The organism is Sphingomonas sp. AAP5, assembly GCF_004354345.1.
Lineage (GTDB): Bacteria > Pseudomonadota > Alphaproteobacteria > Sphingomonadales > Sphingomonadaceae > Sphingomonas > Sphingomonas glacialis.
This window is the reverse complement of sequence record NZ_CP037913.1, coordinates 3,455,998-3,511,729: the sequence shown is the minus strand read 5'-3', so window position 1 is coordinate 3,511,729 and position 55,732 is coordinate 3,455,998. Positions and strand designations below refer to the sequence as shown.

At 67.4% G+C, this 55,732-nt stretch carries 57 protein-coding genes and 1 tRNA gene (1 of these 58 cut by a window edge); 18 read left to right on the top strand and 40 right to left on the bottom strand.

The annotated features are described in order from the left end of the window. Positions 1–49 precede the first annotated feature (49 nt). The 7 genes from pufA to E2E30_RS16255 form a co-directional block, all read right to left on the bottom strand. Positions 50–232 carry a light-harvesting antenna LH1, alpha subunit gene (pufA, locus tag E2E30_RS16285; protein WP_133191434.1) on the bottom strand — a complete coding sequence of 61 codons (183 nt, stop codon included), beginning with the start codon at positions 230–232 and terminating at the stop codon, positions 50–52. A 28-nt stretch (positions 233–260) separates the two neighbouring features. Beyond that, entirely contained in the window at positions 261–422 is a 162-nt protein-coding gene (pufB, locus tag E2E30_RS16280) for a light-harvesting antenna LH1, beta subunit (protein ID WP_133191433.1), read from the bottom strand. 121 nt (positions 423–543) lie between these two features. Further along, positions 544–1,989: a chlorophyllide a reductase subunit Z gene (gene bchZ / locus E2E30_RS16275; RefSeq protein WP_133191432.1), complete on the bottom strand. Its 1,446-nt coding sequence runs from the start codon at positions 1,987–1,989 to the stop codon at positions 544–546. Continuing rightward, positions 1,986–3,533, bottom strand: coding sequence for a chlorophyllide a reductase subunit Y (gene bchY / locus E2E30_RS16270; protein WP_133191431.1), 1,548 nt, complete (start codon positions 3,531–3,533; stop codon positions 1,986–1,988). Before bchY ends, bchZ begins: the two co-directional genes overlap by 4 nt. Next, positions 3,523–4,506, bottom strand: a complete 984-nt coding sequence (locus E2E30_RS16265; RefSeq protein ID WP_133191430.1) for a chlorophyllide a reductase iron protein subunit X — start codon at positions 4,504–4,506, stop codon at positions 3,523–3,525. The genes bchY and E2E30_RS16265 overlap by 11 nt, the downstream gene beginning before the upstream one ends. Next, entirely contained in the window at positions 4,503–5,429 is a 927-nt protein-coding gene (gene bchC, locus E2E30_RS16260; protein ID WP_133191429.1) for a chlorophyll synthesis pathway protein BchC, read from the bottom strand. Before bchC ends, E2E30_RS16265 begins: the two co-directional genes overlap by 4 nt. 91 nt (positions 5,430–5,520) lie before the next feature. Next, on the bottom strand, positions 5,521–6,654 hold the full coding sequence (locus E2E30_RS16255) for a methyltransferase (protein ID WP_133191428.1): 1,134 nt from the start codon (positions 6,652–6,654) through the stop codon (positions 5,521–5,523). Positions 6,655–6,722: 68 nt separating this feature from the next. On the opposite strand from E2E30_RS16255, the gene crtD reads away from it, so the two are divergent. Both crtD and E2E30_RS16245 read left to right on the top strand, forming a co-directional pair. Next, entirely contained in the window at positions 6,723–8,285 is a 1,563-nt protein-coding gene (gene crtD / locus E2E30_RS16250) for a 1-hydroxycarotenoid 3,4-desaturase CrtD (RefSeq protein WP_133191427.1), read from the top strand. Continuing rightward, positions 8,186–9,118 carry a hydratase gene (locus E2E30_RS16245; RefSeq protein ID WP_335925472.1) on the top strand — a complete coding sequence of 311 codons (933 nt, stop codon included), beginning with the start codon at positions 8,186–8,188 and terminating at the stop codon, positions 9,116–9,118. The genes crtD and E2E30_RS16245 overlap by 100 nt, the downstream gene beginning before the upstream one ends. Here the strand turns inward: E2E30_RS16245 and E2E30_RS16240 are convergent. The 4 genes from E2E30_RS16240 to E2E30_RS16225 are packed head-to-tail and all read right to left on the bottom strand — an operon-like array spanning position 9,065 to position 12,768. Continuing rightward, positions 9,065–9,253, bottom strand: a complete 189-nt coding sequence (locus E2E30_RS16240) for a hypothetical protein (RefSeq protein ID WP_133191426.1) — start codon at positions 9,251–9,253, stop codon at positions 9,065–9,067. The genes E2E30_RS16245 and E2E30_RS16240 overlap by 54 nt on opposite strands. Then, complete coding sequence (gene bchO / locus E2E30_RS16235) at positions 9,243–10,115, bottom strand: alpha/beta fold hydrolase BchO (RefSeq protein ID WP_133191425.1); 873 nt, start codon at positions 10,113–10,115, stop codon at positions 9,243–9,245. Before bchO ends, E2E30_RS16240 begins: the two co-directional genes overlap by 11 nt. After that, positions 10,112–11,791, bottom strand: a complete 1,680-nt coding sequence (locus E2E30_RS16230) for a magnesium chelatase subunit D (RefSeq protein WP_133191424.1) — start codon at positions 11,789–11,791, stop codon at positions 10,112–10,114. The genes bchO and E2E30_RS16230 overlap by 4 nt, the downstream gene beginning before the upstream one ends. Beyond that, complete coding sequence (locus E2E30_RS16225) at positions 11,788–12,768, bottom strand: ATP-binding protein (RefSeq protein WP_133191423.1); 981 nt, start codon at positions 12,766–12,768, stop codon at positions 11,788–11,790. The genes E2E30_RS16230 and E2E30_RS16225 overlap by 4 nt, the downstream gene beginning before the upstream one ends. Positions 12,769–12,837: 69 nt before the next feature. Here E2E30_RS16225 and E2E30_RS16220 point away from each other — a divergent pair, with 69 nt between their 5' ends. Both E2E30_RS16220 and E2E30_RS16215 read left to right on the top strand, forming a co-directional pair. Beyond that, positions 12,838–13,305 carry a TspO/MBR family protein gene (locus E2E30_RS16220; RefSeq protein WP_133191422.1) on the top strand — a complete coding sequence of 156 codons (468 nt, stop codon included), beginning with the start codon at positions 12,838–12,840 and terminating at the stop codon, positions 13,303–13,305. Positions 13,306–13,397: 92 nt separating this feature from the next. Then, positions 13,398–14,195 (top strand): DUF2189 domain-containing protein, encoded by a 798-nt coding sequence (locus tag E2E30_RS16215; protein WP_133191421.1) that lies wholly within the window; start codon positions 13,398–13,400, stop codon positions 14,193–14,195. Here E2E30_RS16215 and E2E30_RS16210 read toward each other — a convergent pair. From E2E30_RS16210 to E2E30_RS16180, 7 genes are all read right to left on the bottom strand, one after another. Beyond that, positions 14,192–14,833: a tetratricopeptide repeat protein gene (locus E2E30_RS16210; protein ID WP_133191420.1), complete on the bottom strand. Its 642-nt coding sequence runs from the start codon at positions 14,831–14,833 to the stop codon at positions 14,192–14,194. The genes E2E30_RS16215 and E2E30_RS16210 overlap by 4 nt on opposite strands. After that, positions 14,830–15,213 (bottom strand): cytochrome c-type biogenesis protein, encoded by a 384-nt coding sequence (locus E2E30_RS16205; RefSeq protein ID WP_133192150.1) that lies wholly within the window; start codon positions 15,211–15,213, stop codon positions 14,830–14,832. The genes E2E30_RS16210 and E2E30_RS16205 overlap by 4 nt, the downstream gene beginning before the upstream one ends. 23 nt (positions 15,214–15,236) lie before the next feature. Beyond that, positions 15,237–15,764, bottom strand: coding sequence for a redoxin family protein (locus E2E30_RS16200; RefSeq protein WP_133191419.1), 528 nt, complete (start codon positions 15,762–15,764; stop codon positions 15,237–15,239). Further along, the gene (locus E2E30_RS16195; protein WP_133191418.1) at positions 15,761–17,743 is read right to left on the bottom strand and encodes a heme lyase CcmF/NrfE family subunit; all 1,983 of its coding nucleotides are present in this window, start codon (positions 17,741–17,743) and stop codon (positions 15,761–15,763) included. Before E2E30_RS16195 ends, E2E30_RS16200 begins: the two co-directional genes overlap by 4 nt. 130 nt (positions 17,744–17,873) lie before the next feature. Next, positions 17,874–18,308, bottom strand: coding sequence for a cytochrome c maturation protein CcmE (gene ccmE / locus E2E30_RS16190; protein WP_133191417.1), 435 nt, complete (start codon positions 18,306–18,308; stop codon positions 17,874–17,876). 100 nt (positions 18,309–18,408) lie between these two features. Then, positions 18,409–19,149 carry a heme ABC transporter permease CcmC gene (gene ccmC, locus E2E30_RS16185; protein WP_133192149.1) on the bottom strand — a complete coding sequence of 247 codons (741 nt, stop codon included), beginning with the start codon at positions 19,147–19,149 and terminating at the stop codon, positions 18,409–18,411. Between the two features lie 76 nt (positions 19,150–19,225). Next, on the bottom strand, positions 19,226–19,717 hold the full coding sequence (locus tag E2E30_RS16180; protein ID WP_133191416.1) for a winged helix-turn-helix transcriptional regulator: 492 nt from the start codon (positions 19,715–19,717) through the stop codon (positions 19,226–19,228). 119 nt (positions 19,718–19,836) lie between these two features. On the opposite strand from E2E30_RS16180, the gene E2E30_RS16175 reads away from it, so the two are divergent. From E2E30_RS16175 to E2E30_RS16160, 4 genes are all read left to right on the top strand, one after another. Next, positions 19,837–20,154 (top strand): CC_3452 family protein, encoded by a 318-nt coding sequence (locus E2E30_RS16175; protein WP_206365596.1) that lies wholly within the window; start codon positions 19,837–19,839, stop codon positions 20,152–20,154. A gap of 114 nt (positions 20,155–20,268) precedes the next feature. Next, on the top strand, positions 20,269–22,359 hold the full coding sequence (locus E2E30_RS16170; protein WP_133191415.1) for a RelA/SpoT family protein: 2,091 nt from the start codon (positions 20,269–20,271) through the stop codon (positions 22,357–22,359). 79 nt (positions 22,360–22,438) lie between these two features. Next, on the top strand, positions 22,439–24,253 hold the full coding sequence (locus tag E2E30_RS16165; protein WP_133191414.1) for a DUF885 domain-containing protein: 1,815 nt from the start codon (positions 22,439–22,441) through the stop codon (positions 24,251–24,253). 67 nt (positions 24,254–24,320) lie between these two features. Next, positions 24,321–25,403 carry a glycosyltransferase family 2 protein gene (locus tag E2E30_RS16160; protein ID WP_133191413.1) on the top strand — a complete coding sequence of 361 codons (1,083 nt, stop codon included), beginning with the start codon at positions 24,321–24,323 and terminating at the stop codon, positions 25,401–25,403. Between the two features lie 8 nt (positions 25,404–25,411). Here E2E30_RS16160 and E2E30_RS16155 read toward each other — a convergent pair whose 3' ends face one another. After that, complete coding sequence (locus E2E30_RS16155) at positions 25,412–26,140, bottom strand: class I SAM-dependent methyltransferase (protein WP_133191412.1); 729 nt, start codon at positions 26,138–26,140, stop codon at positions 25,412–25,414. Then, positions 26,141–26,569 (bottom strand): GtrA family protein, encoded by a 429-nt coding sequence (locus E2E30_RS16150; RefSeq protein ID WP_133191411.1) that lies wholly within the window; start codon positions 26,567–26,569, stop codon positions 26,141–26,143. A 62-nt stretch (positions 26,570–26,631) separates the two neighbouring features. Between E2E30_RS16150 and E2E30_RS16145 the strand changes: the two genes are divergently transcribed. Further along, positions 26,632–28,410: an AcrB/AcrD/AcrF family protein gene (locus tag E2E30_RS16145; RefSeq protein WP_133191410.1), complete on the top strand. Its 1,779-nt coding sequence runs from the start codon at positions 26,632–26,634 to the stop codon at positions 28,408–28,410. Positions 28,411–28,536: 126 nt separating this feature from the next. Here E2E30_RS16145 and E2E30_RS16140 read toward each other — a convergent pair whose 3' ends face one another. The 5 genes from E2E30_RS16140 to E2E30_RS16120 all read right to left on the bottom strand — a co-directional run bounded on the left by E2E30_RS16140 (position 28,537) and on the right by E2E30_RS16120 (position 32,132). Then, the gene (locus tag E2E30_RS16140; protein ID WP_133191409.1) at positions 28,537–29,157 is read right to left on the bottom strand and encodes a MarC family protein; all 621 of its coding nucleotides are present in this window, start codon (positions 29,155–29,157) and stop codon (positions 28,537–28,539) included. Beyond that, entirely contained in the window at positions 29,154–30,026 is an 873-nt protein-coding gene (gene folD, locus E2E30_RS16135) for a bifunctional methylenetetrahydrofolate dehydrogenase/methenyltetrahydrofolate cyclohydrolase FolD (RefSeq protein WP_133191408.1), read from the bottom strand. The genes E2E30_RS16140 and folD overlap by 4 nt, the downstream gene beginning before the upstream one ends. A 16-nt stretch (positions 30,027–30,042) precedes the next feature. Further along, positions 30,043–30,345, bottom strand: coding sequence for a YggT family protein (locus E2E30_RS16130; RefSeq protein WP_133191407.1), 303 nt, complete (start codon positions 30,343–30,345; stop codon positions 30,043–30,045). A 90-nt stretch (positions 30,346–30,435) separates the two neighbouring features. Next, positions 30,436–31,350: an acetylglutamate kinase gene (gene argB / locus E2E30_RS16125; RefSeq protein WP_165954549.1), complete on the bottom strand. Its 915-nt coding sequence runs from the start codon at positions 31,348–31,350 to the stop codon at positions 30,436–30,438. Positions 31,351–31,445: 95 nt separating this feature from the next. Further along, a complete protein-coding gene (locus tag E2E30_RS16120) occupies positions 31,446–32,132 on the bottom strand; it encodes a queuosine precursor transporter (protein ID WP_133191405.1) in 687 nt (228 codons plus the stop codon). 124 nt (positions 32,133–32,256) lie between these two features. Here E2E30_RS16120 and E2E30_RS16115 point away from each other — a divergent pair, with 124 nt between their 5' ends. Further along, positions 32,257–33,642, top strand: coding sequence for a NupC/NupG family nucleoside CNT transporter (locus E2E30_RS16115; protein WP_133191404.1), 1,386 nt, complete (start codon positions 32,257–32,259; stop codon positions 33,640–33,642). A 170-nt stretch (positions 33,643–33,812) separates the two neighbouring features. On the opposite strand, the gene E2E30_RS16110 is transcribed toward E2E30_RS16115, so the two are convergent. Both E2E30_RS16110 and E2E30_RS16105 read right to left on the bottom strand, forming a co-directional pair. After that, positions 33,813–34,508, bottom strand: a complete 696-nt coding sequence (locus tag E2E30_RS16110; protein ID WP_133191403.1) for an NnrU family protein — start codon at positions 34,506–34,508, stop codon at positions 33,813–33,815. Between the two features lie 12 nt (positions 34,509–34,520). Continuing rightward, on the bottom strand, positions 34,521–36,314 hold the full coding sequence (locus E2E30_RS16105) for a peptide MFS transporter (RefSeq protein ID WP_133191402.1): 1,794 nt from the start codon (positions 36,312–36,314) through the stop codon (positions 34,521–34,523). A gap of 116 nt (positions 36,315–36,430) precedes the next feature. Here E2E30_RS16105 and E2E30_RS16100 point away from each other — a divergent pair, with 116 nt between their 5' ends. Continuing rightward, positions 36,431–37,009, top strand: a complete 579-nt coding sequence (locus E2E30_RS16100; RefSeq protein WP_133192147.1) for a nitroreductase family protein — start codon at positions 36,431–36,433, stop codon at positions 37,007–37,009. Between the two features lie 38 nt (positions 37,010–37,047). Beyond that, on the top strand, positions 37,048–37,404 hold the full coding sequence (locus E2E30_RS16095) for a GntR family transcriptional regulator (protein ID WP_133191401.1): 357 nt from the start codon (positions 37,048–37,050) through the stop codon (positions 37,402–37,404). A 56-nt stretch (positions 37,405–37,460) separates the two neighbouring features. Here E2E30_RS16095 and E2E30_RS16090 read toward each other — a convergent pair whose 3' ends face one another. Further along, the gene (locus E2E30_RS16090; protein WP_133191400.1) at positions 37,461–38,237 is read right to left on the bottom strand and encodes a helix-turn-helix domain-containing protein; all 777 of its coding nucleotides are present in this window, start codon (positions 38,235–38,237) and stop codon (positions 37,461–37,463) included. Between the two features lie 74 nt (positions 38,238–38,311). Next, positions 38,312–40,024, bottom strand: coding sequence for an acyl-CoA dehydrogenase (locus E2E30_RS16085; RefSeq protein ID WP_133191399.1), 1,713 nt, complete (start codon positions 40,022–40,024; stop codon positions 38,312–38,314). 62 nt (positions 40,025–40,086) lie between these two features. Between E2E30_RS16085 and E2E30_RS16080 the strand changes: the two genes are divergently transcribed. Continuing rightward, positions 40,087–41,133, top strand: coding sequence for an L-threonylcarbamoyladenylate synthase (locus E2E30_RS16080; protein WP_133191398.1), 1,047 nt, complete (start codon positions 40,087–40,089; stop codon positions 41,131–41,133). A 157-nt stretch (positions 41,134–41,290) separates the two neighbouring features. Here the strand turns inward: E2E30_RS16080 and msrA are convergent, their stop codons facing one another. Further along, positions 41,291–41,836: a peptide-methionine (S)-S-oxide reductase MsrA gene (msrA, locus tag E2E30_RS16075; protein WP_133191397.1), complete on the bottom strand. Its 546-nt coding sequence runs from the start codon at positions 41,834–41,836 to the stop codon at positions 41,291–41,293. Between the two features lie 93 nt (positions 41,837–41,929). On the opposite strand from msrA, the gene galE reads away from it, so the two are divergent. Further along, positions 41,930–42,925, top strand: coding sequence for a UDP-glucose 4-epimerase GalE (gene galE / locus E2E30_RS16070; RefSeq protein ID WP_133191396.1), 996 nt, complete (start codon positions 41,930–41,932; stop codon positions 42,923–42,925). A 35-nt stretch (positions 42,926–42,960) separates the two neighbouring features. On the opposite strand, the gene E2E30_RS16065 is transcribed toward galE, so the two are convergent. From E2E30_RS16065 to folK, 4 genes are all read right to left on the bottom strand, one after another. Continuing rightward, a complete protein-coding gene (locus E2E30_RS16065; RefSeq protein WP_133191395.1) occupies positions 42,961–45,129 on the bottom strand; it encodes a TonB-dependent receptor in 2,169 nt (722 codons plus the stop codon). A 159-nt stretch (positions 45,130–45,288) separates the two neighbouring features. Continuing rightward, positions 45,289–45,987, bottom strand: coding sequence for a phosphatase PAP2 family protein (locus tag E2E30_RS16060; RefSeq protein WP_133191394.1), 699 nt, complete (start codon positions 45,985–45,987; stop codon positions 45,289–45,291). A gap of 21 nt (positions 45,988–46,008) precedes the next feature. Continuing rightward, positions 46,009–46,084: transfer RNA gene (locus tag E2E30_RS16055), tRNA-Lys, on the bottom strand. Positions 46,085–46,120: 36 nt separating this feature from the next. After that, positions 46,121–46,576, bottom strand: a complete 456-nt coding sequence (gene folK / locus E2E30_RS16050; RefSeq protein ID WP_240699120.1) for a 2-amino-4-hydroxy-6-hydroxymethyldihydropteridine diphosphokinase — start codon at positions 46,574–46,576, stop codon at positions 46,121–46,123. 80 nt (positions 46,577–46,656) lie between these two features. Between folK and E2E30_RS16045 the strand changes: the two genes are divergently transcribed. Beyond that, on the top strand, positions 46,657–47,319 hold the full coding sequence (locus E2E30_RS16045) for a uracil-DNA glycosylase (protein WP_133191393.1): 663 nt from the start codon (positions 46,657–46,659) through the stop codon (positions 47,317–47,319). Between the two features lie 10 nt (positions 47,320–47,329). On the opposite strand, the gene aguB is transcribed toward E2E30_RS16045, so the two are convergent. Next, positions 47,330–48,196 (bottom strand): N-carbamoylputrescine amidase, encoded by an 867-nt coding sequence (aguB, locus tag E2E30_RS16040; protein ID WP_133191392.1) that lies wholly within the window; start codon positions 48,194–48,196, stop codon positions 47,330–47,332. Between the two features lie 55 nt (positions 48,197–48,251). Between aguB and E2E30_RS16035 the strand changes: the two genes are divergently transcribed. Beyond that, a complete protein-coding gene (locus E2E30_RS16035; RefSeq protein WP_133191391.1) occupies positions 48,252–48,650 on the top strand; it encodes a low affinity iron permease family protein in 399 nt (132 codons plus the stop codon). 7 nt (positions 48,651–48,657) lie between these two features. Here E2E30_RS16035 and E2E30_RS16030 read toward each other — a convergent pair whose 3' ends face one another. Together E2E30_RS16030 and E2E30_RS16025 are read right to left on the bottom strand one after the other, a co-directional pair. Beyond that, entirely contained in the window at positions 48,658–49,632 is a 975-nt protein-coding gene (locus E2E30_RS16030) for an agmatine deiminase family protein (RefSeq protein ID WP_133191390.1), read from the bottom strand. Positions 49,633–49,635: 3 nt separating this feature from the next. Beyond that, positions 49,636–51,276, bottom strand: coding sequence for a M28 family metallopeptidase (locus E2E30_RS16025; protein WP_133191389.1), 1,641 nt, complete (start codon positions 51,274–51,276; stop codon positions 49,636–49,638). A gap of 128 nt (positions 51,277–51,404) precedes the next feature. Here E2E30_RS16025 and E2E30_RS16020 point away from each other — a divergent pair, with 128 nt between their 5' ends. Further along, on the top strand, positions 51,405–53,420 hold the full coding sequence (locus E2E30_RS16020; RefSeq protein ID WP_133191388.1) for an alpha/beta hydrolase family protein: 2,016 nt from the start codon (positions 51,405–51,407) through the stop codon (positions 53,418–53,420). Positions 53,421–53,563: 143 nt separating this feature from the next. Here E2E30_RS16020 and rpsD read toward each other — a convergent pair whose 3' ends face one another. After that, on the bottom strand, positions 53,564–54,178 hold the full coding sequence (rpsD, locus tag E2E30_RS16015; RefSeq protein WP_133191387.1) for a 30S ribosomal protein S4: 615 nt from the start codon (positions 54,176–54,178) through the stop codon (positions 53,564–53,566). Between the two features lie 210 nt (positions 54,179–54,388). Between rpsD and E2E30_RS16010 the strand changes: the two genes are divergently transcribed. Further along, positions 54,389–54,691: a chorismate mutase gene (locus E2E30_RS16010; protein ID WP_133191386.1), complete on the top strand. Its 303-nt coding sequence runs from the start codon at positions 54,389–54,391 to the stop codon at positions 54,689–54,691. A gap of 4 nt (positions 54,692–54,695) precedes the next feature. Here E2E30_RS16010 and E2E30_RS16005 read toward each other — a convergent pair whose 3' ends face one another. Both E2E30_RS16005 and E2E30_RS16000 read right to left on the bottom strand, forming a co-directional pair. Then, positions 54,696–54,947: a hypothetical protein gene (locus E2E30_RS16005; RefSeq protein ID WP_133191385.1), complete on the bottom strand. Its 252-nt coding sequence runs from the start codon at positions 54,945–54,947 to the stop codon at positions 54,696–54,698. A 73-nt stretch (positions 54,948–55,020) separates the two neighbouring features. Further along, positions 55,021–55,732 carry the 3' portion of an RNA methyltransferase gene (locus tag E2E30_RS16000; RefSeq protein WP_133191384.1) on the bottom strand. Its footprint extends 26 nt past the window's final position, so only the last 712 of its 738 coding nucleotides appear in the window; its start codon lies beyond the right edge, outside the window; its stop codon occupies positions 55,021–55,023.

Genomic DNA, 55,732 nt, shown 5'->3' with positions numbered 1-55,732 from the left:
CAAGCGGACGGGACGGCTGTCACGCCCCATCCGCTTGAGCGCGCGCCCGCTATGGCGCGGGCGTCGTCGCCGGTGCGGTCGCCGCCGCTGGTGCGGTGTGCGGACCATCGAGCCAGTTGAACCGGTCGGTGCTGAGCAAGATGAAATGGATCAGCAGCGCCAGCACGAACAGGAAGGCGAACAGAGCGACGAGCGTGCGCCGCGGATCGAAAATAAGCCAAACTCTCCACATGACGTGGTCTCCTCGTTACGATGAAATATCAATGGATCCAGGGCCGCCACATCCACACGAGGATATGCGCCACGATCGCGACTGCGGTGAACAAAGCGAAGCTGGTGATGAAGAGCTTGTGAAACTCCTTCGCTTCTTCCGGGGTCAAATAGGTCCCCGGCCCGAACCTTTCTTCTCGATTATCGCTCATTGCTGCGTCTCCATTCTGACGACCACGATCAGGAGCGTTGGATGCGCTCCCCGGCTGCATCCGCGCGGCACCTGCCGTGGGATTTCGGATCCGCGCGAACGCGGGAAAGAACGCCGCGCGGTCATCCGCCGCGGCTTTCGGTGATGGCGTGCGCGAGGCGGCTCGGCGAAACCGAGGCCTCGCCGGCGCGCCGCGCGCCACGTTCGGCGGCGTCGCGGATGCGCTTGGCGGCGGAAATCCGCACCAGGACGGGCTCGCGCTCGACCGCTTCGTCGAGCGCCGCCTTGGCGGCGTCTTCCCACGCGACTTCACGCTCGATCCGCGCGGGCGTCGCCTCGACCGTGTCGAGCTGGCCGGCAAGCGGAAGGATGTGGAAGAGCGCGTCGAACAGCGCGTTGCACACTTCCTGGATGAGATAGGTTGCGCCGGCATAGCCCATGAACGGCGTGCCGGTGTGGCGGCGGATCACCGCGCCGGGGAAGCTCGCCGGAATGTACACGCCGCGCGCGCCGGCCTCGGCCATGTACATCCGCTCGTTGAAGCTGCCGAACACGATCAGCGGCGGGTTGCTGCGGATCGCGTCGATCACCGCCTGGTTGTCGGGCTTGATCCCGGCCGAGCGCCCGAAGGCGAAGTGGCATGGCAGCCCCATATCGCCTTCGAGAAACGCGCGGATCCCTCTCGCGTAGGTCTCGGTCGCGACGATGCCGAAGCTTGCGGTGCCGAAGAAGTCCTGCGTGACCGAGCGCCACAGGTCCCAAAGCGGCTTGATCGTGGTGTGCTTCTCGCGCTCGATGAACGGCTCGGGATCGAGCCCGAGCAATTCGCCGAGCTTGCGCAGGAACAGCGTCGTGCTCTCGAGCCCGATCGGCGCCTGCAGATAGGGCCGCTCGAGCGCCTCGCACAGCCCGCGCCCGAACTCGCGATAAAGGCAGACGTTGACGCGCGCGTCGGCGAGCTTGCGGACGTCGGCGAGATGGCTGCCGAGCGGGAAGACCATCCCGATTTCGGCACCGATCCCCTCGACCAAGCGGCGGATTTCGGCGAGGTCCGACGGCATGTTGAAGCTGCCGTACATCGGGCCGATGAGGTTGACCTTGGGGCGTTCGCCCTCCTTCAACGGACGTAACGCCGGGACCTTCTTCGGGCCGAACTGCGTCCACAGCCAGGTCAGCGCACGGTCGCCCGACTGCCACTGATCCTCGTCGATCGTGCGCGGCAGGAAGCGCTGGATATTGGTGCCCTCGGGCGTGACGCCGCCGCCGATCATCTCGGCGATCGAGCCGGTTACGACGACTGCGGGGAGATCGGGGTCGAGCGTCGCCCAGGCGCGTTTCATCGCGCCTTCGGTGCCGTCGCGGCCGAGCTCCTGTTCGCCCAAGCCCGTAACGACGATCGGCAATTCGTGCGGCGGCAGCGCATCGGTGTAGTGCAGCACCGAGGTGACGGGCAGGTTCTCGCAGCCGACCGGTCCGTCGATGATGACCTGCAGCCCCTTGATCGCGGTGAAGGCGTAGACCGCGCCCCAATAGCCGCCGGCACGATCATGATCGAGGATCAGCGTCATACCCCGACGCTTTCTTCCGCCTTGGCGGCGGCGATGCGTTTGGCGGCGTATTTTGCCTTGAACTCGGGCCGGTCGACCGGCGTGGTCTCCCACACGCCGGCCGACGGCCCCGTCCCCACCCCGTCGAAGAAACGCGTCATCTTGTCGAAGCGCGCCTGATTGGCGAGCGCGGCGTTGACGACGAGCGCGAGGCTCCCCGCCCCCGCCGGCCCCATCAGCGGGCGCGCCGAGATGAGGTTGGTGAAATAGAGCGCCGGGATCGCCTTCTGCTTGGCATGCTGGACGACGGGCGTCGTGCCGATCGCGAGATCGGGGCCATATGCCTCGACCGCGGCGATGTCCTGCTCGAGGCTCGCGCGATATTGCACGCGGCAGCCATGCGCCTCGAGCCAGTCGCGATCGGGATCCGACCACACTGTCCGCGGGCACGCCGTGCCGACATAGGGGACGTCCGCGCCGCTCTCGATCAGCAGGCGCGCAACGAGCAGTTCTGAGCCTTCATAGCCCGAGACGGTGATCCGCCCGGCGATAGGTTTGGCGGCGAGCGCGCCGCGGATCGCGGGGATGAAGCGGTTCTTGGCCGCATCGACCTTGCCTTGGGCGATCCCGCATGCCGCGCCGATCGCGTCGAGCCATGCCGCCGTCCCGTCAGCCCCGACCGGCGCCGAGCCGACCACGCTGCGGCCAGCCGCCTCGAACTCGCGGATGCTCGCGGTGTAAAACGGATGGATTGCCGCCACTGCGGCGCAATCGAGCGCGGCGTACAGCTCGCGCCATTCGCGCGTGGGGACGACCGGGCCGGCGGCTAAGCCCAGCGGTTCGAGCAACAGCCCGATTCCGGGCGGGTCCGCCGGGAACATCTCGCCCAGGAGCGTCACGCTCGGCCGGTCGGGTCGTTGCTTCGGCGCGGCGACCGGGCCCTGCTCGGCCTCCTTGCGCGCATAACTGAGCATCGCGCCGGCGAGCACGTCCTTCGCCTCGGCATGCGTCGGCACGCCGAAGCCGGGGACGTCGATCCCGATAATGCGGACGCCGTTGATCTGGTCGGGGAGCAATTGCAGCGGGACACCGCTTGCCGTCGGCACGCACAGATTGGTGACGATCACCGTGTCGTACAGCGCCGGGTCAGCGAGCTGGTGGACGGCGTCGCGAATGTCTTCGAACAATTTGCCGGTCACCAGCGTCTCGGACGAGAAGGGGACATAGCCGACGCTGCGTTTAGCGCCGTAGAAATGCGAGGTGAAGGTCAGGCCATAGACGCAGCACGCCGAGCCCGAGAGGATCGTCGCGGTGCGGCGCATCCTGAGGCCCACGCGGAGCGAGCCGAACGCAGGGCACATCGATTGCGGCTGGTCGTGCGGGCCCTTGGGGTAATCGGCGTCGTAGCGTGCGAGGACGTCGGATTTGCCGGCGAGTTCGGCCGCTTCGCGCAGGGTTGCGCCGCTCGAGCAGCCACCGCTCTGGGTCGCAAGATCGATGCGATCCGGGCGCCTCTCCGTCCCTACGGGGAGCGAAGGCGCAAGGAGACCAGCGTCAGACGGCATCGTACACGACCTCGAGCGTCGGCTTGGTGACATAGGCGACGCCGCGCATGTCGGTCTGGCTCGCAGGCCGGAGCGTGTAGTCGGCGCCCGTCACGTCGGCCGAGAACAACCCGAGCAGTCCGTCCTGGTCGAGCGGCGTGGGCCGCAACGGCGGCGCCTCGGCGACGTTGAGCGCGAGCTGTTCGAACAGGCTCGCCCATTGTCCGCCGGGCTTGCCGATGATCTGATAATTCGCGCTCTTCTTGCGGATATCCTCGTTCGCGGGAATCGCGGTCAGCACCGGAATGCCGACGGCCTCGGCGAAGGCATTGGCCTCGCCAGTGCCGTCATCCTTGTTGAGGATCATCCCCGCGACGCCGACATTGCCGCCCATCTTGCGGAAATATTCGACCGCCTTGCAGACGTTGTTGGCGACATAGAGCGACTGGAGATCGTTCGAGGCGACGACGATCACCTTCTGGCACATGTCGCGCGCGATCGGCAGGCCGAAGCCGCCACACACCACGTCGCCGAGGAAATCGAGCAGGACATAGTCGAAGCCCCATTCGTGGAAGCCGAGTTTCTCGAGCGTCTCGAAGCCGTGGATGATCCCGCGCCCGCCGCAGCCGCGGCCGACCTCGGGGCCGCCCAATTCCATCGCGAATACGCCGTCGCGCTGGAAGCAGACGTCCTCGATCCCGATCTCCTCGCCGGCGAGCTTCTTCTTCGAGCTCGTCTCGATGATCGTCGGGGTCGATTTTCCGCCGAACAGCAGCGACGTCGTGTCGCTCTTGGGGTCGCAACCGATCAGCAGCACGCGCTTGCCCTGCTGCGCCATCATGTAGCTGAGGTTGGCGAGCGCGAACGACTTGCCGCTGCCGCCCTTGCCGTAGATCGCGATGATCTGCGTTTCCTTGGTCACCGGCCCGGTCGAAACGGGATCGGGCTCGTACGCGGCTTCGTCGCGCAGCGGGCCTGGGTCGAGCATCGTCATACCGCACTCCAATCGAGGACCATCTTGAGGCAAGCAGGATCGCCGAACGCCGCCGGATAGGCGTCGGCGGCTTCGGCGGCCGGCCGAAGGTGACTGATCAGCCCGTCGAGCCGCAGCGCGCCGGATGCGATCAGCGCAGTGGTCGCGGCGACATCAGCCGGGGTAAATTCGGCCGAGATGCGCAGCCGCGCCTCGCGCTGGAAGGCTGGCGGGAAGGCAAAACCGAGCCGGTCGTAGAATCCCGCAAGCACGATCTCGCCGCGCTTGGCGAGCCGTGGGACGATCGCGTCGAGGATATCGGACGCGCCGCTCGCCTCGCAGATCGTCGCATAGTCGCGGCGCTCGTCCTGTGCGGGATCGATCACTGCATAGCCGCTCGCATCGCGCCGGTCGGGGTTGGTCTCCCACACCGTCGGCGCCGGCGCGCCGAGCGCCACCGTGATCCGCGCCGCAAGCCGCCCGACGATACCGTGCCCGATCACGAGCTCGGGCGGCGCGCCACCCGCGACGGCGTGATAGGCGGTTGCCGCGAGCGCTGTGAGGATCCCGTCGGCACCGAGCGACTCGTCGACCGGGATCGCGCGCGCCGAAGGCAGCAGGACGCGCCGCGCCGATCCGCCGAACAGGCCGCGCGCGCCCTCATAGCAATTGGCGCCGGGAACGAAGACCCATTCGCCGATGCGCGCGCGGACCTCGGGGCCCGCATCGACGATCCGGCCGACCGATTCATAGCCGGGGACCAGCGGATAGCCCATGCCGGGGAAGGCGGGCATCTTGCCCGACCACAGCAATTTCTCGGTGCCCGCGCTGATCCCGCTCCAGGCGATTTCGATCAGGACGTCGGCGCGGCCCATTGCGGTCAACGCCAGGCGACGCAGGGCGAGCTGTCCGGGCTCCTCCAATACGATCGCCAGTGTATCCACCGTGCTTCCCCTGCCGCGCCCCGTTACGGGTCGTCTTGGTGTCAATCTATATGGACACTTTGTTTTGTCAATCATCATTGACGGTTGATCGTCAGGCCTCCGCGACGACCACACGACACGTGATCGGCAGCGCAGTCGGCAGCAGCCGCGAGCGAGCGAAGCCAGCGGTGTGGAGCATCGCGCGAATCTCGGCGGGAGCGCGCGGACGGCCCGACCCCATCGCGAGCAGATACAGGCCGAAATAGGCGTCTCCGGCGGGTTCGGCGCCCGGTGTCTGCGCCATCGGCTCGGCGATCAGCAGGCGACCGCCGGGGGGCAGCGCGGCACGAATCGCACGCAACAAGGCGAGCGCGACCGAATCGTCATGATCGTGCAGCACGCGCACCAGCGTGATGAGATCGTACCCTTGCGGGACGGGGTCGCTGCGGAAGCTGCCGCCATGAATCGACGTCCGTTCGCCAAGCCCCGCGGCGGCGAAGCGCGCGCGCGCGCGTTCGCCGACCGCGGGCAGATCGAACACAGCGAGCTCGAGCGTCGGCACACGCGCCGCGACCGATTCGACAAATCCTCCCTCGCCACCACCGATATCGAGCATCCGCCGGTGCCGCGCGAAGCGATAGGCATCGAGCGTCTGCGCCGCGACGAGCGGCTGCGACGCCGCCATCAGCCGCGAATAGGGCGCGACCGATTCGGCGTCGCCGGCGCCCGGCGCCTCGGCATAGCCCCAATATCCCGCGAGCGCCCCGCCGCCGCCACCGCGCCGCAGCAGCGCCACGGGATCGGCCAGATCGGCATAGAGCAAGCCGTGGTGCGCGACCATTTCGGCGATCCCGCCATTGCCGCGCAGCGCCGCGCCCGCGCTGCCCAGCACCCAGGCATCGCCGAGTCGTTCGACCAATCGCAGCGCCGCAGCCGCGCGCAGCAGCCTGAGCGTGCCCTCGGGCGGCAGGTCGATCTGCGCGGCGAGCGCGTCGCACGTCTGCGGTCCGTCGCCGAGTCGATCGAGCAGCCCGGTCGCGATGCACGCCGCGAGCGTCTGCGAATAGACGAAGCCCGCCACCAGATCGAACAGCCCGCGCGCCCGCGACCGGGCGATCGGGCGCGTCAGCCAGCAGCGCGCGGCAAAGCGCTGGAACTGCGGCGACCCCAGCAGCCCGTTTCGCCATGCCAGCCACGATGTGCGGGCCGAGAGCAGAACGGACTTGCGCAAGACAGGCTTTGACATGTCGCCCTTGGTGGACGAAACTGAGTGTCCAGTCGAGTGGACACTGGCTGGATCGAGGATTCATTACGGTGGACAGACGCGATACAGTGCTCGTCATCGGCGCCGGGATCGGCGGGCTGGTCAGCGCGGCCTTGCTCGCCGCGCGCGGTGTGCCGGTTACCGTGGTCGAGGCAGCCTCTGCCCCGGGCGGAAAGATGCGCCAAGTCATGGCCGGCGGCGCCGCGGTCGACGGCGGGCCGACGGTCTTCACGCTGCGCCATGTATTCGACGAAATCTTCGCCGCCTGCGGCGCGTCGCTCGATGCGCATGTCGCGCTCACCCCCGCAAAGATCCTCGCGCGCCACGCCTGGGGCGACGACCGGCTCGATCTGTTCGCCGACCCGGCGGAAAGCGAGGCCGCGATCGGCGATTTTTCCGGCGCGCGCGCAGCGGCGGGTTACCGCGCGTTCTGCGCCGAGGCGCGCCATATCTTCGAAACGCTCGAAGCGCCGTTCCTGCGCGCGCCGCAGACCAACCCGCTCGGGCTCACTTGGCGGATGGGGTTGCGCGGGCTGACCGATCTCAGCCGCATCCGCCCATACGAAACGCTGTGGTCGGCGCTCGGTGATCATTTTCCCGACCCAAGGCTGCGGCAATTGTTCGGGCGCTACGCGACCTATTGCGGATCCTCGCCGTTTCACTGCCCGGCGACGCTGATGCTCGTCGCGCATGTCGAGGCCGCCGGGGTCTGGCTGATTGCGGGCGGGATGCATGCGCTGGCCAAGGCGCTCGAGGCGCTGGCGATCCGGAACGGCGCGGTCTTCCGCTATGGCGAACCGGTCAGCGAGATCCTGGTCGAGCGCGGGCGTGCGAGCGGCGTGCGGCTCGCCTCGGGCGAGCAGATCCGCGCGACTGCGATCGTCTGCAATGCCGATCCCGCGGCGATCGCGCACGGTGCGTTCGGCCAGGCAGTGCGGCGCGCGGTCGCTCGGCAACCTGCGCGCAAGCGCTCGCTCTCGGCGCTGGTATGGTGCGCGAACACACCCGCGCGCGGCTTTCCATTGCTGCGCCACAATGTTTTCTTCGCACGCGACTCGGCGACCGAATTCGCCGAGCTCGCCGCCGGCCGCGTTCCCGCCGACCCGACCGTCTATGTCTGCGCACAGGACCGCGACGCGACGACCGGCGCGGGCGCCGGCGCATCCGAGCGCGTCCAGATCATCGTCAACGCCCCCGCCACCGGCGACACGTCCCCTCTTTCCCAAGCGGAGATCGAGCAATGCACGCTATCGATGCACGCCACGCTGCAGCGCGCTGGCCTGACGCTGGACTTGCCCGAGGAGGCGACGGTGCTGACGACGCCGAGTGGCTTCAACGGCCTGTTCCCACGGACGGGTGGAGCCCTTTATGGACGGGCCTCGCACGGGTGGGCGGCATCCTTCCAGCGCCCCGGCAGCCGGACACGGATCCCTGGGCTCTATTGCGCGGGCGGGAGCACCCATCCGGGCGCGGGCGTCCCGATGGCGGCCTTGTCCGGCCACCTAGCCGTCGACTGCCTGCTCAAGGACCGCGCTTCGACGTCCATGTCGACTCGAACGGCTATGCCTGGTGGTATATCGACGCGGTCAGCGCCGACCGTCGCTTCGGCCTGACGATCATCGCGTTTATCGGCAGCGTCTTCTCGCCCTATTACAAGCTTTCGGGGCGCGGACGGCCCGACAATCACTGCGCGATCAACGTCGCGCTGTGCGGTCCGCGCGGTGGGGCATGGGCGATGACCGAGCGCGGCGCGCGCCATGTCCGGCGCGATGCCGACCATTTCCAGGTCGGACCGAGCGCGCTCAGCTGGGACGGCGATACGCTGGTGATCGAGATCGACGAACGCTCCGCACCGCTGCCCTACCGCGTGCGCGGCACCGTCCGCGTCACCCCGGAGCTGATCGGCACCACCGCCTTCGCGCTCGATCCCGCGGCGCGGCACCGCTGGCACCCCGTCGCCCCGCGCGCGCGCGTCGAGGTGGCGATGACGCATCCCGATCTTGGCTGGTCGGGCAGCGGCTATTGGGATTCGAATTTCGGCGACGAGCCGCTCGAGGCAGGGTTCGACGACTGGCACTGGTCGCGCGCGCACCTGCGCAATGACGTGGCCGTGCTGTACGAGGGGCGACGCCGCGGTGGCGATCCGTTCGAGCTGGCGCTCAAATTCGATCGGCAAGGCCGCTGGCATGACGTCGCGCCGCCACCGCGCGTGCGGCTCCCGCATACCGGCTGGCGTGTCGCGCGTGCGACACGCGCCGATTCCGGCGCTACGCCGCTTGTGACGCGGACGTGGATCGACGCGCCCTTCTACGCACGCTCGGGGCTGTCGACGCGGCTGTTCGGCGAGAGCGTCGACGCGGTGCATGAAAGCCTGTCGCTCGCGCGCTTCCGCTCACCGATCGTTCAGTCGATGCTCCCCTACCGGATGCCCCGCGCGCTCTGGTGATTCGTCGCGCTCGGCCTTCTTGGCCTTGTCGCGCGCGATCTCGCGGTTGATCGAGACGAGCTGCCAGACGACGAAGAGAATCGTCGGCACCCCGACGATCGCCATGTCGAGCAAGGCGAAATAGCTATTCGGCATCCGCAAACCCTCGAATCAAGGCGGCGACATCGGCGGGACGTTCCTCGTGCGCGAGATGGCCGAGCCCGGCGAGCACTTCCAACCGGCTGTCGGGCAGCAAGGCCGCGGCTTGGCGGACCGACGCCAGCGCGATCGCCGAATCGGCCGACCCGTGGATCAGAAGGGTCGGCACGCGGACGCGCGGCAGATCGCGCGCGAGCGAGTCCAAATCCCAATCCGCCATCATCGTGATCGCGCCCGCGGCGTGATCCGAGGTCGAGAACAGCCGCCGATATAAATCGACCCCGCGCACGTCGATCGTCGAGCCTGTCGCGCGCTCGAGGTAGCGCTTCGCATCGCCCGGCCCGCGCGCGAGCCCCGCGACGAGATGCGGCGCGAACGGATTGACGAACAGCATCCGCGCGAGCGTCGGGAAGAGCGCCGCGGCGAGCCCGGGAAACGGCATCAGCGCGGGGTTGAGCCCGACCAGCCGCGCGGGGTTCGCGCCGCCATCGAGCACCAGCCGCGCCCCGATTGCCGCACCCGCGGAATGCCCCACGACCAGATCAGGCGCGAGTCCGAGCGTGGCGAGCAATTCCCCCACCGCGCGCGCCATCGCGGGCATCGCCAGCCCACCGACCGGGCGCCCGGTAGTAAAACCGTGCCCCGGCAGATCGGGCGCGACCACGGTAAAATTTTCCGCCAGCAGCGGTGCAAGATCACGCCAGCTGTGCGTCGCCGCGCCGGTGCCGTGGAGCAGCAGCAGCACCGGCCCTGCCCCCATCATCTGGACATGCCAGCGAATGCGCGCGGTATCGACGAATCTGCTCGCGGCGCGATTGGGCCAGTCGCGCCCCTCGGCCTCCCAGCGCGCGCGGCTCATGCGGCCTGCGCGGCGGCGACCGCGCGGTGCATCGCCGCGGCATCGGCGCGCGGCAGCGGGAGGTAGCGCGCGCCCATCGCCAGCGCGAGTCGCGCGCCCTCGGGGCGGGGGCGCGCCGCGGTATCGAGGAACACCGCGCCGATTCCGGCCTGGCCGATCGCGCGCGCGGCTTGCTCGGCATCGCGCTCGGCGCGCTCGCGCACCGCGCTGCCGTCGGCGGCGATGTTGCCGCGTCCGTCGGTCAGCACGACGAGGAAGGGCGTACGTCCGCGCGCGCGCGCCGCTTCGGCGAGCGTTCGCGCCGCGTCGAGCCCGGTGGCGAGCGGCGTGCCGCCACCGCCCGGCAGATCGGCGAGCGCACGCCGCGCACGCGTAAGCGAGCGAGTCGGCGGCAACAAGACCTCCGCGCCGACCCCGCGAAACGCCACCAAAGCGACCTTCGCGCGCTTCACATAGGCTTGCGCGAGCAGCAGCTCGACCGCGCCCTTCGCTTCGGCCAGTCGCGCCGCCGCCGCCGAGCCCGAGGCATCGACCGCGAAGATCGTCACCGTTTCCGCACGCGTCTCGAAGCGACGGATGCGCAGATCGTCGCGGCGAATCCGGATCGCGCCGCCGCCACGCTCGCGCAGCTTCTGCCACGGCGCGGCGGCGCGCAGCGTGTCGATCAAGCTCAGCCGCAAGCCGCCACGCGGAATCCCGGCACGCGCGCCGAGCGGGCGACCTCGAAGGGGCGACTTGCGCCGTTCGCCCGCGCCGCGCGCGCGATTGACCCCGCGCCGTGCCGCGCCGGCCGCGAGTCGTTCGAGCACGTCGCGCGGGAGCGCTGCGAGCGCGGCGGCGAGCACGACGTCGTCGGGCGGTTCGGGCGCACCGCGCTCTTCCTCGCTCGACTCGCTTTCGGGCGGCGGGGGTGGCGCGTCGGTCGCGCTGTCGTCCTGCGGCGGCGCGGGAAGCCGCGTCGCGCGCGGGCCGAGGACGAGCCGGATCGCGAGGATCACATCGTCTTCGTCGGGTTCGCTGCGCCCCGCCAACGCCGCCGCCGCGCGCGCGGCACGCAGCGCGAACAGCGGAGCGCGCGCCGAATCGATGCCGAGTGCGGCAGCAGCGCCGCTGAGAATCGCGCAAGGGTCGATCGCTGGCGCGTCGCCGCCTGCAATATTCGCTTCGGCGTAGGATGGCAGCGTGTCAGTCGCCCCGCGGCACTCGGACAGGTCGACCCGAAACGCCAGCCGCTCGACCAAGGCCTGCGGCGGCGCTTCGTCCTCGACCCCGTCATCGAACGCGACCACCGCAACGCGTACCGGCACCGCATCGATCGCGCGCGCGTCGAGCACCGCGGTGATCCGCGCCGCAGTCGCCTCGGGGATTCGCTCGGCCATCGGCAGCACGACGATCCCGCCATCCGCCGCCGCAAGCACTCCGCGCTGCCGCACCGGCCGCCCGAGCGCGAGCGTCGCGCCGAGATCGAGCCCACCGAGCAGTGCATCGTCATCGACATGCGCGGGAATCCGCCGCAACGGCGCGCCTTCGGGAAGGTCCGCATGCAAGCGCGCGACGACGCGGTCGCGCACTTCTCCGCCGCCGCGCAGGATCATGCCCCCCAGGCCGACTGGATCGATCGCGCACAACCGCGCCGCTAGCATCGCATCGTCGAGCGGCGAGGCGGCCGTGCTCACGCCGCCGCCAGTTCGTCCAGCGCGCGTTCGATCCGCACCGTCGAGCCCGTCTCGTCGAGCACCCCGCGCCGCAACCGGTGCCGCAACGCGAGCGGGGCGACCCGCGCAAGCTGCGCCGGGCCGACGACGGCTTCGCCATCGAGCGCCGCCAGCGCGCGTGCCGCGCGCATCAGCGTCAGCTCGCCGCGCAAGCCATCGGCGCCGACCGCCATGCACAATTGTGCGGCGCGGGCGAGGATCGCGTCGGGCACGGTCACGTGCGCTAGGCTGGCCCGCGCCCGCGCGAGCCGTCGCAGCGTCTTCTTCTCCGCTGCGCGCCACGCCTCGGCGAATTCCGCAGGCGTCCGCTCGAACGCGTCGCAGCGCTTGAGGATCTCGATCCGCGCGGCGAGATCCTGCGGCGTGCGCACCTCGACCGACAGGCCGAAGCGGTCGAGCAATTGCGGGCGGAGCTCGCCTTCCTCGGGATTACCGCTGCCGACGAGCACGAATCGCGCCGGATGCCGCACCGACAATCCCTCGCGCTCGACGACGTTCTCGCCCGATGCCGCGACGTCGAGCAGAAGATCGACGATATGGTCCTCGAGCAGGTTGATCTCGTCGATATACAGGAACCCGCCATTGGCGCGCGCAAGCAGTCCGGGCTCGAACGCCTTGACCCCAGCGCCGAGTGCCCGCTCGAGATCGAGCGCGCCGACGACGCGGTCCTCGGTCGCGCCAAGCGGCAGATCGACGAAGGGAACGGGGACCGTCGCCTTGCGATCGGGCGGTGGCGCACCCTCGGGATGGAACCCGGCAAGGGCGGCAGGCATTGGGGGAAGCAAGGCGGCAAGCGCGCGCACCGCGGTCGACTTGCCGGTGCCGCGATCGCCGAATACCATCACGCCGCCGATCCGCGCGTCGATTGCGGCCAACAGCAGTGCCAGTTTCATCTCGTCCTGGCCGACGATCGCCGAAAAGGGAAATGCCATGCCCATCGCTCATGTGTACCACGCGCTTGACACTCGGCAAGTGGACAGTCGTCGAAAAGTGATCGGAAACGCCGCATGAGCCCGCTGATCGTCTCGGGCGGATGCGCTGCGGTGTTGCTCGTGGCGGGTGGCCTCGCGACGCCGATCGGGTCGTGGTACAAGGCGCTGCGTAAACCCTGGTGGCAGCCGCCCGGCTGGGCGTTCGGCCCCGCCTGGACGATTCTGCTTGGCCTCGCCGCCTGGTCCGCCGCGATCGCGTGGCAAGCTGCGCCCGATGCGGCGGCGCGTCAGTCGGTCGTCATCCTGTTTGCGGTCAACGCGGCGTGCCATTTCGCGTGGAGCCCGCTTTTCTTCGCGGTGCGGCGGCCCGATTGGGCGCTGGTCGAAGTCGTCTTCCTGTGGGGCTCGCTCGTCGCCTTGCTCGTCGGGCTGTGGCCGATCTCGCATTTCGCTGCGGCGCTGATCGTGCCCTATTTCCTGTGGGTGAGTTTTGCCGCGGTGCTCAACCGCAAGATCGTGCAGCTCAACGGGCCGTTCGGCTGAGGCTTTCGCGTTAATATTGTCGGCGCTCGCCAAAGGGCGTACAGTCCCCACTCCAAGACAAAGGAAAGTACGCTTAGGACGAGGACCAACCGATGACCGCCACGCTACACGCAACCGCCCTGCCCGCACGCGCCGCCGATCTGCCCGAGATCCGACGAATCGAGACAGCCGACTTGACCTGGGCGCTGGCGGAGGGGTGGAAGGACTTTACCGAAAAGCGCGGCGATCTGATCTTTCTCGGGCTGCTCTATCCCGTCATCTGCTTCGTGGCGGTCGCGCTCGCCTTCAATGCGCCGCTACTGCCCTTGCTCTTTCCGCTCGTCGCAGGGCTCTCGATCGCCGGGCCGGCCGTGGCATCGGGCTTCTACGAACTGGCGCGGCGCCGCGAGGAAGGCCGCGACTCAAGCTGGTGGCACTTCCTCGATCCGCTCAACGGGCGCAGCCGCTGGCCGCTCGCACTGCTGACCGGCGGGATCGCTTTGCTGTTCGTGGCATGGCTCGGCGTCGCCTATGCGATCTATCAAGCGACCTTCGGCACGGTCGGGCCGATGCAGCCCGGCGACGTGATCGCGCGGCTGTTCACCACGGCGGAGGGCTGGCAGCTGATCGTGCTCGGCAATCTCGCCGGCGGGGCGTTTGCGCTGGCGACGCTCGTCGTTGCGGTCGTCGCGTTCCCGATGGTCGTCGATCAACCCGTCGATGCTGTGACGGCGGTGCGCACGTCGCTCGCCGCGGTGCGCGAGAATCCGCGCGAAGTGCTCGGCTGGGGCGTGCGCGTCGCGGGGCTGCTCGCGCTCGGCATGATCCCGGCGGCGATCGGGCTGGCGGTGGTGTTGCCGTGGCTCGGCTACGCCACCTGGCACCTCTATACGCGGCTGGTGGTGCGTTAACGCGCTGCCGCGCGCTGTGCGGCCGCCATCTTGTCGAACTGATCGAGCGCGGCGAGCCGCTGGACGATGTCGTCGCGATACGGCGCGTTCGGCGGTGTCACGCTCAGCGCGAACGCCCAGGCCGGCCGTGCCTGTGCGACCTCACCGGCATCGACATACGCCATGCCGAGGAAGAACGCCGGCCCCGGGCTGCGCGGCGCAAGCGCAACCGCGCGGCGGAAGGCGAACTTCGCCGCAGGCGAGACCGCAGTGTCGTGCAGCGCGAGGACATAGCCGAGCCCGGTCCACAGCGCAGCGTCGCCGGGGCGCAGCGCGATCTCGCGGCGCAAGCCATCGGCGGCAGCATGCGCGTCGCCCGCCGCCAGCCGCGCATCGGCGCTGGCAAGCGCGAGACTGTCCTCGCGCGACGGCGCGAACACCGCCTCGCGAAACGCGACCATCCCGGGATCGACCGCGATCGGCGTGACGTCGGCGGCGATCGGCTTGCCCGGGACGTGCCGCGCCGCCTGCACCGCAAAGCCCGCCGCGCCGAGCATCAGCGCCGCGCCGGCAAAGCTCCACAAGCGGCGCCCGACGCCCAATCCCCACAGCAACCCCGCCGCAGCGATCCCGACCAGGGCGAGCATGAGCAGGTTCATCGTTTCGCCCGCCGCTTGAAACTCGCACGGGCGAACCAGACGCCGAGCGCCAGCAAGATCAACGGCGCGATCCACAAGGGAGCGGTCACCGCGCTGAGCGGCGGATCGTAGCTGACATAGTCGCCATAGCGCGCGATCAGCCACGCCCGGATCGCCTCCGGGCTCTGCCCCGCGGCGATCCGCGTGCGGACCAGCGCGCGCATGTCGCCCGCCATCTCGGCATTGCTGTCGGCGATCGACTGGCCCTGGCAGACGACGCAGCGCAGCGTCAGCATCAACGTCTGCGCCTGCGCTTCCTTGGCCGGATCCTTGAGCTGGACATTGGCGAGCGGCGCGGGGGGAAGGTTGCTGTCGGCAAACGCCGGTGCCGCAACCAGCATCAACAGCAGGAGCAGCAGCCGCTTCACCGCGCGTTCCTCACCGCCGCGATCAGCCCCGGCACCTCCTCGGCGCGGATGTCGCCGACATGCTGGAGTACGATTCGCCCGTCGCCGCCGATCACGAAGGTTTCGGGCACCCCCGACGATCCGAGCGCGAGCTGGACCGAACTCGTCTTGTCGTCACCGATCGCGGCGTAAGGATCGCCATTGCGCGCGAGGAACTCGGCAATCGCGGCGGGCGTATCGCGGATCGCGACGGCGTCGATCTCGACCCCGGCTTGCTTGAGCTTGAGCAATTGCGGCGCCTCGGCGATGCACGGGATGCACCAGCTGGCAAAGACGTTGAGCAAGCGCGGCTTGCCCGTCGCAAACGCTGCGGTGGCGAGCCCCGGCTTGCCCGGGACGATCGGCGGGAGCGCGAATTGCGGCAAGCGTTCGCCGACCAGCGCCGAGCGGACGGTGCGGTCCGCAGGCTTGTAGAGTCCCCAGCCGACCAGCGCGAGCAAGCCCAGCGCGACGGCGAACGGCACCCAGATCAGCCAGCGCTTCATGCGTACGCCTCGCGCACCCGCACGCGGCGTTCGCGGCGCAAGCGCCCGAGCAGCGACAGCGCCCCGCCGATCGCGACGAGCGCGCCGCCGAACCAGATCAGCGTCACGAACGGCTTCCACCACAGCCGCAGCTGCCACCGCCCGGTGCCGTCGGGCTCACCGAGCACGGTGTAGAGTTGCCCGTCCCAGCGCGTCGCGATCGCCGACTCGCTCGTCACCGTCACCGGATTGGCGAAGAAGCGCGATTGCGGGCGGAGATAGAAGACCGCGCCATCGGCCCCACGCCGCGCGCTCAGCCGCGCTTCGAGCGCCGACCAATTGGGGCCCACCACGGGCTTGATCCCGTCGAGCGTCACGCTGAACGGCCCGGCGCGATACGGCTCGCCGACGCGCACCGCGACGAGCGTCTCCTGCGTGAAGGCGGCGTCGCACGCCATCCCCGCCAGGCTCACCGCGATCCCGAGATGCGCGACGACCATGCCGTAGGTGAAGAGCGGCGTGCGGCGCAGGTTGCGCCCCCACAGCGGCAGCACGCTCGCCACCGCGAGCCCGATCGCGAGCGCCAGTCCGAACAGCGGCAGCCACGCGATCCCGCCGCCGAGCGCGACCAACGCAACGAGCGCGAAGCCCGTCACCGCGACGGGTGCGATCATCCGCCCGAGCACCACGCCCGGATCGTCGCGCCGCCACCGCACCATCGGCCCAATCGCCATCACCACGCCGAGCGCCAGCGCGATCGGACCGATGAACTTGTCGAAGAACGGCTTGCCGATCGACAATTGCGTCCCGAAGCCCGCCGCGACGATCGGATAGAGCGTGAACAGCAGGACGAGCGCGAGGATCACCGAGAGCAGCAGATTGTTGACGATCAGCGCGCCCTCGCGGCTGACCGCGTCGAAGGTGTTGCCTTGCTTCACCGTCCCGACGCGGAGCGCGAACAACAGCAGCGCGCCGCCGATATAGATCGCGAGCAGCGCAAGGATGAACGACCCGCGCGTCGGATCGACCGCGAAAGCGTGGACGCTGGTGAGGATGCCGGAGCGCACCAGGAAGGTGCCGATCATCGACATCGAGAAAGCGACGACGGCGAGCATCAGCGTCCACGCGCGCAAGCCGTCGCGCGTCGCCAGCACACTGACCGAATGCAGCAAGGCGGTCGCCGCGAGCCACGGCATCAGCGAGGCATTCTCGACCGGATCCCAGAACCACCAGCCGCCCCAGCCGAGCTCGTAATAGGCCCAATACGATCCCGCGGTAATGCCGAGCGTCAGGAAGATCCACGCGCCGAGCACCCACGGCCGCATCGCGCGCGCAAACGCCGGGCCGACATCGCGCGTGATCATCGCGCCGACCGCGAAGGAGAAAGCGATCGAGATGCCGACATAGCCGATGTAGAGCGTCGGCGGATGGAACGCCAAGCCGGGGTCCTGCAACAGCGGGTTGAGCCCGTTGCCGTCGGCCGGCGCCGGGTCGAGCCGCGCGAACGGGTTCGAGGAGAAGAGCAGGAAGGCGTAGAAGCCGAGCGCGATCGCCGCCTGCGCGCCGAGTGTCGCGATCAGCGTGCGGGTCGCGAGGCTGCGCTCCAACAGCGCGACCGCCGCGCCGGCGATGCCGAGGATCGTCACCCACAGCAGCATCGAGCCTTCATGGTTCCCCCACGCGCCCGCGATCTTGTAGAGCATCGGCTTGTCGGAATGGCTGTTCTCGGCGACGAGCAGCACCGACATGTCGCTGCGCACGAACACGGTGATGAGCAGCAGCATCGCGAACAGGGCGAGCACGCCCTGCACCACCGCGACCGGTCGGACCGCGGCGATGATGTCGGCGGTGAGCGTGGTTTCCGCGTCGGTTCGCGCCGAGCCTGTCGCCTCAGCGCTAAGGGGGGTGGGGCGCCAGACCCCCATTCCCGCCAGCACGAGCTGCAACAGCGCGAGCGCAGCGGCGAACCACAGAGCGGCAAGGCCGGCCTCGGCGATCAAAGGACCGTCCCCCCGCCGTCACCCCGGGCTCCTCCCGCGGTCCACCCTGCAACGAGCGCCGCGTTTGCGGCGCGGTGGACCCCGGGGCGCGCCCGGGGTGACGAAGCATGGCGTGACGAACGGCGCGCCCTCATTGCTGCAACGTCTTCGTCTCGTGCATCTTGCCGGCGATTTCGGGGGGCATGTATTTCTCGTCGTGCTTGGCGAGCAGATTGGTCGCGGTGAAGCTGCCGTCGGGGTTGAACGATCCTTCGGCGACGACGCCCGATTTCTCGCGGAACAGGTCGGGCGCGATGCCCTTATAGGCGACCGGCACCGTCGCGAAGCCATCGGTCACGACGAAGCGCATCGAAACGCCATCGGCGAGCCGCTGGATCGAATGATCGGCGACCATTCCGCCAAGCCGCACCGCACGCCCGATCGGCAGGCCGTCCTTCTTGACGTCGCCCGGCGCGTAGAAGAACGCCGCCTGGTCCTTGAGCGCGGAGAGCGCGAGCAAACTCGCCCCGCCGACCGCACCGACCGCAAGCAGGACAAGCGTGAGGCGTTGATGCTTGGCTTTCATTTCTTTTCGCAGCCGCGCATCGCGAGAAAGCTCCACACGGCGAGCCCAACCGAGACGACCCCGGTCAACGCATACGCCGCCGTCACAAACGGCCAGGGATTCATGCAGTCACCTCGACGACATTGGCCATCCGCCGCAGCCGCGCCTCGGCTTTGGTGCGCGCGAGGATCGTGCGCATCCGCATCAGCACGATCCCTGCGAAGAAAAAGGTGAAGCCACCGAGCGTGAACCATAGCGGCCACAGGATCGACGAATCGATCGTCGATTTGGTGAGGCCGATACTCTGCCCCTGGTGGAGCGTATTCCACCATACCACCGAATAGCGGATGATCGGCAGCAATACCGATCCGGCGATCCCGTAGAGCGCCGGGATCCGCCCATCGCCGCCGCGATCGTCATCGGCCCGGACCAGCGCCATGAAGCCGAGATAGACGAAGAACAGCAACAGCATCGAGGTCAACCGCCCGTCCCACTGCCACCACGTCCCCCAGGTCGGCCGCCCCCAGATCGACCCCGTCGCAAGGCACAGCCCGGCGAACACCGCCCCCGGCAACGCGATCGCGCGTGCGGCGATCATCGCGAGCGGATGCCGCCAGACGAGGAACACCAGCGACGAGATCGCGATCCCGCTCCACCCGCCCATGCCGAGCCAAGCGGTCGGCACATGGATATAGAGGATGCGGACGGTCTCGCCCTGCAGATAGTCGGGCGGGGTTTGCGTGAGGCCACCCCAGACGCCGATGCCGATGAGCCCGACGCCGAGCCAGAACAAGACGGGCGTGAGCGGACGCGCAAGCTTCAGAAAACGGGCCGGATTGGCGAGGATGTGGAGGCTCGGCACGCGGGCGAGGTTACGCAAGAAACGTGGAAGAATCTACAGTCAAGCCAGCCTCCCCTTTACCGTCGCGCGCGGATTTTCACTCCGCTGCGCGTAATCCGTTCTCACCATAATCAACATCCTCGGGCAGTGCCCAGAGCAATTCGTGCTTGGTCAGCACGCGGCCGTCCCACGCGCGCACGTCGATCGGGGCGATCGGGCGCATGTCGCGCTTGTCGACCAGCACCGGGCTGGCGCGAAAGCCCGTCTCCCAGCGCTCGCCCCATTGCCGCAGCGCGAGCATCGTCGGCAACAGCGCAGCGCCCTTCTCCGTCAGCTCGTACTGGATCTTGCGCCGGTCGGCGGCGACCGCGGTGCGCGTGAGAATGCCATGCTCGACCAACCGCCCCAGCCGATTGGCAAGGATGTTGCGCGCAATCCCGAGCTCGGACTGGAATTCCTCGAAATGGTGCAGGCCGTTGAACGCGGCGCGCAGGATCATGAAGCTCCAGCGCTCGCCCATCGCTTCGAGCGCCGCGGGGAGGCTGCATTCCACCAAATCCCGCAAGGGCTCGCGCAACTTTGCATCCATAATCGGAAACCCTAACGCATTTATAGGTAAAGGGGGAAGCAAAACTACGTTTTGACTTGCAACTCGCAACTGCAGCATTTAGGTAGCGGATCGAAACTGACAAGGCAAGGAGTCTCCCCATGATCCGTTCGCTTCCGCTTGCCGTCGCCGCGTTCGTGGCGACGCTCCCCTTCGTACCGACCGTCGCGCATGCTGCCGACGCTGCGCCGTATTATGCCGCGACCCCGGTCGCTGCGCCCGCCAAGACGATGCTGATCACCAACGGCACCGTGTGGAAGTGGAACGACACCGCCTTCACCGCGAACAAGGGTCCGCAGCGCGAAGGCATCGTGTGCGAAATGATCGCGCAGCGTGCCGGCAAGCTCTCGGCCTTCGCGATTGCCGGCCAGCCGCTCGATGCCGACGCGCTCGCCAAGTGCAACGCCCGCGCCAAATAAGCGTGGCAGCAAACCGATCGAAGCCCCTTTCGCAAGCGTGCGAGAGGGGCTTTTTTCTGCGATTCGCGCAAACATGTTGCAAAGCAACACTTCGTGACGCCATCTTGGTTTGAGATGTTGCGTCAGTATGAACTCGTCGATCGTGTCCTGGAGTACGATCCCTCGGCCAATGAGGCGCTGCTCAACCGCGCCTATGTCTTTTCGATGCAGGCGCACGGATCGCAGAAGCGCGCGAATGGCGATCCCTATTTCAGCCATCCGATCGAAGTCGCTGGCATCCTCACCGACCTCCATCTCGACGACGAGACGATTGCGACCGCGATCCTCCACGACACGATCGAGGACACCGTCGCCACCCCCGAGGAAATAACCCGTCTCTTCGGCGCGAGCGTCGCGCGGCTGGTCGATGGCGTCACCAAGCTGTCGAAGATCGAAGCGCAGACCGAGAACGAGCGCGCCGCGGAAAACCTCCGCAAATTCCTGCTCGCCATGTCGGACGATATCCGCGTGCTGCTGGTCAAGCTTGCCGACCGGCTGCACAACATGCGCACGCTGCATTTCATCAAGAATCCCGACAAGCGCAAACGCATCGCGCGCGAGACGATGGACATCTACGCGCCGCTCGCCGAGCGGATCGGCATGTACGAGTTCATGAAGGAGATGCAGACGCTCGCCTTCGCGCAGCTCGAGCCCGAGGCGTTCGAATCGATCACCAAGCGCCTCGCCCAGCTCAAGGACGGCGGCGGGGACCGCATCGCCAAGATCGGGTCGGGGCTCAAGCTGCTGCTCAGCCGCCAGGGAATCGAAGGCGACGTATCGGGGCGCGAAAAGCACCCCTATTCGATCTGGAAGAAGATGGCCGAGCGGCACATCAGCTTCGAGCAGCTCAGCGACATCATGGCGTTCCGCGTGATCGTGCCCGATGAAGAGGCGTGCTACACCGCACTCGGCGTGATCCACCGCCGCTGGCCGATGGTGCCGGGGCGTTTCAAGGATTACATCTCGACCCCCAAGCGCAACGGCTATCGCTCGCTGCACACGACGGTGATCCATGCCGACAATACGCGCGTCGAGATCCAGATCCGCACGCGCGCCATGCACGAAGAGGCCGAACTCGGGCTCGCCGCGCACTGGGCGTACAAGCAGGACAAGGTCCGGCCCGACTCACAAGTCAGCTGGATCCGCGATCTGGTCGAGATCCTCGACAATGCCGAGAGCCCCGAAGAGCTGCTCGAGCATACCAAGATGGCGATGTACCAGGATCGCATCTTCGCCTTCACCCCCAAGGGTGAGCTGCATCAGCTGCCCAAGGGCGCCTCGCCGATCGATTTCGCCTATGCCGTCCACACCGATCTCGGCGATCAGGCGGTCGGCGCGAAGATCAACGGGCGCGTGGTCCCCTTGCGCACCGTGATCGACAATGGCGATCAGGTGCAGATCCTGCGGTCCAAGGCGCAGGAGCCGCAGCCCGGCTGGCTTAACTTCGCGATCACCGGCAAGGCGCGCGCCGCGATCCGGCGGCATCTGCGCCACAAGGAGCGGATCGAAACGCAGGCGCTCGGGAGGAAAATGTACGACGAGCTCGTCTCGCGTCTCCCCGCCCCGCTCGCCGGCAATGCGCAGGCGATGGCGATGCAGCGTCTCAAGGTGTCCGACGAAGCCGCCTTGCTCGAGGCGATCGCGCGCCGCCGGATTCCCGACGCCGCGGTGATGGAAGCGTTGATGCCAGGCTCGGCCGGCGTCGACGCAATGCGTGATTTGCCGCCGCAGTCGAGCGCGATCTCGATTCGTGGGCTGACCGCGGGCGTCGCGTTCGATCTCGCCGAATGCTGCCATCCCGTCCCCGGCGACCGGATCGTCGGGCTGCGCCGCCCCGACGCCGGGATCGAAGTTCATACGATCGATTGCCCGATCCTCGGTGCCGCCGACGATACCGATTGGGTCGACCTCTCCTGGGGCGACAAGACCGAGGGCGCGACCGGGCGGATCTCGGTCGAGGTCAAGAACGAGCCCGGCGCGCTCGGCACGATCGCGACGATCATCGGCGCGCAAAAGGCCAACATCGTCAATCTGCGGCTCGATAACCGCGATACCGGCTTCCACACCAATACGATCGATGTCGAGGTCCACGACGTCCAGCATTTGATGCACGTCATCGCCGCGCTGCGCGCCGCCGACGCGGTTAACGCGGTGACGCGCGTCTAGTACGCCGCCGCCGGACCGACACCCTTGCGCGCCAAGGGCGAGCCGTTAGGCTGCGCCGCGGGCAGACAAAGGGATGATGATGGACCGGCGTGATTTTCTGTGTTCGACGAGCGTGTTCGGCGCGCTCGCCCTTCTTCCCGCCGCTGCTGCCCGCGCCGCGATCGCGGCCGCGCCGGGCGATGCTGCGCTCGCGGCGCTGTTCGACCGGATCTTTGCCGAAGGGCTGCAGGAAAGCCCCGAAAGCGCGACGCAGCTCGGGCTCGACAAGGGCGCCAATGCTGCGCTGAAGCACCGGCTCGATGACCCCTCGCTCGCCAATCGCGCGCGGGGCCTGGCGCGCACGCGGCGCGCGATCGCTGCGCTCGACGCGATCGATCCCGCGACGCTCTCCCCGGCGAGCAAGCTCGACCGCGAAGTCGTGCTCTATTCGCTGCGCCAGCGCGAAGTCGGCCCCGCGCGCTTCGGCGTCGGCTCGCCGCAGCGCCCCTATGCGATCACGCAGCAGCAAGGCGCCTATTTCGGGGTCCCGGACTTCCTCAATTCGCGCCATGTCGTCGCGAATGCCGCCGATGCCGAAGCCTATCTCGACCGCCTCGCCGATTTCGCGCGCGTGCTCGATGCCGAGAATGCCGTGCAGGCGGAAGCGGCCAAGCGTGGCTTGCTCGCCCCCGCCTTCGCGCTCGATCTCGCGCTCGGGCAGATGGCCGCGTTGCGCAAGCCCGCCCCCGCCGAGAGCGGCCTCGTCACTTCGCTCACGCGCCGCACGACGGCCGCCAAGTTGCCCGGCGATTACGCCAGCCGCGCGACCAAAATCGTTGCCGATGCCATCTATCCGGCGCTCGACCGGCAGATCGCACTCGTCACGCGACTGCGCCGCACCGCGCGGACCGATGTCGGGCTGTGGTCGGTCCCCAATGGCGACGCGCTCTATGCCGCCGCACTGGCAAGCGCCACGACGACCGATTTCACGCCCGATCAAGTCCATCAGATGGGGCTCGACCAAGTCGCCGAAATCGGCGCCAAACTCGATTCGCTGCTCAAGGCGCAAGGGCTGACCACCGGCAGCGTGAGCGCCCGGCTCGACACGCTCAACACCACGCCGTCACAGCTCTTTCCCGACACGCCCGAAGGCCGCGCCGCGTTGCTCGCAAGCCTCAACGGCCAGGTGCGGACGATGCAGGCGCGCCTGCCGACGCTGTTCATCAACCCGCCCGACGCCCCGCTCGAGATCCGCAGCGTGCCGGTCGAGATCCAGGACGGCGCATCGAACGGCTATTATTACCGCGCCGCGCTCGATGGCTCGCGCCCGGCGATCTATTGGATCAACCTCAAGCACATCACCGATTGGCCGAAATACGGGCTGCCGACGCTGACGCATCACGAGGGCGTCCCCGGCCACCACCTCCAGATCAGCATCGCGCAAGGCGCCGCAGGGCCGCTGATCCGCAAGACGAGCTTTTTCAACGCCTATACCGAGGGCTGGGCACTGTATGCCGAGCAACTCGCCGACGAGAGCGGCGTGTACGACCAGGATCCGCTCGCGCGGATTGGCTATTACCAGTCGCTGCTGTTCCGCGCGTGCCGGCTCGTCGTCGACACCGGCATGCACGCCAAGCGCTGGAGCCGCGAAAAGGCGATCGCCTATATGGTCGAGATCACCGGCTTCCCGCCCCCGCGCGCGACGAGCGAGATCAACCGCTATTGCACCATGCCGGGACAGGCGTGCAGCTATAAGATCGGCCATGTCAGCTGGCTGCGCGCGCGCGCCAAGGCCAAGACGATCCTCGGCGCGAAGTTCGACGTGCGGCAATTCCATGAAATTCTGCGCAACGGCGCGGTGCCGCTGGTCATTCTCGAGCGGCTCGCCGAGGAGCGCGCGCGGGCTCAGGTGTGACGCCGGCGCGTGGCGCGTGATGCGGATAGGCGATGACGTAGCGGCAAAGCGGCGCTAAACCTGCCGCATGATCCGCCCCGCGCTCTCCATCGTCATTCCCTGCTATAACGAAGCGGCATGCCTCGACGTGTTGCACGCACGCGTCTCGGCCGCTGCGCACGCTGCAGTCGGCACGGATTACGAGATCGTGCTGATCAACGACGGGTCGCGCGACGAGAGCTGGCCGGTGATGCAGCGCCTCGCCGCCGCCGATCCGCGGCTCGTGGTGATCAACCTGTCGCGCAACCACGGCCATCAATTGGCGCTGACCGCCGGGCTCGATCTGTGCTCGGGCGCGCAGATCCTGATCATCGATGCCGACCTGCAGGATCCGCCCGAATTGCTCAGCGACATGCGCGCGGCGATGGCGGCGCAGCAAGCCGATGTCGTCTATGCCGTGCGCCGCACGCGCGAGGGCGAGACCGCGTTCAAGAAGCTCACCGCGGCGATCTTCTACCGCCTGCTCGACCGGGTCACCGACACCGCAATCCCGCTCGACACCGGCGATTTCCGGCTGATGAGCCGCCGCGCGCTCGACGCGTTCCTGGCGATGCCCGAGCAAGCGCGCTTTATCCGCGGGATGGTCGCGTGGGTCGGCTTCCGCCAGGTCCCCTTCCCGTACGACCGTGCCGAACGCCATGCCGGCGAGACGCATTACCCGCTCGCCAAGATGATCCGGCTGGCGCTCGACGCGGTCACCGGCTTCTCGACCGCGCCGTTGCGTTTCGCGAGCCACCTGGGGCTCGCGCTGACGGCGGCGTCGCTGCTGCTGTTCCTCTATATCGCGATCGGCTTCTTCAGCGGCAGCGCGGTCGCGGGCTGGACTTCGACGATGCTGGTCGTCGTGCTGCTCGGCGCGTTCCAGATGTTCGTTCTCGGGATGATCGGCGAATATCTCGGCCGGCTCTATGTCGAATCGAAGCGGCGGCCGCTCTATCTGGTCGCCGATGTGGTGGGGCCGATCCAGGGTCATGCGACGCTGGGGTATCGCGCGGAAGTCGAGCCCTTGCCCGGTCGCCCTGAGCCTGTCGAAGCGCACGCCGCTCCGCAGGTGACCGCGCATGCTGCTGCGAGCAGTGCTTCGACGAGCGCAGCACGAACGGAAATCTAGCGTCAGCCCTACTTTGGCGACGCCAAGGTCAGGATCGAAACCCCCGGCGACAGCGGCACGCGCCCGACGAGATGCCGCTCGAGCCGGAAGATCCGCTCGAATATCGCATTAAGCGCGGGGTGCGGCGGCGAATCGTCGCTGTCGTCCTTGCCGCGCAGCCGCCCGGCGATCCGCGATGCGGCGGCGAGCGGAAAGAGCAGCGAGTTGAACCAGCGCAGCCCATTGTGCTTGAGCCCGGCCTTCCCGATCGCCGCGGCGAGCGTCGCCTTCGAATAGCGGCGGTGATGGTGGTTGACGACGTCGTGCGCGCTCCACATCCACTGATGCGCTGGCACCGCGATCAGGATCTTGCCGCCGGGCTTGAGGCATTCGCCCATCGCCTTCAGCGCCGCGACATCGTCCGCGATATGCTCGACCACATCGAGCACCGCGATCAGATCGTACGCGCCGCGCTCGATCCCCGGCAGTTCGGGGAGCGGCGCCGCGCTCACCGGCGCGCCGAGCCGCGCGCTCGCGATCGCGCGCGCGGCGGGATCGATCTCGATCGCCTCTACCCGCCCGAACTGCGCGAGCATCGGCAGATTGTGCCCGGTGCCGCAGCCGATCTCGAGGATCCGCGCATCCTCGGGCAAACCACCCTCGCGCACGAGATAGTCGGCGAGGATGTCGCGCCGCGCGCGATACCACCAGTGCGTGGAATCATGCGCCGCCATGCGGTCGTAAACGATGCGGTCCATTTATTTGAACACCAATTGGCGATTGAGGAAAAAGGTGAAGACGGTGGCGCAAGCGACCGCGGGCAGCAACGGCACCCATGCCGGATACCCCAGCTTGGCGGTGCCGATCCAGGTGATCAGCGCGTTCAACAGAACGCCCGAAGCCTGCACGCAGACGAACTTGACGTGCTGCATCCGACCGGGATCGCGCGACCCGTGCCCCTTGAAGCTCCACCGGCTGTGCAGGAAGAACCCCACCGTCACCGCCACCAGAAAGGCGAAGGGCACGGCATAGACCGCGTGGCGCTGCTCGAACACGAAGTGCGTCAGCGGGAGATAGACCGCGGCGTAGATGGCCGTGGTGATCACACCGGCGATCCCGAAGCGCACGAGCTGCCCGACGAGCGGGTTCTCTCGCAGGCTCTCAATCTGTCGCTGGATCGCTGTCACGTTGGCTTGCCCTTTACGATAGCGCCACTAGAGGGCGGAGAGACCCGAGGAAAGCGTTTTACATGGTTGACGGTACAGTGGCGCGGACGCTCGATCGGGATTGGGTCCGCCTCAGCCTGATCGCATGGGTCGGCATCGCGATCTATTATATCGCGCAACGCTGGACCGGGATTCACTACCTCCAACTCGGCGACACCGACGACAATATGCGGCTGATGCAAGTCCGCGCCTGGCTCGGCGGGCAGGGCTGGTACGATCTGCGCCAGTACCGGCTCAATCCGCCGCTCGGCTTCGACATGCATTGGAGTCGGCTGGTCGATCTGCCGCTCGCCGGGCTGATCGTGCTGCTGCGCCCGTTCGTGGGGCCGCGCGAGGCCGAGATGCTCGCCTGCGGCATCGCGCCGTTGCTGCCGCTCGGCATCGTGATGCTCGGCATCGGCGCGACGGTGCGGCGCCTGGTCAGCGTCTATGCCTGGCCGCTCGGCATCGTGCTGCTGCTGTGCTGCTCGGCGACGATGATGATGTATATGCCCGAGCGGATCGACCATCACGGCTGGCAGCTCGCGATGCTGAGCCTCGCGGTCGCCGGTCTGTCCGACCCCAAGGGCGCGCGCGGTGGCGCGATCGTCGGCGTGGCGAGCGCGGTGTCGCTGACGATCGGGCTCGAGATGCTGCCCTATGCCGCGCTGGCCGGGTCGATCCTGACGCTGCGCTGGATCTGGGACCGTAGCGAAGCGCCGCGGCTGGCGATCTACGCACTGTGCCTCGGCGCTGGCAGCGGGCTCGGCTATGCGCTGTTCGCCTCCTATGCCGATGCGGTGCTGCGCTGCGACGCGCTGACGCCGGTCTGGTTGAGCGTGATGGTGATGGCGGGCGCGCTGCTGTTCGCGCTGGGCTGGGCGAATCCGGCGAACCGCTGGGTGCGGCTTGGCCTAGCGATCGCGGCGGGGGCGATCATCGTCGTCGGCTTCGCGCTCGTCTTCCCGCAATGCCTCGGCCGCCCCGAACAAGCCTCGCCCGAGCTGCAGAAGAACTGGCTCAACATGATCCGCGAAGCCAAGCCGATCTACAGCCATCCGTTCCGCGTCGCCTTTCCTGTAGCAGCGATGCCGATCGTCGGGGTGATCGGCGCGGCGGTCGCGACGTGGCGCGCGCGCGGGACCGAGCTGCGCGGTGCCTGGGCAACGGTATTGCTGTTCGTAACCGGTGCGGCATTGCTGCTGCTGTGGCAGGCGCGCGCGGGGCCCGCGGCGCAAATGCTCTCGGTCCCCGGCGCGGTCGCGCTCGGCTGGCTGCTCGTCCCTAGCCTCCTCGGCAATCGCTCGGCGCTGGTGCGCGTGCTCGGCACCGTGGCGGCGGTCGTGGTGATCGGCTCGGGGCTGTTCGCCGGGCTCGCGATCCGCTTCCTGCCGATCGACCGACCGAGCAAGCGCGTCCAGATCATCGACCGCGCGAGCGGCCAATGCCCGACGATGACCGCATTGCGCCCGCTCGATCGCTATCCCGCGCAGACGGTGTTCAGCTTCGTCGATCTGGGGCCGCGGATCATCACGATCACGCATCACGATGCGGTCGCGGGCCCGTATCACCGCAATGGTGCCGCGATTCTCGACGTCCAGCACGCCTTCTCGGGCAGCCCGGAGAATTTCCGCCCTATCGCCAAGCGCCACGGTGCGACGCTGCTGCTGGTCTGCCCCAACATGGCCGAATCGACGATCTACCGCGTGCGCGCGCCCGGCGGCTTCTATGACCAGCTCGCGCATCGCAAGACGTTCGACTGGCTCGAGGAACTGCCGATGCCGGCCAAGTCGCCGCTGCGGCTGTGGCGGATCAAGGACTGAGCGACCTTAAAGCCCCTCCCCTTTAGGGGAGGGGTTGGGGTGGGGACGTATCCGCTTGGGCTAGGTCTCTGCGAGACACTTCCCCACCCCCAACCCCTCCCCTGAAGGGGAGGGGCTTGTCGTTCATCAGCCGAGGCTTTGCTTCACCCCGTCGATCACGAACTGCACCGCAAGCGCTGCGAGCAGCACGCCGAGCAGCCGCGTGATCACCGCTTCGATCTTCGCCCCGAGCACGCGCATGATCGGCCCCGCCGCCAGCAAGGCGGCGAGCGTCAACGCGAGTATCGTGGCGAGCGCGGCGAGCACGACGGCGATCGGCTCGAGCCCGTGGTTGCGGCTCATCAGCAGCATCACCGACGCGATCGACCCCGGCCCCGCGATCATCGGCATCGCCATCGGGAAGATCGAGACATCTTCGACTTCGGGCGTCGCGGCGACCTTGGCAGCGCGGTCCTCACGCCGCTCGGTGCGCTTTTCGAACACCATCTCGAGCGCGATGAGGAACAGCATGATCCCGCCGGCGATGCGAAACGAATCGAGGCTGATGCCGAGCGACTTGAGCAGCACTTCGCCGAACGCGGCAAAGGCGAACAGGATCGCGGCGGCGACGAGCACCGCGCGGATCGCCATCGCCCGGCGATTGGCAGGAGAGGCGCCCGACGACAGCCCGGCATAGATCGGCGCGCAGCCGGGCGGGTCGATCACCACGAAGAAGGTGATGAGCGACGAGATATAGAGTTCGATCAAAGCGCGCCCTCACCGACGACGTTTTCGCGCCGTTCGGCGGAGATCAGCGTATTGCGCAGCAGCACCGCGATCGTCATCGGGCCGACGCCGCCGGGTACGGGCGTCACCGCCCCCGCCACGTCGAGCGCACCCGCGAAATCGACGTCGCCGACCAGTCCCTCGGGTGTGCGGTTGATGCCGACGTCGATCACCGTCGCGCCGGGCTTGAGCCACTCGGCCTTGACCATCTGCGGTCGCCCGACCGCCGCGACGACGATGTCGGCGCGCTTGACCACGCTTGGCAAATCGCGCGTGCGCGAATGCGCGACGGTGACGGTGCAGCTCTCGGCGATCAGCAATTGCGCCATCGGCTTGCCGACGATGTTCGAGCGGCCGATCACCACCGCGTCGAGCCCCGACATATCCCCGAGCTGGTCCTTGAGCAGCATCAGGCAGCCGAGCGGCGTGCACGGCACGAAGCCGGGAAGCCCGACCGCGAGCCGCCCGGCATTGACCGGATGAAATCCGTCGACATCCTTGTCGGGGTCGATCCGCGTCGTCACCGCTTGCTCATCGATATGCGAGGGCAGCGGCAGCTGGACGAGGATCCCGTCAATCGCGCGATCAGCGTTGAGCGCATCGACGAGATCGAGCAGCGCTTGCTGCGGCACGTCGGCGGGGAGGCGATGCTCGATGCCCGCCATGCCCGCCGCCTTGGTCGCCTTGCCCTTCGAGCGGACATAGACCGCCGAAGCGGGGTCGTCACCGACGAGCACGACCGCGAGCCCCGGCGCGCGGCCGGCCTGTTCGACAAAGCGCGCGACGCGCTGTGCGACGCGCTCGCGCAAGCCGGCGGCGAACGCCTTTCCGTCGATGAGTGCGGCAGTCATGCTAGCGCCTTTCGCCTTAGAGCGGCGTGCCGCTCAGGATATGGGCAGCCAGATTGTTGAGAATGATGCTCAGGATCCGCAGCGTCAGCAGCACCGCGAACGGTGCCAGGTCGATCGATCCAAAATCAGGGAGGATCCGGCGGAACGGGCGATACAGCGGCTCGGTCCCGCGGTTGAGCCCGGTATAAATCGAGCGCACGACTTCGTTGTAGGTATTGATGACGTTGAACGACACGAGCAGCGACAGGATCACCTGAACGATGACGATCAGCGTGACCGCGTCGATCAACACCTGCAGGATCTGAATGATGGTAATCACGCGCGTCTCCGGGTGGTGTTCATCACGGTTCTAGCGCGCTACCGCAGGTGCGAACACCCCTAGCGACGCAGACCGCGCGAGGCGCAACGCTCAGCGGCGAACCAGGGTCCCGGCGCCGCGCTTCGTGAAGATTTCGAGCAGCATCGCATGCGGCACGCGCCCGTCGAGGATGACCGCGGCATCGACCCCGCCCTCGACCGCATGGACGCAGGTCTCGAGCTTGGGGATCATCCCGCCGCTGATCGTGCCGTCGGCGCGCAGCGCCGCGACGGCCGCGGGATCGAGATCGGTGACGAGTGCACCCGCCTTGTCGAGCACGCCGACCACGTCGGTGAGCATGAAAAGGCGTTCGGCGCCGAGTGCGGCGGCGATCGCGCCCGCCATCGTGTCGGCGTTGATATTGTAGGTCGCGCCATCCGCGCCGAGCCCGACCGGCGCCACCACCGGGATGAAGCCGTCGCGCGCGAGGTTGATCAGGATCGACGGGTTGACCGCGACCGGATCGCCGACGAAGCCCAGGTCGACGTGCCGCTCGATCCCCGAATTGGGATCGGGCTCGCGCCGCCCACCGACCTTTTCGGCCACGACGAGGTTGGCGTCCTTGCCCGAAATGCCGACCGCGCGGCCGCCCGCCTGGCCGATCCAGCCGACGATTTCTTTGTTGATCGACCCCGCCAGCACCATTTCGGCGATCTGCGCGGTCTCGGCATCGGTCACCCGCAAGCCATCGACGAAGCGTGATTCGACCCCCAATCGCTTGAGCATCGCGCCGATCTGCGGTCCGCCGCCGTGCACCACGACCGGATTGATCCCGACCGCCTTCATCAACACCACATCCTCGGCGAAATCTCGCGCGAGCTCGGGGTCGCCCATCGCGTGCCCGCCGTACTTCACGACGAAGGTCTTGCCGGCGTAGCGCTGCATGTACGGCAGCGCCTCGACCAAAGTCTCGGCCTTGGCGAGCAGTTCGGGGGCGGGGGAATGATCGGTCATACGCGCGCCCATAGCCAATCCGTCACCCCAGCGAAAGCTGGGGTCTGGTGGATTTCATAGCGCAGCGCTTTCCTCGGCGAGACTCCAGCCTGCGCCGGGATGAAGGATCAGCCGCGATCGAGCCGCCGCCCGATCGCCACCGCGAGATAGATTGCCGGCGGCACGAGCAGCGCCGACAGGATCACCTTGATCAGCATCTGCCCGGCGAGCAACTGGCCGATCGGGAATTCGCCGTAGAACGCGATCGTCACGAACAGCAACGTATCGACGACCTGGCTCAGCATGCTCGCAATCGCCGCGCGCAGCCACAGCAAGCTGCTCCCCTCGCGGCCTTTCAGCGCCGCGAAGATCGTCACGTTGAGCGTCTGCGACACGCCATAGGCGACGATCCCGCCCGCCCAGATCCGCCACGTCGCGCCGAGCACGAGCTGAATCGCATCGCGATTGGCGGGCAGCATCGCGGGCGACGGCGGCAGGATCCAGACGATCCACGACAGCAGGATCGACACCAACAGCGGAACGAAGCCGATCCGCACCAGCCGGTTGGCGACCGCACCGCCATGCAGCTCGGCGACCGCGCTCGACGTCACCACGAGCAAGAGGAAGGCGAAGATCCCGGCCTCGACCGCGAGCGGCCCCAGGCCGAAGACCGGTCCGATCGCGGAAATCGGCCCGAGCGAGACTTGCTTGTTGCCGAGCACGCCCGCGATGCAGACCATCCCGCCGTAGAAGATCGAGAAGGCGAAGAGCGAGCGCGGGATACCGCCGACCGCGGGAGAAGCAGCTGTGTTCATCGCGCCGACGCTAGCCGGTTTCGCGCGCAGAGCAAACCGCCACTAGCCCCCGCCGCGCGGCGCTGTATGGTGGCGCGCTTGCGCGGGGGGCCGCGTGCCGGTTTCAACGCGAGTAACGACCCACATGAATCGTCTTCTCATCGGCATCGCCGGAATTGCGGTCATCCTGCTGATCGCCTTCGCTTTGTCGAGCAATCGGCGCGCGATCCGGCTGCGCGTCGTCGGCGCGGCGTTCGCGCTGCAAGTCGCGATCGCGGTGCTCGTGCTGAAGGTGCCGGCAGGCGTCGCGGCGCTGCAATTCCTCTCGGGCGGCGTCGCAAACCTTCTGGGCTATGCGCATAACGGCGTCGATTTCCTGTTCGGCCCGCTCGCCAAGCCCGAGATCGGCGGCAACAGCTTTGCGATCGCGGCGCTGCCGGTGATCATCTTCTTCGCCAGCCTGGTGTCGATCCTCTATTATCTCGGCATCATGCAGTTCATCGTCCGCTGGCTCGGCGGTGCGATCGAGGCGGTGATCGGCGTGTCGAAGGTCGAGGCGCTGTGCGCCGCTGCCAACATCTTCGTCGGGCAGAGCGAATCGCCGCTCGTCATCCGCCCCTATCTCGCCGGGCTGACCCCGGCACAGCTGTTCACGGTGATGACCAGCGGGATGGCGGGCGTCGCCGGCACGATCCTCGCCGCCTATGCCTCGATGGGAATCCGCATCGAATATCTGCTCGCGGCAAGCTTCATGGCGGCGCCGGCGGGGATCCTGATGGCCAAGATCATGATGCCCGACGAGCCCGTTCGCCAAGGCGAACTGCCGCTCGGCGATCATCCCGAGGAGAATATCCAGCTCTCCGAGGCGCGGATCAGCGGCCAGGGGCCTGCCGCCTTGCTGCCCGAGGGCGTGCCCGGCGAACCGATGCCGCATGCGAGCCACGACGAGGAAAAACCCGCCAACATCATCATGGCCGCGGCACAGGGCGCGCAGACCGGCGTCAAACTCGCGGTCGCGGTCGGCGCGATGGTGCTCGCCTTCGTCGCGCTCGTCGCGCTCGCCAACGGCATCCTCGGCGGAATCGGCGGCTGGTTCGGCTATCCTGCGCTGAGCTTCCAGGGGCTGCTCGGCACGGTGTTCGCGCCGATCATGGTGCTGCTCAACGTGCCGTGGACCGAAGCGCAGATCGCCGGCGGGCTGTTCGGGCAGAAGATCGTGCTCAACGAATTCGTCGCCTATATCAGCCTCGGCACACAAAAGGGCCTCAGCGCGCATACCATCGCGGTGGTCACCTTCGCGCTGTGCGGGTTCGCCAATTTCTCGTCGATCGCGATCCAGATGGCGGTCACTGGCAGCCTCGCCCCCAACCAGCGCCCGATGATCGCGCGGCTCGGCTTGAAGGCGCTGGCGGCGGGAAGCCTCGCCAATCTGATGTCGGCGGCGCTGGCCGGGTTGCTCATCCCCGACGTCGCCGCACAGCCCGCGGCCAAAGCGCCGGCAGCGGTCGTCGCGCCGATGGCAAAGCCGTGATCGACGCGCAGCGCGGCTAGCCTCCCTTGATCGAGGCGCGGTCCGCCAATGCCGTCCGGACGGAGCCCGTCGAAGTCCAGCCCTGAACCCGCCGGCGGTCGGCAAGTGGCGATGGGCCCTTCGACAGGCTCAGGGCGAACGGTGGGTCGGTTTGCCTCGGGAAAAGGCCGCTAGCGGTAGATCCAGTGCCACACCCCGGCTGCGACCCCCGCGATCGGCAGATGCGCCCAGGTCGCCGCCAGCCAGATCACCACGCCGCCCGCGATGTCATGCGGCCGGAAGCCACCGAACGCCGCGCGCCGCTGCGCGATCGCGACGAATGGCCAATAGCTCGTCTTGCCCTCCCAATCGCGCCATAGAGCGGGCTGGAGCGCTTCCTTCTTGCGATCCTGCAACGCCGCGCCGACGAGCGCGAGCACGATGATCGCCACCGCCACGACGATGTTGGCGGCGATCGGATAGACCGCGATGTGGCACAGCCCCCACAGCGCGAACGCCCACATCATCGGATGCCGCGTGATGCTGAACACGCCGCGCGCGCTGGCAGGCGCGGTCGCGGTCGGTGGTCCGGGAAGCGCGGGATTGCCGAGCAGCGAGCCCGTCAACAGGATGCTCGCCACCAGCATGACGAGCGTGACGGGACCCCAGATGCCCTCGCCGACCGCCCAGAGCGGGACGCTCGCAGGCGCGATCTTATAGGCATGCGCGAGCCAGCCGAGCGTCGCGAAGGCGACCAGCGCATACACGCCCATGAAGCCGTTCGCGCCGATTGCCTTGACGAGCGGCGCGCGCAACGGATGCGACAGCAGGAAATGCGTTCCAACGAATGCCGCAGCCGCGGCGATCACCATTTCCGTGCCGTCCATCGTCTTTCCCCCTTATTTGACGCCGTGCATCCACTTCTTGAGCGGCCACGACAAGGCCAGCAGCACGACCCCGAGCACGATCGCGACTTCGGCGATCGTCGTGAAGGTGCCGGTATAGGTGTCGAGGCTGACCTTGAGGTTGGTCACCTGCCCGCCGACGGTGTCGACGCTGGCGAACTGCGCGACGATGCCCGCGACATATTGCGCGCACGAGATCGACAGGAACCACACGCCCATCATCAGCCCGACGATCCGCGCGATCGACAACTTGGTGATCATCGAGAGGCCAACGGGCGAGATGCACAGTTCGGCGACCGAGTGGATCAGGTACAAGCCAGCGAGCCACCAGATGCCGACCTGGAAGCCCGGTCCGGCGAACCCTGCGCCGAGCACAAGGAACAGGAAGCCCGCCCCGACGCCGATCAGCGCGATACCGAACTTGACCGGGATCGACGGCTCGAGCCCGCGCTTGGCGAGCGTGGTCCAGAGGATGCTCATGATCGGCGCGAGCGTGACGATAAAGAAGGCGTTGAAGAACTGCGTCTGCGGCGCCGAGATCGCGAAATCGCCGAACAGCCGCAAATCGGTGTTGCGATCGGCGAACAGCGTCAGCGACGAGCCGGCCTGCTCGAACAGCGTCCAGAACACGACGTTGAAGATGATCAGCACCATCGCTGCGAGCATCATCTGGAATTCGCGTTTGTCGCCGATCACGAACGACCAGATCAGGATGCCCGGGATCGCGACGAGGAAGGTGCCGAACAGCAATTTGCCCATCAACGACAGCGACGCGAGATAGCCGATAAAGCCCGAACCCGGCACTGGCGGGACCGAGTTCATCAAATTGACGAACAGGAAATACAGCACCGGAACCGCAACGAGCGCGCCGATAAAGATCGGGATCGTCCGGTCGGGCCCGCTCCGCACGGGCGGTTCGCCGTATCCGTTGAGCTTGCCGCCATCGAACTGGATCAACGTGAACGAGATCAGCATGCCGACCGCGGCAAGGCCGAAGCCTGCCCACCAGCCGAACGTCTCGGCAAGGATCGGACAGAGGATCTGCGAGGCGAGCGACCCGAGATTGATGCCCATGTAGAAGATCGTGAAGCCCGAATCGCGGCGTCGATCGCCCTGCGCGTACAATTCGCCGACCATCGTCGAGATGTTGGGTTTGAAGAATCCGTTGCCGACCGAGACGAGGCTGAGCGCGAGCAGCATGATCGTGACGAACAGCGGGCTGCGCTCGGCATCCGACTTGAAGCCGTCCTTTTCGATCGTGCGCGCGGTGCTGCCATCGGCGGCGAGCAGCGAGACGGTGCCGTCGTCATTGCCCTTCACCTGCAGCCGCTTGCCCTGATCGGTGATGTAGCGCTGCTCGGTCCCGGCCTTGGATTCGACCGTTACGTTATAGCGCTGGCCGTCGATCGTCGCGAACGGCACCGCTGTCTGGCCGCCGAAGCAGAGCGTGAAATACCCGACCGCCATCATGATCGCGCCGAACTTCACCGAGCGCTTCGACCCGAGATACTGGTCCGCCAGATACCCGCCGACGAGCGGCGTCAGATAGACGAGCGCGGTGAACCCGCCGTACAGCCCGGTCGCGGCGCGATCGCCGAAGACGAAATGCTTGGTGAGATACAGCGTGAGCAACGCGCGCATGCCGTAATAGCCGAAGCGTTCCCACATTTCGGTGGTGAACATCCGCGCAAGCTGGCGCGGATGTCCGAACCAGGTCTCGCCCGCCGCCGGATTGACGTGGCTAATATCCGGCTCGCGCGGAGTATCCGCGGTCGGGGTGTCCACCATGTACGAAAGCTCCCTGAATGTCCGTGCGCCGCTACCTTCGGCGCCGACTTGTTACCGTTGAGACTAGCGGCTTGGACGACGGTGTAAATATGCGCGCGTTCCGCTACAGCGCGGCGATGCTCAACGACTCGTCCACCCCGCTCTCGCTCCTCGCCACGCGCCGCTCGGGAAAACCGCGCGATCTCGTCGCGCCGGGGCCCGATGCGGCACAGCTCGACACGATCCTGCAGATCGCCGCGCGCGTCCCCGACCACGGCAAGCTCGCCCCGTGGCGCTTCGTGATCGTCGCGCCCGAGCAGCGCGCCGCGCTCGCCCGCGTGATCACCGACGCCTGTCGCGCCGAGCGTCCGCACGCGTCGGCGAAGGAGCTCGAATCGCTCGAACAGTTCGCGCACCAGGCACCGACTTTGGTGGTGGTCCTGTCATCGCCGCGGATCGACAGCCCTATCCCCTTGTGGGAGCAGCAATTGTCGGCGGGCGCCGCCGCGATGAACCTGCTCCAGGCGACGCACGCGCTCGGTTTTGCCGGCGGCTGGCTGACCGGCTGGGCAAGCGCTTCGGATGCGGTGCGCGATGCGTTCGGCGCGGCCCCGGAACGGATCGTCGGCTTCTTCTTTCTCGGAACACCCGCCAAGCAATTAGAAGAACGCCCCCGCCCGGATACGAGCAAGATTATTTCTCACTGGACGAGCTGAGGTGTGGACCTTTTTGGCGGTTGCTGTATTATAGCAGCATGACAGCCCTGAACAGCGAAGACAGCCCAGTCTATATCAAATTGCGCGGGACGATCTCGGCCGCGATCCTGCGCGGCGAGTTTCGCGCTGGGGACCAGCTCCCCTCGGTCCGCGCGCTTGCCGCCGAACATGGCGCAAACCCGCTGACCGTCGCCAAAGCGTATCAGAGTTTCCAGGACGACGGCTATGTCGAGGTCCGGCGCGGGGTCGGGATGTTCGTGCTCCCAGGCGCCGCCGAAAAGCTCCGCGCCGCCGAGCGCGAGCATTTCGTCAAGACGAGCTGGCCGCGCATCGCCGCGCATATCGAATTGCTCGGGCTCGACGTCGCCGACCTGCTCGAGCGCGAGAAGGCCTGAAAGCCTGGCCCGGCCGCGAAGCTCTGCTTCCGACCGGGCCGTTACACGGTAACCGCCTATCCGACGGTTACCCCCGCCACGCGCCAGCCACCCTTCTCGCGCTCGAGCGTGACCGTCTCGATCGCCTCGGTCCTATTGGCGAAACGGGTCCGAAACTTCACCATTTGATAGCCGTGCGGCGGCGTCGGCACTTCCTGCTGGCTGAGGAGGTTGCGTGACAGCATCTCGCCCAGCGGCACACGCGCCTGTTCGGACGCCTTCGTCCAAACTTCGAGCGTGTTGAGCTTTTGGAACGACGGCGTCGTCGCACGGTAGCTCTCACCCCACTGCGCGCGGTCGAGCAGCATGAGCCATTGCCGCGCTTTATCCACGACCGCTGCATCGGGCGTTTCTGCAGCGACGGATGGCCCCGGAGGGGCAGGCGCGTCTTGAGGCAGCGCGACGAGCGCCAAGAGACCGAGAGTGAATGTCAAGAGCAAGCCTCCGATGAGGAACCGGGGCTGGCGGTGTGCCCGCCCCACGCCGACTTCCGGCGCGGTTTCCTGTTCCGCCCGAGCAGCGTCCGCGGCTTCCCCGATTGGCGTGTCCCCCACAGAATCGGGGGCCGGCGGCACGCCACCGCCTTCGGCCGCGAGCAGCATCCGCGCGGCCTCGCGACTGCTCGACACGGCGAGCTTGCGCCGCGCATCGCGCAGCCGCTCGTTGATCGTATGGACCGAGAGGCCGAGATCGCGCGCGCTCGACTTCGCATCGTGCCCGCGCACGATCAGGCGAAGCGTCTGCTTCTCCTTCTCGGTCAGCGCGCGGACCCCGTCTCTCACCGGCATGTTCATGCCCCGGAGGCTAGGTCGGGGGCCGCGGCGCGCCTACCCCGAAAAATTCGGGGTGAGCGCGGCAGGGGCTCGGCTCAGGCCGCGAAGGCTTCGGCCGGGACCGAATAGAGCACATCGGCCTTCGCCGTCGCCGCCGCCTTGAGCCCCAACGCCTCGGGGACGATCTGCGCGACATAGAAAGCGCACGCCGCGCGCTTCATCGCCGAGAAGGCATCGTCGCCGCTCGCGATCCGGCCCGAACGCTCCATCAGCCAGCCGCAGGTCGCGACCGAGAGCATTGTCAGGAACGGATAGCTTGCCGCAAGCTTGTCGTCGGCATCGAGCCCCGCCATGCCGCGCCCGATCTCGTCGCACGCGTCGATGAGACCGATCAGGCCTGCATCCTGCGCTTCGGCGCGCATGTCGGCGATCAGCTGCGCGAACACGCCGCCATTGGCCATCGACAGCTTGCGCCCGACCAGATCGGCCGCCTGGATGCCGTTGGTGCCCTCGTAGATCGGCGTGATGCGTGCATCGCGGAAGAACTGCGCCGCGCCCGTCTCCTCGACATAGCCCATCCCGCCATGCACCTGGATGCCGAGGCTGGCGACTTCGTTGCCGATATCGGTGCCGTGCGCCTTGGCGAGCGGGGTGAGGATCTCGAGCCGGTCCTGCGCGCCCGCTTGCCCGAGCGCCGCGCGGTCGACTTGCGCCGCGGCGTAATAGACGAGCGCACGCGCCGCCTGTGTCTGCGCCTTCATCCGCAGCAGCATACGGCGGACGTCGGGATGCTCGACGATCTTGACCGATTCCTTGCTGGGCGAGCCAGCGCGCGGCGACTGCACGCGATCGAGCGCATAGGCCACCGCCGCCTGCGTCGCGGCTTCGGCGACCTGGACGCCCTGCAGCCCGACATTGAGGCGGGCATTGTTCATCATCGTGAACATGGCGCGGATGCCGCCGAATTCGCCACCGATCAGCTCGCCGATACAGTCATCATTGTCGCCGAACGACAGCACGCAGGTCGGCGAGGCGTGCAGCCCCATCTTGTGCTCGATCGAGACGACGCGGACGTCGTTGAAGTCGCCCGGCGTGCCGTCCTCGGCCAGCCGGTACTTGGGCACGAGGAACAGCGAAATCCCCTTGGTGCCGGCCGGTGCGCCGGGCGTGCGTGCGAGCACGAGGTGGACGATGTTGGGCGCCATGTCGTGATCGCCGAACGAGATGTAAATCTTGGTGCCCTTGATCGACCACTTTCCGTCGCCAAGCGGCGTCGCGGTCGAGCGCAGCGCGCCGACGTCCGAGCCCGCCTGCGGCTCGGTCAGGTTCATCGTGCCGGTCCATTCGCCCGTCGCGAGATGCGGAAGATACAGCGCCTGCTGCTCGGGGCTGCCGTGGTGCGCCAGCGCCTCGATCGCGCCGACGGTCAGCGTGGGCGCGAGCGCAAAGCCCATGTTCGCGCCACCGAGCGTATCGAGCACCGCGGTCTGGATCGCGAAGGGCAGGCCCTGCCCGCCAAATTCTTCGGGAACGCCGATCGTGCCCCAGCCGCCTTCGACATAATCGTGATACGCCTTCACGAAGCCGTCGGGCATGACGACGCCCTCGGGGGTCCATTTCGCGCCGACGGTGTCGCCGGCGCGCAGCAGCGGCGCCCATTCGCCCGCCGCGAGTTGCCCGGCGCCTTCGAGCACCGCGTCGACGACGTCGTCGCTCGCGGCGGCGAAGCGTTCGGTCGCGGCGAGATCGGCGATGCCGACGATGTGATCGAGCACGAAACGCTGGTCGGCAGTGGCGGGGGTGAACATGGGAGATCCTCTGACTCAGGGCCCCTTATCGGGGCTGCTGCGCCGGGCTATAGCCCTGTCCGATGATCCCGCCAAACCCGCCTTTTGCGACGCAGACCTTACCCTACGGCGAGGCCGCGATCGCCGCCGCCGCCGCGCTGATCGTGGCCGGCCAGCCGGTCGCGATCGCGTCCGAGACGGTCTACGGGCTCGCCGCCGACGCGACCGATTCGGCCGCCGTCGCGGCGATCTATGCGGCGAAGGGCCGGCCGAGCTTCAATCCGCTGATCGTCCATGTCCTCGACATGGCGGCGGCCGAGGCGATCGCCGAGTTCGATCCCGTAGCGCGCGCGCTCGCCGAGGCGTTCTGGCCGGGACCGCTGACGCTGGTGCTGCCGGTGCGCGCCGATGCGGGGATCGCCGCGGCGGTGACGGCGGGGCTGCCGACGATCGCGCTGCGCGTGCCGGCGCATCGCGCGATGCGCGCGCTGATCGCGGCGTCGGGCAAGCCGCTGGCGGCGCCGTCGGCCAATGCCAGCGGGGCGATCAGCCCGACGCAGGCGGCGCACGTGGTGTCAAGCCTGGATGGCCGCATCGCGCTGGTGGTCGATGACGGCGCGACCGAAGCCGGGCTGGAATCGACGATCGTCGCGACCGCGGGTGGGCTGCACGTGCTGCGCCCGGGGCCGATCACGATCGAAGCGCTCTCCCCCTTCTCCTTCCCCGGCGAAGGCCGGGGCCCAGGAGGTGAACAGCCGGCATCAGGCAGAGCGCACGATACCGACCCGCCCTCGACCGGGCCCCGGCCTTCGCCGGGGAAGGAAAAAGGGGAGACACCCGCCATAACCGCGCCCGGCCAGCTCGAGAGCCATTACGCGCCGAGCAAGCCGCTGCGCCTCAACGCAACCACGGCAGCCCCCGACGAATATCTCATCGGCTTCGGCACTATCCCCGGCGCCGTCACGCTCTCCCCAAGCGGAAATCTTGCAGAAGCCGCGACCAACCTCTTCGCCGCGCTGCACGCGGCGGACGCATCCCCATCAGCAAGAATCGCCATCGCGCCGATCCCGAGCGAAGGGATCGGCGCCGCAATTAACGATCGGCTACGGCGGGCGGCGCATAGCGGATGAGATCGCGCAACATCCTCGCGATCCTATTCGTAATCGTCGTAGCTGCTTGGGTCGGCTGGTCGATCAGAACAAGCATCGCAGTTGATGCATGTCTCGATTCCGGCGGCCGTTGGGAAGCCACAGGGGGTTTTTGCGAAAGTGCCCCGCCGACTGGCGGCTAGGCCCCCACCGCCGCCTTCGACCGTGCCGCGAAGCTCTTGCGCAGCTTGGCGAGCTTGGGCGGGATTACCGCGAGGCAATAGGGATTGCGGCGGCCTTCGGTGTCCCAATAGTCCTGGTGATAATCCTCGGCCGGATACCAGGTCGACATCGGCTCGATCGTCGTGACGATCGGCGCAGGCCAGTCGCTTGCGGCCCGCTCCATCGCCGCCACGGCCGCGTCGCGCTGCGCATCATCGGCGGGGAAGATCGCCGAGCGATATTGCGTGCCGACATCGTTGCCCTGGCGGTTGAGCTGCGTCGGATCGTGCGTTGCAAAGAACATGTCGAGGATCTCGCCATACGACACCTGATCCTTGTCGAAGGTCACGCGGATCGCCTCGGCATGGCCGGTGTCGCCACCGCACACCTGCTTGTAGGTCGGATTGGGCACCGTCCCGCCGATATACCCGCTTTCGACCTTCTCGACGCCGATCACGTCCTTGAACACCGCCTCGGTGCACCAGAAACATCCACCCGCGAGCGTTGCGACTTCGCTAGCCATTTTCGAATCCTTTATTGCTGGGTCCCTAGATAGGAACGCGGTGGCGCGACGCAATCACCACGGGTAGGGCGTGGGCGCTGGCAGGAGACGAAGATGCTCGACGGTGCGGTAATGGTGACGGGCGGAGCGGGCTATATCGGCAGCCATGCGGTGCTGGCGCTGCTCGACGCGGGGCACCGTGTCGTGGTGTTCGACAATCTTTCGACCGGGTTCGACTGGCTGGTCGACCGTCGCGCGACGCTGGTGCGCGGCGAGATCGAGGATGACGCGCTCGTCCGCGGCACGATGCGCGACCATGACGTGCGCGCCGTGATGCATTTCGCCGGATCGATCATCGTCCCCGAATCGGTCTCCGACCCGCTCAAATATTATCGCAACAACACCGTCGCGAGCCGCGCCTTGCTCGAAAGCGCGGTCACCTCGGGCGTGCAGCACTTCATCTTCTCCTCGACCGCGGCGACCTACGGCACGCCCGAAAAGGTGCCCGTGGCCGAGCGCGACCCGACCGTGCCGATCAACCCGTACGGCATGTCGAAGCTGATGACCGAGGCGATGCTGCGCGACGTCGCCGCCGCCTATCCGATCAACTATGCGGTGCTGCGCTATTTCAACGTCGCCGGCGCCGATCCGCAGCAGCGCACCGGCCAGTCGACCGTCGGCGCGACCCACCTCATCAAGATCGCGGTCGAGGCTGCGCTCGGCAAGCGCGAGAGCGTCGGCGTTTACGGCACCGACTATGACACGCCCGACGGCACAGGCGTGCGCGACTACATCCATGTCAGCGATCTCGCCGCCGCGCACGTCGCCGCGCTCGACCTCCTCGTGGCGGAACCCGGCAAGAGCCACACGCTCAACGCCGGCTACGGCAAGGGCTTCTCGGTGCTCGAAGTGCTCGACGCGGTCGACCGGGTCACCAACATGAAACTGACCCGCATCATCGAAGGCCGCCGCGCGGGCGATGCCGGCGAACTCGTCGCCGACAATCGCGCGATCCTCGCCACGCTCGACTGGACGCCTGAGCGCGCCGACCTCGACGGCATCGTCCGCGATGCGCTGGCGTGGGAGCGCAAACTGGGCGAGCGGGGCTGAACGTCCCCCCTCCCGCTTGCGGGAGGGGAGTAGGGTCAGATCGTCTTGCTGATCCCGAACATGAAGCCGCGCCGCGCGCCGAATTGCGGCGCGCCGACGCCGACCCCCGAGCCGTCGCGAATCTCGTACACCCGGTCCGCCACGTTGAGCACGTCGAAGCGCACCTCGATCCCCGGCCCCTTGAAGTCGTGGCTCGCGGTGAGGTTGAACACCGCATAAGGCGTCAGCTTGCCGCCATTGGGCACGTCGCCGTCCTTGCGCAGCCCCGAGCCGTAAATCATGCTCCCGCCGAGCTTGCTGTCGCGCAGGAACCCTTGGTCGAAGCGGTACGACGCGCCGGCCGAGCCAGTGTAGGTCTGGTCGTGATCGAGATAGATGTAGTTGCGCGCGATATAGGCGACGTCGCCCGGATCGAAGTTGAACTGCCCCGACGCGATCCCCAGCCCCTTCGCCTTGGCGTAGGACAAATTGGCATAGGCGAACACCGGCCCGTGCTGGTACGAGACATTGCCTTCGATCCCGTCGATCCGCCCGCGCGTGTAATTGAACGGCGTGAGAATGATCGGCGCACCGAACTGGCCTTCGTCGACCAGGTTGCGCGACCGGCGATGATAGGCGTCGATGCCCACCGTGAAGCGGCCCAGTTTCTGCTGCGCGCCGACGTCGAAATAATCCTGCCGCTCGGCGAAGGGGGCGGTAGCGAGCGGAGTCGTCACGCCGTCGTCGCCCGGCGCCTGTGCGCTGGTGCCGCGGAACTTGAGGACGCTCGTCGTCGCGACGTTCGAAAAGGGCGCGGGCGAGAAATAGCGCGCATAGCCGGCGTGCAGCGTCAGCCCCTTCGACGGCGTCAGCACCGCATTGATCCGTGGCGAAAACTGCGATTCGGCGCGGAAGCCGGTATAATGGTCGAAGCGGCCGCCGAAATTGACGATCAGCGGCTCGGCGATCTTCCATTCGTCCTGCAGATAGACGCTGTAGGTCATCTCGGTCGTCGCGTTATTGTCGACGATCGTGATCGGCTGGCCGGTCTGCGTGCCCGTGGCATCGACCGGGAATACCTGGGCGCTGGTCTTCGAATTGCTGCGATCGCGCGAGATGATCACGCCGCCGCGCAACGTATGCGCGTCGGACGCGCGATAGACGCCCTCGAGCTGGCCGCCGAAGGTGAAGTCCTGCTTGAACGCCTTTTGCGCGATGCCGTTGAACAGCAGCTCGCCCGTCACGTCGGGGGTGTAGCGCAGCGACGAATAGCGCGCGAACAGCGAGGCCTGGAGCGTCACCGGGCCGGCATCGTGCAGCAAGCTGGCGAGGCCGAAGGCAGTGCGTTCGCGCTGGCGCTCGTCGAGATCCTCGCTGCGGAAATCGGTGACACCGCCGACATTGTAGCCGTTGCCCGGGGTCAGCCCGCGCGGATTGGGGATCTGGAAGCTCTGGTCGGAATAGCCGCCCATGAACGAGACGCGATTGTTCTCGTCGAGCGTGTGATCGACATAGACGAAACCCTGATACTGGTTGGTCTTGTCGTGGAGCGGGGTGCGGCTGCCATCGACTGCTTCGATCCCGATATTGCTGTGCTTGTAGCTGCCGGTGACGAAGTAGTTGGTGTTGCCGGTCGACCCGCCATAGTCGAAGCTTGGCTGCACCGTGTCGTTGGTGCCGCCATAGAGCGACACCTGCCCACCATTCTTGAAGCCGTTCTTGGTGGTGATGTCGATGATGCCGGCCGTGCGCAGGCCGTATTGCGCGGGCAGCGCGCCGGTGCGCAGATCGAAACGCTCGACCAGGCGGGGCGATAGCGTCTGGCCGAACACCGCGACCCCCTCGGGCAGGATCGTGCCGTTGATGCGGTATTGCAGGTTGTTGTGGTCGTCGCGGACATGGAACTGGCCGCCGCCATCCTGCACGACGCCGGGCAATTGCAGCAGGATCTGGTTGAGCTGCTGATTCTCCCCGCCAGGGAGCGCTTTGATCGTCTCGCTGGTGATCGTGTAGGTCGTCGCGCCGAGGCTCGGCTGGATCGAGGCGCGCGCCGCATCGAGGCGGCCGGTGACGACGATGTCGGGACCGCTCTTTGCGGTCGACGGTGCAGTCTGGTCATCGGTGCTGGCGGCAACCGATGCCGGCGTGGCTTCGGGGGCGGCGTAAGCGGCGATCGGTGCGAACGACAGCAGCGCAGCGCTGGACAACAGAGTGGCTCGGATCATGCGGGAGGCGGCCTTTCAAGATGCGTTGTGCAGTGCAGTAGATGTTATGTGATATTATCACAAGACCGTTTCGTCGACTCCCGGAAACGATTCGGCCGTGTAGGCGCAGCGGTGGCCCGCGCCACCTTGCGGGCAGATGAACGAGGCTCGAATCGGTGGCTAGGCGGAGGTCTTGCCGCGCGCGATCCGCAACCGCAGCGCGGCACCCAGTGACCACCACGCGACCGCCCACAGCCCGCCGAACGTCCAGCCGGCGAGCACGTCGCTCGGCCAATGCACGCCGAGATAGACGCGGCTGCACCCGATCGCCGTGACGAGCAGCAGCGCTGCTCCGAGGACATAGCGCCGGAGCGCACGATGCTCGGTGATTTGCAGCAGCAACAGCGCGAGCGTCAGATAGACGCACGCGCTGTTCGCAGCGTGGCCGCTCGGGAAGCTCGCATTGTAGACCGAAACGAGGTGATCGGTCACCGTTGGCCGCGTCCGCCCGACCAGCGCCTTGACCAGTGTCACCACGATCGATCCGCTGATCGTTCCGCCCAGCACCAAAGCGAGCGTCAGCCAATGCCGCTGGACGATCAACAGCCCCGCCGCCAGCGCGGCGACCAGGACCAAGACGGTCGGCCCGCCGAGTGCAGTCACATCGACGACGCTTTGCGTCAGCCAGGCCGGCCCTGGCGGCACGCCATGCGCCACCCCGCCGCGCGCCCATAACAGGATCGCGCGGTCGAACCCGAACTGCAGCCCGCGATCGATCAAGGCACCGAGCAACAACAACGCCCCGCCAGCGCCGGTCAGCGCCGCGACCGCGACGATCGTCCAGGGCGGGTGGCGGACATCGGGGGCTGGGGGCGGCATCGAGGCATCCTTGCGTGCCGGTGGTGGGCCCAATGGGACTCGAACCCATGACCTACAGATTAAAAGTCCGTTGCTCTACCAACTGAGCTATGGGCCCACACCGGGCTCGCGTTAGGAGCGGTTGCCGGATGGGTCAACCCAGGCGCTTAACCTTGCGCAATCGCGCGAGCAGGTGGCGCGGGGTCAAACCGGTCCGCGGGTCGCGCCAAACGGGCGCAATCGCGCACAAGGGCGCGAGCACGAAATCGCGGTCCTGGAAGGCGGCGTGCGGGACGCGCAGCCCCTTCGATCGCCATGCGCCGCCCGACCAGGCGACGATATCGAGATCGATCACGCGTGCGCCCCAGCGCGCGCCACGCCGCCGCCCGAAAGCGCGCTCGATCGCCTTGAGCCGCGCGAGCATCGCAGGCGGCGCGACCTCGCTCTCGATCAGCACGACGGCATTGGCGAAGCGTCGAATCGACGGTCCGATCGGCGCACTGCGCAATACAGGGGATTCGGCGACGACACCGCCGAGCGCCGCGATCGCCGCGGCGACTTCTGCCACCGGGCTGCCATGCCGCCCGCGCCGATTCGATCCGATCGCGATAGCGTAACACGGCGCGTATCTGGGGGCTTGGCGCAGGGTACAGGTTGAGTTGCTCACCCAAACCTGCCTATCGCATCGCGATGAACTTCGCACCCAGCCCGCTGCCCGAAACCGAACCTTCGCGCGATTGCCCGCTTTGCCCACGCCTTGTCGGCTTGCGCGAGACGCTGCGCGTCGAACATCCGGCGTGGTGGAACGCCCCCGTCCCCGCTTTTGGCGATCCGCAGGCGTGGCTCGGCATCGTCGGCCTCGCCCCGGGCCAGTTCGGCGCGAATCGTACCGGGCGGCCGTTCACCGGCGATCGCTCGGGGCCGTTGTTGTTCGACACGCTCGCCAAGTTCGGGCTCGCCACTGGCGACTATGAGGGCAAGCCCGACGACACGCTCCAGCTCGACGGCGTGATGATCGTCAACGCGGTCAAATGCCTCCCGCCCGAAAACAAGCCGACGCCCGAGGAAATCCGCACCTGCCGCCCCTTCCTCGAAGCGCAGGCCGATGCGGTGCACAGCGCGCGCGTCTTCATCGCGCTCGGCCAGGTCGCGCATCAGTCGGCGGTCAAGATCCTCGGCGGACGCCTCCCCAAATGCCGCTTCGCGCACGGCGCCGAGCATCGCATGCCCGACGGGCGCATCCTGATCGATAGCTATCACTGCTCGAGCTACAACCAGAGCACCGGGCGGCTGACCGCCGAGATGTTCGAAGCGATCTTCGCCCGCGCCTTGGAACTGCGCGCGGCGGGCTGACCGCCCCGCGTCAGATATCCTGCACCAGCCGCCCGTAGAGATCGGGGCGGCGATCGCGGAAGAAGCCGAACGCGGCGCGGTGGCGCTTCACCCGGTCGAGGTCGAGCGTGGCTGTGATCACGCCGGTTTCCTCGCGCCCGAGTTCCGCCAAGATGTCGCCGCGCTCGTCGGTGATAAAGCTCGTCCCGTAAAAGGTCTGGCCCCCTTCTTCCCCATTGGGCTCGACGCCGATGCGATTCGCGGCGACCACCGGAACGACGTTCGACACGGCATGCCCGACCATCGCACGCCGCCACAGCCGCGCGGTGTCGAGCGAGGTGTCGTGCGGCTCGCTGCCGATCGCGGTCGGGTAGAACAGGATCTCCGCGCCCATCAGCATCAGTGCGCGCGCGGTCTCGGGATACCATTGGTCCCAGCACACGCCGACGCCGAGCGTCGTCGCATCCGGCCCCGGCCAGACCTTGAAGCCGGTATTGCCCGGGCGGAAATAGAATTTCTCCTCATAGCCCGGGCCGTCGGGGATGTGGCTCTTGCGATAGACCCCCATCACGCCGCCATCGGGCCCGATCATCGCGAGCGAATTGTAATGATGCGGGCCGTCCGCCTCGAAGAAGCTCGTCGGGATGTAGACGCCAAGCTCCTTGGCGAGATCCTGCATCGCGAGCACCGCCTTGTGGACGCCGACGGGCTTCGCATTCGCGAACAACCCTTCGTCCTCGACCCGGCAGAAATATTCGCCCTCGAACAATTCGGGCGGCAGGATCACTTGCGCGCCCTTGCCGGCGGCCTCGCGCACGAGATCTGAGACATGCGCGATATTCGCGTCCATATCGGCGGAGAAGGCGAGTTGCAGCGCAGCGACGGTGATTTCGGTCATGCGCCGCCATATCGGGCTTCGCCGCGCCGATTCAAAGACGCAAAAGGAGTTGGGCGTGGAAAAGCTGTTCGAAACGATCGCGCAAAAGGCGACGGGCTGGGCAGGGCGCCCGCCCGCCTTCGTCCTCGCGCTGTCGGTGATCGTGATCTGGGGCGTGACCGGGCCGCTGTTCCACTATTCGGACACGTGGCAGCTGGTGATCAACACCGGCACCACCGTCGTCACCTTCCTGATGGTGTTCCTCATCCAGAACGCACAGAATCGCGATGCCTCGGCGATCCAGGCCAAGCTCGACGAGATCATCCGCGCGACCACCGATGCGCGCAACGCGTTCATCGGGATCGAGCATCTGACGCAGGACGAGCTCGAAGGCATCCGTCGGATGATCGAGCGCGATTGCGGCGAGAGCTCGACCGATCACCACGCCATCGAACGGCTGATCGGCCGGCTCTAACCCCGAATCAAGCGGGCACTTGCTGCGAGATGCAGTGGAAGCTCCCGCCGCCGGTCAGGATCGCATCGGCGCGCAAGCCAACCGCAGTCCGGCCCGGGAACAGCTGCTGCACCGCCGCGACCGCCGAATCGTCGTTGGGCGCGCCGTAAAGCGGCACCACCACCGCGGCATTGCCGATATAGAAGTTCATATAGCTCGCCGGCACGATCTCCTCGTCGCGCAGCACCCGGCCGGGCGACGGGATCCGCACCACGGTGATCCCCGACATCGCTTCGGCCGCGGCGGCGGCATGCTGATAGACCAGCCAGTTGGGATCGTTCTCGGCCGCCTGCGGGATCGCCAGCACGCCGGGCGCGACGAAGCGCGCGAGATTATCGACATGCCCGTCGGTGTGATCGTTCATCAGCCCCTCGCCGAGCCACAGGACTTGGTCGAGACCGAGATCGTCGTGCAACCGCCGCTCGATCTCGGCCTTGCTGAGCGCGGGGTTGCGGTTGGGGTTGAGCAGGCATTGCTCGGTCGTGACGACCAGCCCGGTGCCATCGCCATCGATCGCGCCGCCCTCGAGCACCCAGTCGCACGGCGTGACCGGCAGCAGCTTGCTCGCCGCGAGCCGCAGCCCGACATCGTCGTCGCCGGGCAAATCGTATTTACCGCCCCAGCCGTTGAAGCGGAAATCGCGCGCGCTGTGGTCCGACAGCACGATCGGCCCGGTGTCGCGCAGCCAGATGTCGCCGAACGGTTCGACCACGATCTCGGCGAAATCCCCCGCCAGGCTGCGTGCCGCCTCGGCCGCATCCTCGTCAGCGGCAACGAGGATGACGCGCTCGCCGCGACCCTCGGCATGGACCGCGCGGCCGAACGCCGTCACTTCGTCGCGCGCGGCGTCGAGATCGTCCTCCCACAGCTCGGGATGGCTCGGAAACCCGATCCACACCGCGGCATGCGGTGCCCATTCCGCGGGCGGCAGCAGCTTCGACATACGTTATTTCCCTGCACGACTCGTGTCGCGAACGGCGCGGAATTCCGCGGATTTGTACCAATTGGGCCAATCGGTGCCATCGGCGAGCTGACGCCCCAGCGCATAATAGAGCTGAACGTCCTCGACCGCGCCCGACCAATCCCACGCCGCATTATATTCGTCCTGCGGCTTGTGATAGCGGTTTTGGATATAATCGAGCGTTGCGGCGTGTCCCGCTGCGACACCGCCGACGCGCAGATCCTCGCCCGCACCGCCATCGAACATCGGCACGCCCAATTTGGCGAAGCTGAAATGGTCCGAACGGAAATACCCGCCGCGTTCGGGATTAGGCTCGGGCTTGATCACGCGATCCTGCGCCTCGACCAGCAGCTTCATGCGATCCTCGAGCTCGGACTTGCCCGCGCCAGCAACGACGAAATCCCGGGTCCGGCCCTTGACGTTGAGCCCGTCCATATTCACCCCGCCGACGGTCTGCGCGAGCGGATAGATCGGATGCTCGGCATAATAACGCGACCCGAGCAGCCCGCATTCCTCGCACGTCACCGACAGGAAGACGAGCGAGCGCTTCGCGGCTCCGGCCTTGGCATTGGCCTCGGCGAGTGCGACCAGCCCGGCGACGCCGCTCGCATTGTCGAGCGCGCCGTTGCAGATGTCATCGCCGTTGACCGCGTCGCAGTGGCCGAGATGGTCCCAATGCGCGGTGTAGAAGACATAGTCCTTCGGCGCCGTCTTGCCGGGCAGGATGCCGATCACGTTCTTCGACGCCTGGCGCTTGATCGTGTTGGCGAAGCTGACCGACGCCGTCACGCCGAGCGGTACGGCCGTGAAACCCTTGGTCTTGGCGGCGGCGCTGAGCGTCTCGAAATTCTGCCCGGCGCTGGCGAACAGGTCCTTTGCCTTGGCAAGCTGCATCCAGCCGATCGCCGCGCTCTGGTCGGCATGGTCGCCCTTCTCGTCGAGCTCCAATTGCGGCCCGGTCCAGCTCGACTGGACGACGCCCCAACCATAGGCGGCGGGCTCGGTATCGTGGACGATGATCGCCGCGGTCGCGCCGTGGCGCGCGGCTTCCTCGAACTTGTAGGTCCAGCGGCCGTAATAGGTCATCGCCTTGCCCTCGAAGAGCCCGTCGCGGCCCGGCGTCTGCCAGTCGGGATCGTTGACGAGGATCACGACGGTCTTGCCGTGGACATCGACCCCGGCATAATCGTCCCACCCGCGTTCGGGCGCGGTGATGCCGTAGCCGACGAACACGACGGGCGAATCCTTGATCGCGATCGTCGGCGTGACGCGATAGGTCGCGAGCACCACGTCCTGGCGATATTGCAGCGCGACCGGCGTCTTGCCGCCGCTGAAGGTCATCGGCGTCACGTCGCGCGCGGTGAGTTCGACGAGCGGGACGGGCTGGAACCAGCTGCCATTGTTGCCCGGCTTGAGCCCCGCCGCCTTGAAGCGCGCGACGATATAGTCGGTCGCCTTGTCCTCGCCCGGCGTGGTCGGCTTGCGGCCTTCGTACGCGTCGGACGACAGCGTCTTGGTGACCTCCTTGAGCGTCTGCACGGATATCGCTGGCGCGGTTTGCGCGGTCGCACTCGTCGATAGCGCGGCCGCGCCCAGGATCACGGCAAACGTCGGGGAGAGGCGCATCGGCAAGCCCTTTTACTGGATTTCGCGCACCGTTCTGGCAGGCCACGATCGAACGCGCAACGCTCCGGAACGGGTCGCTTGCGGGGGATCGGAAACGCGGTATCGTGCGGAATCATAGGGGGGATTCCATGACACGACATATGCTGCGCGCAGCGCTGATCGCCTGCGTTGCCACATCACCGCTTGCCGCGAGCGCGGCCCCGGATGCAGCGGCGACCGCACCCACCGCGCTGACCGACGCGCAGCGCTTCGGCGCGCGCGAATCGGTGCAGCAGATCAGCCTTTCGCCCGATGGCAAACGCGCCGTCGTGCTGATGAGCGCGGGCGATCGCGGCGTCGCGGCGTTCGTGCTGACGGTCGATTCGGCCGAACCATTGGTCCGCGTGTTCGGCTCGAGCGGCGAGAAGGAGCAGCTCGATTATTGCCAATGGGCCACCAACGACCGGCTGGTCTGCGGGCTGCGCTTCACCGACGGCAAGGTCAGCGACATGGTCGGCTTCGATCGGCTGATCACGGTGCAGGCCGATGGCAAGAACCTCAAGCTGCTCAGCGCCAGGACCTCGACCGACGCGCTTGGCGTGATGCAGAATGGCGGGCGCATCATCGACTGGCAGGGCGACCCCAGCGGCGCCACGCTGCTGATGACGCGCCAAGTCGTTCCCGAATACAGTACCGGCACGCATCTCAACGAGACCGACCACGGGCTCGCCGTCGAACGCGTCGATCCCGCGACACTGCGCCGCAGCTTCGTCGAGCCCGCGCGCGCGGATACCGAGGAATATATCTCCGACGGGCGCGGGACCGTTCGCATCGCCGGCATCCGGCCGAAAACGAGCAGCGGCTATGGCGCGACGCATATCCGCTATGTCTATCGCAAGGCCGGCACGACCAAATGGCTGCCGCTCAGCACCGTCACCGGCGACGCACAGACCGAATCCGGGTTCGATCCCTATGCCGTCGATCCCGCGCTCGACGTGGTTTATGGCTTCGACAATCTCGACGGGCGACGCGCGCTGTTCAAGATCGCGCTCGACGGCAGCCTCAAGCGGGAGCTCGTCTATTCGCGCCCCGACGTCGATGTCGCCGGGCTGGTCCGCATCGGGCGTCACAATCGCGTGGTCGGCGTGAGCTTCGTCACCGATCGACGCCAGACCGATTTCTTCGACCCCGAGCTCAAGAAGCTGTCGCTGAGCTTGTCCAAGGCGATGCCGGGCACCCCGCTGGTCCGCTTCATCGACGCCAGCGCGGATGAATCGAAGCTGTTGCTGTGGACCGGAAGCGACGTCGATCCCGGCAAGTATATGGTGTTCGACAAGAAGACGCGACACCTCGACGCTCTGCTGCTCGCGCGCCCGCCGCTCGAGGAAGCCAAGCTTGCCCCGGTCAAGGCGATCACCTTTCCCGCCGCCGACGGCACGCCGATCCCCGCCTATCTGACGCTCCCGGTGGGTGGATCGGGCAAGGGGCTGCCCGCGATCGTCATGCCGCACGGTGGCCCGGGCGACCGCGACGAATGGGGCTTCGACTGGCTCGTCCAGTTCCTCGCCGCGCGCGGCTACGCCGTGCTCCAGCCGAACTATCGCGGATCGACCGGTTATGGCGATACATGGTTCCAGCAGAACGGTTTCAAATCGTGGCGCATCGCGATCGGCGACGTCAACGATGCCGGGCGCTGGATGGTCAAGCAGGGCATCGCCGCGCCGGGCGGGCTCGCGATCGTCGGATGGTCGTATGGCGGCTATGCCGCGCTGCAATCGCCGATCCTCGACCCCGCGCTGTTCAAGGCGATCGTCGCGATCGCGCCGGTCACCGATCTCGACACGTGGCGCCACGAGCACGACCATTATGAGAGCTTCGCGCTGGTCGATGCGTTTGTCGGCAAGGGCCCGCATATCCGCGAGGGATCGCCTGCGCTGAACGCCGCGCAGATCGCCGCGCCGGTGCTGCTGTTCCACGGCGACATGGACCAGAATGTCGGCATCGGCGAATCGCGCACGATGGCGAGCCGGCTGCGCAGCGCGCACAAGCAAGTCGAGCTGGTCGAGTTCAAGGGGCTCGACCATCAGCTCGACGATACCGCCGCGCGCACGAAGATGCTCGACAAGACCGATACGTTCCTGCGCACGTCGCTCGGCATCAAGTGACACGAAAAAGGGCGGCCCGTTGCGGGGCCGCCCTTCTTGGTTCGGATCGACGCCGTGGCGAAGCCACGGCGTCGGTCGGTGCCTCGGGCACCGCCGGCCGAGCCGCTGAGTATGGCTGGCGCTAGCTTCGCTAGCGCCTCGCCTCAGCGGCTGTAGAACTCGACCACCAGGTTCGGTTCCATCTTCACCGGATAGGGCACTTCGTCGAGTGCCGGCACGCGCGTGAAGGTGACCTTCGCCGCACCGTCGGGCGCGACATAATCGGGGATTTCGCGCTCGGCGAGCTGCTGCGCTTCGAGCACAAGCGCCATTTCCTTGGCCTTGGTGCCCAGAGTGATCTCGTCACCGACGAAGCAGCGACGCGACGCGATGTTGCACTTCACGCCGTTGACGCGGATGTGGCCGTGCGAAACGAGCTGACGCGCCGCCCAGACGGTCGGTGCGAACTTGGCGCGATAGACGATCATGTCGAGACGCTGCTCGAGCAGGCCGATCAGGTTCTGGCCGGTGTCGCCTTTCATGCGGGCTGCCTCGGTGTAGCACGCGCGGAACTGCTTCTCGGTCACGTCGCCATAATAGCCCTTGAGCTTCTGCTTGGCGCGCAGCTGGATGCCGAAGTCCGAGACCTTGCCCTTGCGGCGCTGGCCGTGCTGGCCGGGGCCGTATTCGCGCTTGTTGACGGGCGACTTGGGACGACCCCAGATGTTCTCGCCCATCCGGCGATCGAGCTTATACTTTGCGCTTGAACGCTTCGACATGTGATATTCCTTGGCAAGTGCTTCGTGACAAGACCACCTGCCGGGGCAGGCGATCGATACCCGGTATCGCTCTATCCAGATCTTTGGAGGATCAAGGCAGGGCCACCACTTCACCGGGGTGCGGGGCCATTTGCGAAGGTGGGCGCCTAGCCGCGTGGGCCGTGTGAGTCAAGCTGGACAGCTGCGGCCCGTCACGCCAAGACCGCGGGCATGAGCGAAATCCTGTCAGGCCCCGACTGCACCACCATGATCGAGGTCCGCGCCGGCGTCGACCAGGTCGACCGCGATCTCGTCGCGCTGCTGGCACGGCGCTTTGCCTATATGGATGCCGCGGCGCGGATCAAACCCGCGCGCGGCGCGGTGCGCGACGAAGCGCGCAAGGCTCAGGTCATCGCCAATGCCTGCGCCGCGGCGCAAGCGGCCGGCGTGCCCGAACGGATCGTCGCAGATCTCTGGGAGCAACTGGTCGAAGCATCGATCGCCTACGAACTCGCCGCATTCGACCGACGCTGATCGCTCAGCGCGGGACGTCGACGCCGTTGCCGCGGCTCTGGTTCTGCATATGCTCGGCCGAGCGCTGACCCTCGAGGTCGAGCGTCGCCCACTCCGCCTTGGTGCGGCAGACACGCTTGACGAACAGCGACCCGGTCGCTTCCTGGCTGCGGCAGACCTTCTTTTCTTTCTCGATCGGCGCGGCCGCGGGGACCGCGTCGCTCGCATAAGCAAGGCTCGGGACGCACAGCAGCACAACAGCGACGACAGTTTTCATGGTGTTCCCGTGCCCCCAACTCAGCTCGATGTAAGTCGTTGCTACACCGCAATATAACGCCGCTACGCGCAGATCAAGGTCGCCGCGGCGTCTTCCCCGACAGCGCCGACAACACGCCGCGCAGCGTCCGCACTTCCTGCGCCGACCAGGCGGGCTTGGTCAGCAAAGTGCGCAGCGTCCGCCGCGTCACCGGGGTGCGGTCAGGCGGATAGAAGAAGTCGGTCGCCACGAGCATCGCGTCGAGCTGGCCGATCATCCCGTCGAGCTCGGCCTGCGGCGCGGGCTCGTGCAGTTCGACCGCGGGCGGCTGCGCCAGCCCCATGCCCTTCGACCATTCGTACGCGACGAGGATGACCGCCTGCGCCAAGTTGAGCGAGCCGAATTCGGGGTTGATCGGCACGGTGATGATCGTGCGGGCGAGCGCGACGTCGTCGGTCTCGAGTCCCGAACGCTCGGGGCCGAACAGGATCGCGGCGCGCCCCGGCCCGGCGTGGATCGCGGACGCGGCCTGTTCGGGCGTGACCACCGGCTTGGTCACGCCGCGCTTGCGCACGGTGGTCGCATAGACATGGCTGCAATCGGCGACCGCGTCGGCGACGGTTTCATAGACTTGCGCTCGTTCGAGCACGATATCGGCACCCGATGCCGCCGGCCCGGCCGAGGGATTGGGCCAGCCATCGCGCGGCGATACGAGCCGCATCTCGACCAGTCCGAAATTGAGCATCGCGCGCGCGGCCTTGCCGATATTCTCGCCGAGCTGCGGGCGGACGAGGACGAGGACGGGC

Coding starts and splice junctions, on each gene's coding strand:
- pufA (WP_133191434.1), bottom strand. CDS start 232: ATGTGGAGAGTTTGGCTTATTTTCGATCCGCGGCGCACGCTCGTCGCT.
- pufB (WP_133191433.1), bottom strand. CDS start 422: ATGAGCGATAATCGAGAAGAAAGGTTCGGGCCGGGGACCTATTTGACC.
- bchZ (WP_133191432.1), bottom strand. CDS start 1,989: ATGACGCTGATCCTCGATCATGATCGTGCCGGCGGCTATTGGGGCGCG.
- bchY (WP_133191431.1), bottom strand. CDS start 3,533: ATGCCGTCTGACGCTGGTCTCCTTGCGCCTTCGCTCCCCGTAGGGACG.
- E2E30_RS16265 (WP_133191430.1), bottom strand. CDS start 4,506: ATGACGATGCTCGACCCAGGCCCGCTGCGCGACGAAGCCGCGTACGAG.
- E2E30_RS16255 (WP_133191428.1), bottom strand. CDS start 6,654: ATGTCAAAGCCTGTCTTGCGCAAGTCCGTTCTGCTCTCGGCCCGCACA.
- E2E30_RS16240 (WP_133191426.1), bottom strand. CDS start 9,253: ATGCCGAATAGCTATTTCGCCTTGCTCGACATGGCGATCGTCGGGGTG.
- bchO (WP_133191425.1), bottom strand. CDS start 10,115: ATGAGCCGCGCGCGCTGGGAGGCCGAGGGGCGCGACTGGCCCAATCGC.
- E2E30_RS16225 (WP_133191423.1), bottom strand. CDS start 12,768: ATGGGCATGGCATTTCCCTTTTCGGCGATCGTCGGCCAGGACGAGATG.
- E2E30_RS16220 (WP_133191422.1), top strand. CDS start 12,838: ATGAGCCCGCTGATCGTCTCGGGCGGATGCGCTGCGGTGTTGCTCGTG.
- E2E30_RS16215 (WP_133191421.1), top strand. CDS start 13,398: ATGACCGCCACGCTACACGCAACCGCCCTGCCCGCACGCGCCGCCGAT.
- E2E30_RS16210 (WP_133191420.1), bottom strand. CDS start 14,833: ATGAACCTGCTCATGCTCGCCCTGGTCGGGATCGCTGCGGCGGGGTTG.
- E2E30_RS16205 (WP_133192150.1), bottom strand. CDS start 15,213: ATGCTGGTTGCGGCACCGGCGTTTGCCGACAGCAACCTTCCCCCCGCG.
- E2E30_RS16200 (WP_133191419.1), bottom strand. CDS start 15,764: ATGAAGCGCTGGCTGATCTGGGTGCCGTTCGCCGTCGCGCTGGGCTTG.
- ccmE (WP_133191417.1), bottom strand. CDS start 18,308: ATGAAAGCCAAGCATCAACGCCTCACGCTTGTCCTGCTTGCGGTCGGT.
- E2E30_RS16180 (WP_133191416.1), bottom strand. CDS start 19,717: ATGGATGCAAAGTTGCGCGAGCCCTTGCGGGATTTGGTGGAATGCAGC.
- E2E30_RS16175 (WP_206365596.1), top strand. CDS start 19,837: ATGATCCGTTCGCTTCCGCTTGCCGTCGCCGCGTTCGTGGCGACGCTC.
- E2E30_RS16170 (WP_133191415.1), top strand. CDS start 20,269: ATGTTGCGTCAGTATGAACTCGTCGATCGTGTCCTGGAGTACGATCCC.
- E2E30_RS16165 (WP_133191414.1), top strand. CDS start 22,439: ATGGACCGGCGTGATTTTCTGTGTTCGACGAGCGTGTTCGGCGCGCTC.
- E2E30_RS16160 (WP_133191413.1), top strand. CDS start 24,321: ATGATCCGCCCCGCGCTCTCCATCGTCATTCCCTGCTATAACGAAGCG.
- E2E30_RS16155 (WP_133191412.1), bottom strand. CDS start 26,140: ATGGACCGCATCGTTTACGACCGCATGGCGGCGCATGATTCCACGCAC.
- E2E30_RS16145 (WP_133191410.1), top strand. CDS start 26,632: ATGGTTGACGGTACAGTGGCGCGGACGCTCGATCGGGATTGGGTCCGC.
- folD (WP_133191408.1), bottom strand. CDS start 30,026: ATGACTGCCGCACTCATCGACGGAAAGGCGTTCGCCGCCGGCTTGCGC.
- argB (WP_165954549.1), bottom strand. CDS start 31,350: ATGGGCGCGCGTATGACCGATCATTCCCCCGCCCCCGAACTGCTCGCC.
- E2E30_RS16120 (WP_133191405.1), bottom strand. CDS start 32,132: ATGAACACAGCTGCTTCTCCCGCGGTCGGCGGTATCCCGCGCTCGCTC.
- E2E30_RS16115 (WP_133191404.1), top strand. CDS start 32,257: ATGAATCGTCTTCTCATCGGCATCGCCGGAATTGCGGTCATCCTGCTG.
- E2E30_RS16110 (WP_133191403.1), bottom strand. CDS start 34,508: ATGGACGGCACGGAAATGGTGATCGCCGCGGCTGCGGCATTCGTTGGA.
- E2E30_RS16105 (WP_133191402.1), bottom strand. CDS start 36,314: ATGGTGGACACCCCGACCGCGGATACTCCGCGCGAGCCGGATATTAGC.
- E2E30_RS16100 (WP_133192147.1), top strand. CDS start 36,431: ATGCTCAACGACTCGTCCACCCCGCTCTCGCTCCTCGCCACGCGCCGC.
- E2E30_RS16095 (WP_133191401.1), top strand. CDS start 37,048: ATGACAGCCCTGAACAGCGAAGACAGCCCAGTCTATATCAAATTGCGC.
- E2E30_RS16090 (WP_133191400.1), bottom strand. CDS start 38,237: ATGAACATGCCGGTGAGAGACGGGGTCCGCGCGCTGACCGAGAAGGAG.
- E2E30_RS16085 (WP_133191399.1), bottom strand. CDS start 40,024: ATGTTCACCCCCGCCACTGCCGACCAGCGTTTCGTGCTCGATCACATC.
- E2E30_RS16080 (WP_133191398.1), top strand. CDS start 40,087: ATGATCCCGCCAAACCCGCCTTTTGCGACGCAGACCTTACCCTACGGC.
- msrA (WP_133191397.1), bottom strand. CDS start 41,836: ATGGCTAGCGAAGTCGCAACGCTCGCGGGTGGATGTTTCTGGTGCACC.
- galE (WP_133191396.1), top strand. CDS start 41,930: ATGCTCGACGGTGCGGTAATGGTGACGGGCGGAGCGGGCTATATCGGC.
- E2E30_RS16065 (WP_133191395.1), bottom strand. CDS start 45,129: ATGATCCGAGCCACTCTGTTGTCCAGCGCTGCGCTGCTGTCGTTCGCA.
- E2E30_RS16060 (WP_133191394.1), bottom strand. CDS start 45,987: ATGCCGCCCCCAGCCCCCGATGTCCGCCACCCGCCCTGGACGATCGTC.
- E2E30_RS16045 (WP_133191393.1), top strand. CDS start 46,657: ATGAACTTCGCACCCAGCCCGCTGCCCGAAACCGAACCTTCGCGCGAT.
- aguB (WP_133191392.1), bottom strand. CDS start 48,196: ATGACCGAAATCACCGTCGCTGCGCTGCAACTCGCCTTCTCCGCCGAT.
- E2E30_RS16030 (WP_133191390.1), bottom strand. CDS start 49,632: ATGTCGAAGCTGCTGCCGCCCGCGGAATGGGCACCGCATGCCGCGGTG.
- E2E30_RS16025 (WP_133191389.1), bottom strand. CDS start 51,276: ATGCGCCTCTCCCCGACGTTTGCCGTGATCCTGGGCGCGGCCGCGCTA.
- E2E30_RS16020 (WP_133191388.1), top strand. CDS start 51,405: ATGACACGACATATGCTGCGCGCAGCGCTGATCGCCTGCGTTGCCACA.
- rpsD (WP_133191387.1), bottom strand. CDS start 54,178: ATGTCGAAGCGTTCAAGCGCAAAGTATAAGCTCGATCGCCGGATGGGC.
- E2E30_RS16010 (WP_133191386.1), top strand. CDS start 54,389: ATGAGCGAAATCCTGTCAGGCCCCGACTGCACCACCATGATCGAGGTC.
- E2E30_RS16005 (WP_133191385.1), bottom strand. CDS start 54,947: ATGAAAACTGTCGTCGCTGTTGTGCTGCTGTGCGTCCCGAGCCTTGCT.